At 67.5% G+C, this 57,025-nt stretch carries 49 protein-coding genes (1 of these 49 running past the window's edge); 23 read left to right on the forward strand and 26 right to left on the reverse strand.

All coding sequences use genetic code 11. From position 1 onward, the window contains the following. Window positions 1–146: 146 nt before the first annotated feature. Window positions 147–800, reverse strand: coding sequence for a response regulator transcription factor (locus TEP_RS07970; protein WP_132824876.1), 654 nt, complete (start codon window positions 798–800; stop codon window positions 147–149). Continuing rightward, complete coding sequence (locus TEP_RS07975) at window positions 793–3,816, reverse strand: sensor histidine kinase (RefSeq protein WP_132824877.1); 3,024 nt, start codon at window positions 3,814–3,816, stop codon at window positions 793–795. Before TEP_RS07975 ends, TEP_RS07970 begins: the two co-directional genes overlap by 8 nt. Window positions 3,817–3,920: 104 nt before the next feature. Here TEP_RS07975 and TEP_RS07980 point away from each other — a divergent pair, with 104 nt between their 5' ends. The 7 genes from TEP_RS07980 to TEP_RS08010 all read left to right on the forward strand — a co-directional run bounded on the left by TEP_RS07980 (window position 3,921) and on the right by TEP_RS08010 (window position 10,698). Beyond that, window positions 3,921–4,253 carry a hypothetical protein gene (locus TEP_RS07980; RefSeq protein ID WP_132824878.1) on the forward strand — a complete coding sequence of 111 codons (333 nt, stop codon included), beginning with the start codon at window positions 3,921–3,923 and terminating at the stop codon, window positions 4,251–4,253. A gap of 78 nt (window positions 4,254–4,331) precedes the next feature. Next, window positions 4,332–4,748 carry an AraC family transcriptional regulator gene (locus TEP_RS07985; RefSeq protein ID WP_132824879.1) on the forward strand — a complete coding sequence of 139 codons (417 nt, stop codon included), beginning with the start codon at window positions 4,332–4,334 and terminating at the stop codon, window positions 4,746–4,748. Continuing rightward, complete coding sequence (locus TEP_RS07990) at window positions 4,745–5,401, forward strand: hydrolase (RefSeq protein WP_132824880.1); 657 nt, start codon at window positions 4,745–4,747, stop codon at window positions 5,399–5,401. The genes TEP_RS07985 and TEP_RS07990 overlap by 4 nt, the downstream gene beginning before the upstream one ends. 2 nt (window positions 5,402–5,403) lie before the next feature. Next, complete coding sequence (locus TEP_RS07995) at window positions 5,404–5,829, forward strand: DoxX family membrane protein (RefSeq protein WP_132824881.1); 426 nt, start codon at window positions 5,404–5,406, stop codon at window positions 5,827–5,829. Window positions 5,830–5,948: 119 nt separating this feature from the next. Further along, window positions 5,949–7,796, forward strand: a complete 1,848-nt coding sequence (locus TEP_RS08000; protein WP_206140261.1) for an amidohydrolase — start codon at window positions 5,949–5,951, stop codon at window positions 7,794–7,796. Beyond that, window positions 7,775–9,058, forward strand: coding sequence for an alginate export family protein (locus TEP_RS08005; protein WP_132824883.1), 1,284 nt, complete (start codon window positions 7,775–7,777; stop codon window positions 9,056–9,058). Before TEP_RS08000 ends, TEP_RS08005 begins: the two co-directional genes overlap by 22 nt. Beyond that, window positions 9,052–10,698 (forward strand): MFS transporter, encoded by a 1,647-nt coding sequence (locus TEP_RS08010; protein WP_132824884.1) that lies wholly within the window; start codon window positions 9,052–9,054, stop codon window positions 10,696–10,698. Before TEP_RS08005 ends, TEP_RS08010 begins: the two co-directional genes overlap by 7 nt. Before the next feature lie 123 nt (window positions 10,699–10,821). On the opposite strand, the gene TEP_RS08015 is transcribed toward TEP_RS08010, so the two are convergent. Further along, complete coding sequence (locus TEP_RS08015; protein ID WP_025878533.1) at window positions 10,822–11,646, reverse strand: alpha/beta hydrolase; 825 nt, start codon at window positions 11,644–11,646, stop codon at window positions 10,822–10,824. A 198-nt stretch (window positions 11,647–11,844) separates the two neighbouring features. On the opposite strand from TEP_RS08015, the gene TEP_RS08020 reads away from it, so the two are divergent. After that, window positions 11,845–12,228, forward strand: a complete 384-nt coding sequence (locus TEP_RS08020) for a hypothetical protein (protein WP_132826482.1) — start codon at window positions 11,845–11,847, stop codon at window positions 12,226–12,228. A gap of 56 nt (window positions 12,229–12,284) precedes the next feature. Here the strand turns inward: TEP_RS08020 and TEP_RS08025 are convergent, their stop codons facing one another. The 13 genes from TEP_RS08025 to TEP_RS08085 form a co-directional block, all read right to left on the reverse strand. Further along, window positions 12,285–12,989, reverse strand: a complete 705-nt coding sequence (locus TEP_RS08025; RefSeq protein WP_025878535.1) for a DUF2968 domain-containing protein — start codon at window positions 12,987–12,989, stop codon at window positions 12,285–12,287. A gap of 100 nt (window positions 12,990–13,089) precedes the next feature. Continuing rightward, window positions 13,090–15,240 (reverse strand): TadG family pilus assembly protein, encoded by a 2,151-nt coding sequence (locus tag TEP_RS08030; RefSeq protein ID WP_132824885.1) that lies wholly within the window; start codon window positions 15,238–15,240, stop codon window positions 13,090–13,092. 8 nt (window positions 15,241–15,248) lie between these two features. Next, on the reverse strand, window positions 15,249–15,713 hold the full coding sequence (locus tag TEP_RS08035; RefSeq protein ID WP_132824886.1) for a DUF3613 domain-containing protein: 465 nt from the start codon (window positions 15,711–15,713) through the stop codon (window positions 15,249–15,251). Then, window positions 15,710–16,594: a tetratricopeptide repeat protein gene (locus tag TEP_RS08040; RefSeq protein WP_132824887.1), complete on the reverse strand. Its 885-nt coding sequence runs from the start codon at window positions 16,592–16,594 to the stop codon at window positions 15,710–15,712. Before TEP_RS08040 ends, TEP_RS08035 begins: the two co-directional genes overlap by 4 nt. A 5-nt stretch (window positions 16,595–16,599) precedes the next feature. Then, window positions 16,600–17,529, reverse strand: a complete 930-nt coding sequence (locus tag TEP_RS08045; protein ID WP_132824888.1) for a type II secretion system F family protein — start codon at window positions 17,527–17,529, stop codon at window positions 16,600–16,602. 28 nt (window positions 17,530–17,557) lie between these two features. Next, entirely contained in the window at window positions 17,558–18,499 is a 942-nt protein-coding gene (locus TEP_RS08050; RefSeq protein WP_132824889.1) for a type II secretion system F family protein, read from the reverse strand. Between the two features lie 2 nt (window positions 18,500–18,501). Further along, window positions 18,502–19,851 carry a CpaF family protein gene (locus TEP_RS08055; protein ID WP_132824890.1) on the reverse strand — a complete coding sequence of 450 codons (1,350 nt, stop codon included), beginning with the start codon at window positions 19,849–19,851 and terminating at the stop codon, window positions 18,502–18,504. Continuing rightward, window positions 19,836–21,092: a fimbrial protein gene (locus TEP_RS08060; RefSeq protein ID WP_132824891.1), complete on the reverse strand. Its 1,257-nt coding sequence runs from the start codon at window positions 21,090–21,092 to the stop codon at window positions 19,836–19,838. The genes TEP_RS08055 and TEP_RS08060 overlap by 16 nt, the downstream gene beginning before the upstream one ends. A 28-nt stretch (window positions 21,093–21,120) precedes the next feature. Further along, window positions 21,121–22,479: a type II and III secretion system protein family protein gene (locus TEP_RS08065; protein ID WP_132824892.1), complete on the reverse strand. Its 1,359-nt coding sequence runs from the start codon at window positions 22,477–22,479 to the stop codon at window positions 21,121–21,123. Between the two features lie 18 nt (window positions 22,480–22,497). Then, on the reverse strand, window positions 22,498–23,535 hold the full coding sequence (gene cpaB, locus TEP_RS08070; RefSeq protein WP_132824893.1) for a Flp pilus assembly protein CpaB: 1,038 nt from the start codon (window positions 23,533–23,535) through the stop codon (window positions 22,498–22,500). 24 nt (window positions 23,536–23,559) lie between these two features. Further along, window positions 23,560–24,033, reverse strand: a complete 474-nt coding sequence (locus TEP_RS08075; RefSeq protein ID WP_132824894.1) for a TadE/TadG family type IV pilus assembly protein — start codon at window positions 24,031–24,033, stop codon at window positions 23,560–23,562. Continuing rightward, window positions 24,030–24,575: an A24 family peptidase gene (locus TEP_RS08080; RefSeq protein ID WP_132824895.1), complete on the reverse strand. Its 546-nt coding sequence runs from the start codon at window positions 24,573–24,575 to the stop codon at window positions 24,030–24,032. Before TEP_RS08080 ends, TEP_RS08075 begins: the two co-directional genes overlap by 4 nt. 100 nt (window positions 24,576–24,675) lie before the next feature. After that, window positions 24,676–24,858, reverse strand: a complete 183-nt coding sequence (locus TEP_RS08085) for a Flp family type IVb pilin (RefSeq protein ID WP_025878547.1) — start codon at window positions 24,856–24,858, stop codon at window positions 24,676–24,678. A 692-nt stretch (window positions 24,859–25,550) separates the two neighbouring features. Between TEP_RS08085 and TEP_RS08090 the strand changes: the two genes are divergently transcribed. After that, entirely contained in the window at window positions 25,551–26,531 is a 981-nt protein-coding gene (locus TEP_RS08090; RefSeq protein WP_025878548.1) for a helix-turn-helix domain-containing protein, read from the forward strand. 294 nt (window positions 26,532–26,825) lie between these two features. Here TEP_RS08090 and TEP_RS08100 read toward each other — a convergent pair whose 3' ends face one another. From TEP_RS08100 to TEP_RS08110, 3 genes are all read right to left on the reverse strand, one after another. Next, window positions 26,826–28,475, reverse strand: coding sequence for a phosphoethanolamine--lipid A transferase (locus TEP_RS08100; protein WP_132824896.1), 1,650 nt, complete (start codon window positions 28,473–28,475; stop codon window positions 26,826–26,828). Then, complete coding sequence (locus TEP_RS08105) at window positions 28,472–29,224, reverse strand: phosphatase PAP2 family protein (RefSeq protein WP_132824897.1); 753 nt, start codon at window positions 29,222–29,224, stop codon at window positions 28,472–28,474. Before TEP_RS08105 ends, TEP_RS08100 begins: the two co-directional genes overlap by 4 nt. A gap of 112 nt (window positions 29,225–29,336) precedes the next feature. After that, on the reverse strand, window positions 29,337–31,040 hold the full coding sequence (locus tag TEP_RS08110; RefSeq protein WP_132824898.1) for a glycosyltransferase family 39 protein: 1,704 nt from the start codon (window positions 31,038–31,040) through the stop codon (window positions 29,337–29,339). Between the two features lie 132 nt (window positions 31,041–31,172). Here TEP_RS08110 and TEP_RS08115 point away from each other — a divergent pair, with 132 nt between their 5' ends. Together TEP_RS08115 and TEP_RS08120 are read left to right on the forward strand one after the other, a co-directional pair. Beyond that, window positions 31,173–31,883 carry a response regulator transcription factor gene (locus tag TEP_RS08115; RefSeq protein WP_025877081.1) on the forward strand — a complete coding sequence of 237 codons (711 nt, stop codon included), beginning with the start codon at window positions 31,173–31,175 and terminating at the stop codon, window positions 31,881–31,883. Beyond that, on the forward strand, window positions 31,873–33,153 hold the full coding sequence (locus TEP_RS08120; RefSeq protein WP_132824899.1) for a sensor histidine kinase: 1,281 nt from the start codon (window positions 31,873–31,875) through the stop codon (window positions 33,151–33,153). The genes TEP_RS08115 and TEP_RS08120 overlap by 11 nt, the downstream gene beginning before the upstream one ends. 87 nt (window positions 33,154–33,240) lie before the next feature. On the opposite strand, the gene TEP_RS08125 is transcribed toward TEP_RS08120, so the two are convergent. After that, window positions 33,241–33,630, reverse strand: a complete 390-nt coding sequence (locus tag TEP_RS08125; protein WP_132824900.1) for a VOC family protein — start codon at window positions 33,628–33,630, stop codon at window positions 33,241–33,243. A 157-nt stretch (window positions 33,631–33,787) separates the two neighbouring features. Here TEP_RS08125 and TEP_RS08130 point away from each other — a divergent pair, with 157 nt between their 5' ends. The 5 genes from TEP_RS08130 (at window position 33,788) to TEP_RS08150 (ending at window position 42,729) form a co-directional block, all read left to right on the forward strand. Then, window positions 33,788–35,038: a DUF819 family protein gene (locus TEP_RS08130; RefSeq protein WP_132824901.1), complete on the forward strand. Its 1,251-nt coding sequence runs from the start codon at window positions 33,788–33,790 to the stop codon at window positions 35,036–35,038. A 173-nt stretch (window positions 35,039–35,211) separates the two neighbouring features. Then, a complete protein-coding gene (locus tag TEP_RS08135) occupies window positions 35,212–36,354 on the forward strand; it encodes a DUF3103 family protein (protein WP_165933906.1) in 1,143 nt (380 codons plus the stop codon). A gap of 492 nt (window positions 36,355–36,846) precedes the next feature. Next, complete coding sequence (locus TEP_RS08140) at window positions 36,847–41,418, forward strand: YadA-like family protein (protein WP_132824903.1); 4,572 nt, start codon at window positions 36,847–36,849, stop codon at window positions 41,416–41,418. Between the two features lie 62 nt (window positions 41,419–41,480). Beyond that, the gene (locus TEP_RS08145; RefSeq protein WP_132824904.1) at window positions 41,481–42,317 is read left to right on the forward strand and encodes an OmpA family protein; all 837 of its coding nucleotides are present in this window, start codon (window positions 41,481–41,483) and stop codon (window positions 42,315–42,317) included. A gap of 121 nt (window positions 42,318–42,438) precedes the next feature. Continuing rightward, on the forward strand, window positions 42,439–42,729 hold the full coding sequence (locus tag TEP_RS08150; protein WP_170929478.1) for a hypothetical protein: 291 nt from the start codon (window positions 42,439–42,441) through the stop codon (window positions 42,727–42,729). Between the two features lie 85 nt (window positions 42,730–42,814). Here the strand turns inward: TEP_RS08150 and TEP_RS08155 are convergent, their stop codons facing one another. Next, the gene (locus TEP_RS08155; RefSeq protein ID WP_132824905.1) at window positions 42,815–43,642 is read right to left on the reverse strand and encodes a class I SAM-dependent methyltransferase; all 828 of its coding nucleotides are present in this window, start codon (window positions 43,640–43,642) and stop codon (window positions 42,815–42,817) included. A 64-nt stretch (window positions 43,643–43,706) separates the two neighbouring features. On the opposite strand from TEP_RS08155, the gene TEP_RS08160 reads away from it, so the two are divergent. Then, the gene (locus tag TEP_RS08160; protein ID WP_132826483.1) at window positions 43,707–44,111 is read left to right on the forward strand and encodes a MerR family transcriptional regulator; all 405 of its coding nucleotides are present in this window, start codon (window positions 43,707–43,709) and stop codon (window positions 44,109–44,111) included. Window positions 44,112–44,126: 15 nt separating this feature from the next. On the opposite strand, the gene TEP_RS08165 is transcribed toward TEP_RS08160, so the two are convergent. The 3 genes from TEP_RS08165 to TEP_RS08175 all read right to left on the reverse strand — a co-directional run bounded on the left by TEP_RS08165 (window position 44,127) and on the right by TEP_RS08175 (window position 48,839). Then, the gene (locus TEP_RS08165) at window positions 44,127–44,843 is read right to left on the reverse strand and encodes an MgtC/SapB family protein (RefSeq protein WP_025878554.1); all 717 of its coding nucleotides are present in this window, start codon (window positions 44,841–44,843) and stop codon (window positions 44,127–44,129) included. An 84-nt stretch (window positions 44,844–44,927) separates the two neighbouring features. Continuing rightward, complete coding sequence (locus TEP_RS08170; protein WP_240790656.1) at window positions 44,928–46,694, reverse strand: chloride channel protein; 1,767 nt, start codon at window positions 46,692–46,694, stop codon at window positions 44,928–44,930. Between the two features lie 63 nt (window positions 46,695–46,757). Next, complete coding sequence (locus TEP_RS08175; RefSeq protein WP_132824907.1) at window positions 46,758–48,839, reverse strand: TonB-dependent siderophore receptor; 2,082 nt, start codon at window positions 48,837–48,839, stop codon at window positions 46,758–46,760. A gap of 131 nt (window positions 48,840–48,970) precedes the next feature. Here TEP_RS08175 and TEP_RS08180 point away from each other — a divergent pair, with 131 nt between their 5' ends. After that, a complete protein-coding gene (locus tag TEP_RS08180) occupies window positions 48,971–49,891 on the forward strand; it encodes a M14 family metallocarboxypeptidase (RefSeq protein WP_132824908.1) in 921 nt (306 codons plus the stop codon). Between the two features lie 67 nt (window positions 49,892–49,958). Here TEP_RS08180 and TEP_RS08185 read toward each other — a convergent pair whose 3' ends face one another. Then, window positions 49,959–50,810 carry a LysR family transcriptional regulator gene (locus tag TEP_RS08185; RefSeq protein ID WP_132824909.1) on the reverse strand — a complete coding sequence of 284 codons (852 nt, stop codon included), beginning with the start codon at window positions 50,808–50,810 and terminating at the stop codon, window positions 49,959–49,961. 161 nt (window positions 50,811–50,971) lie between these two features. Here TEP_RS08185 and TEP_RS08190 point away from each other — a divergent pair, with 161 nt between their 5' ends. The 4 genes from TEP_RS08190 (at window position 50,972) to betT (ending at window position 54,274) form a co-directional block, all read left to right on the forward strand. Further along, the gene (locus tag TEP_RS08190) at window positions 50,972–51,325 is read left to right on the forward strand and encodes an SMR family transporter (protein ID WP_088100152.1); all 354 of its coding nucleotides are present in this window, start codon (window positions 50,972–50,974) and stop codon (window positions 51,323–51,325) included. Then, window positions 51,325–51,645: a multidrug efflux SMR transporter gene (locus TEP_RS08195; protein ID WP_132824910.1), complete on the forward strand. Its 321-nt coding sequence runs from the start codon at window positions 51,325–51,327 to the stop codon at window positions 51,643–51,645. The genes TEP_RS08190 and TEP_RS08195 overlap by 1 nt, the downstream gene beginning before the upstream one ends. A gap of 67 nt (window positions 51,646–51,712) precedes the next feature. Beyond that, window positions 51,713–52,093, forward strand: coding sequence for a VOC family protein (locus tag TEP_RS08200; RefSeq protein ID WP_049469204.1), 381 nt, complete (start codon window positions 51,713–51,715; stop codon window positions 52,091–52,093). Window positions 52,094–52,294: 201 nt separating this feature from the next. Continuing rightward, a complete protein-coding gene (gene betT, locus TEP_RS08205) occupies window positions 52,295–54,274 on the forward strand; it encodes a choline BCCT transporter BetT (protein ID WP_025878562.1) in 1,980 nt (659 codons plus the stop codon). Between the two features lie 114 nt (window positions 54,275–54,388). Here the strand turns inward: betT and TEP_RS08210 are convergent, their stop codons facing one another. Beyond that, the gene (locus TEP_RS08210; protein WP_132824911.1) at window positions 54,389–55,366 is read right to left on the reverse strand and encodes a zinc-binding dehydrogenase; all 978 of its coding nucleotides are present in this window, start codon (window positions 55,364–55,366) and stop codon (window positions 54,389–54,391) included. 479 nt (window positions 55,367–55,845) lie between these two features. On the opposite strand from TEP_RS08210, the gene TEP_RS08215 reads away from it, so the two are divergent. Then, window positions 55,846–57,025: the 5' portion of a ribonucleoside-diphosphate reductase subunit alpha gene (locus tag TEP_RS08215; RefSeq protein WP_240790749.1), read on the forward strand. 1,148 nt of this gene lie beyond the right edge of the window; only the first 1,180 of its 2,328 coding nucleotides appear in the window; the start codon lies at window positions 55,846–55,848; the stop codon falls past the right edge of the window.

The raw sequence follows: 57,025 nt of genomic DNA on the forward strand, positions 1-57,025 counted from the left end.
TTACATGGACGTACTTGCAGCGTCCCCCGCCATCTGTCCCCTCCCCGCCATCCCAAGGAATGCAGGCTTTTGCTGTTGCTGTTGCTTCGGCTGTTGCAGTTGCTTCGGCCTCTGCGGGTGCAGGGCGCAGCCCTGCCGAAACCCCTTCACTCCTGACCGGTGTCATCCAGGCTGATGATTCCGCGACGCAGTGCCTGGGTTACCGCGTGCGTCCGGTCGCCAACGCCCAGTTTTTCCATCAGGCTCTTCATGTGTGCCTTCACCGTCTGCTCGGAAATCTGCATGCGTTCGCCGATGCGCTTGTTCGACAGGCCGCCGGCCACGTGGCGCAGTACTTCGGTTTCGCGTGGCGACAGCCGGTCTTCCACCACGTGCGCGGCGATGCTGGCCGCTACTTCCGCCGGTATCGGTGCGCGGCGGCCACTGGCCACGGTGCGGATGGTGGCTACCAGTTCGTGGCGCAGCATGTCCTTCAGCAGGTAGGCGCTGGCACCGGCCTGCAGCGCGCGCACGGCGCGCACGTCGCCGCGGTAGGTTGTCAGCACGATGATGCGCGCGCGGGGATCGATCGCACGGATCCGCACGATCGCTTCCACGCCATCCATGCGCGGCATCTGCAGGTCCATCAGCACCACATCCGGGCGCAGCTGCTGGTAGCGGGCAAGGGCTTCCTCGCCGTCGGCTGCTTCACCGAGCAGGAGCAGGTCGGCATGGGCGCCGAGCAGTGCGGCCAGGCCATCGCGCAGCAGCGGATGGTCATCAACCACCAGCACGCCGATGGGAGGAAGGGATTCAGTCATGGGAGGTTCTGCTCCAGGGCCAACGCCAGCGCGATGGATGTCGCTGATACAAGCGACGGGCCGGCACGGACAGCGCGACTTCGGTACCCAGGCCGGGGCGAGTCCACAACTGCAGCTCCGCACCCAGCCGTTGTGCGCGCTCGCGCATGCCCTGCATGCCCCAGTGTCCGCCGCCGGCATTGTCATTGGCGATGCCGACGCCATCGTCGCGCACATGCAGCAGGAAGCAGCGGGCGCCGTAGGACAGTTCCACTTCGATGGCACTGGCCTGCGCATGCCGCAGCGCGTTGCGGATGGCCTCGCGCCCGATCAGGAACACTTCCTCGGCGGCTTCGGCCTGCAGCGGCGGCGGTGTGCCTTCCATGGTCAAACGCAGTGGATTGGTGCCTTGGCCTGCATATTCGGCATGCACGTCGGCCAGCGCAGAGGCGAGATCGCGGCCGGCAAATGGTGCGTCGCGCAGCGCGTTGACCCGTTCCCGGCCTTCGGCCAGATTGCGCTCGGCCAGCAGCATCGCCGATTCCAGCTGGGTGCGTACCGGCTCTGGTGTCTGTGCCGACTGGCTGATGGCGTGCAGGCGCAGGATGAGTCCTTGGCTGCCCTGCAGCAGGGTGTCGTGCAGATCGCGCGCAATGCGCTCGCGCTCGCCGTTGCGTTCCTGCAGGCGGGCGCGGAACAATGCCGCCAGCTGCCGGCTGCGGACCCGCACGGCCAGCGCCAGCGCAGCCATCACCACGCAGACGCACAACAGTTTGAACCAGGCGGTCTGCAGGAACGTCGGTGCGATGTGGAAGCTGCGACTGGCTGGCGTGCTGCTCCAGATGCCATCTTCGTTGGCTGCTTCCACCTCGAAGCGGTAATGGCCCGGTGCGAGGTTGGTGTAATAGGCGCGCGTGCTCGCGCCGGCCTCCTGCCAAGCGTCGTCCACGCCGGACAGTCGGTAGCGGTAGCGGTTGCGCTCCGGCCGCGCCAGCGACAGCGCGACATAGTCGATCTGCAGCTGCGTAGTGCCGGCCGGCAGGCGCAGGCCCTCCTGCAACGGGGCCTGGGTACTGCCATACAGCACGTCGCCGATGCGCACGCCAGGCGCCATGGTGTTGATGTGCGATTGCCGCGTGTCCAGCCACGCCAGGCCTTGATTGGTGGCAAGCCACAGCAGGCCATCAGCAGCCAGTACCGCAGTGGGGATGGGGCCGCTCTGCAGGGCGATGCCCGGCATGCCGTCAACCGCGTCGAACAGGCGGGGGGCTATCGCCTGGTCGTTGCGCAGCGCGCTGCGCAGGGTGGCAACCTGCAACCGCACCAGGCCGCGGCTGCCGTTGAGCCAGAGCAGCCCGTGCGCATCGGCGACCATGCCGGTGATGCCTTCCAGTACGCCGGCCATGTCGGTGCGCACCGGCAGGAAGCGGCCGTTGCCGAAACGCGCGGCCAGGCCGGCCTCGCCGGCGACCAGCAGCAGATCCTTGTGCTGCAGCAACGCGGTTACCGGGCCTACCGACAGTCCTTCTGCGGCGCCGAAGGTGTTGACCGTGCCGCCGTGCAGGAGGCGCAGGGTGCCATCGGCGTAGCCAAGGAGCAGCGCACCGTCATCGGTACGCGCCAACGACGAACAGGCCTGCTCGGGAAGCCGGGTTTCGCGACGCCAGCGGTTGTCCGTGTAGTGCAGCACCGCGCGCTCGCCGGCGCAGGCCCAGGCCTGGTCCTCATCGGCAAACAGCAGGGCGTGCAGTGGCTGCCCGGTGAACGGTGCCGGCAGCGGTATGAGGGTGGTGTGGCCGCTGACGGTACGCGCCAGATTGATCCAGTCGAACTGCCACACCGGAGTGGGTGCCTGCCGTGCCGCGGCCTGCAGCTGCGCAGCACTGCCGCCCAGCAGCGGACGCCGCAGGTCGAACAGCTTCAGGTCTTCGCCATAGCCATACACCCGGCCATCACTGGCGCGTACCAATGACCGGTACGGATCGGTAGGGCCCACGGACAAGGTCTGCACGCTGTGCGCACGGAAGCGGTTGAGGCCGAGGTTGGTGCCCACCCAGATGTTGCCTTCGCGATCGGCAAGGACCGGCACTGCCGACGTCGCGGTAAGGCCCTGCGCGGCATCGAAACGCTCCATGCGCACAGCCTGTTGGCCGTCGAAGCTGACCCGGGCCACGCCACCGTGCGGGCTGAGCGTGGCCCACAGAGCTCCGTCGGCCGTGAACTGCAGGCGCGAGGCGACCAGTCCGGGCAGCCGCCGTGCTTCACGTTCCTCGACGGGCAACAGGCCATGCGCGTTGGCCAGCGGCGACGTGCCGCGCACGCGGTCTGCCAGCCAGATTTCGCCGCGCGGGCTCTCGACCAGCGAGGCCATCTGCGAGACCGCGATGCCGGTGGCTTCGAAGCGGGCCGCGCCAGGAGGGCGACGCCATATCTGCAGGTCCGCCAGCACCCAGAATGTGCCGTGGCGGTCCTGCAGCACCCATTGTACGCGTCTCTGCGGCAGGCCGAAGGAAGCCGGCGGCTCCTGCCAGCGACGTCCATCGAACCAGCGCAGGCCGCCATTGACGGCAGCCCACAGGCGGCCGTTGCGGTCATGCGCGAAGCGGGGGACCACACCCACCGGCACGCCCTGCGGGCGGCCGAAGCTGCGCAGGCGTTCCTGCGTGAACTGGCTGATGCCTGCCTGGAAGTAGCCGATCCACAGGCCACCATCGCCGCCATCGAGGCCGAGGGTGACCATGTTGGTGGAGGGAAAACGGGTGCCTGCCGGTGCGGCCTGCCGCTCGAAACGCCGGCCGTCGAAGCGGTACAGGCCCGAACCCGTCGCCAGCCACAATATGCCCTGGCGATCCTGGACGATATCCCAGATATCCCCCGGGGCGCCCTGGCCAACGCGCCAGGCGGTGTGCTGATAGCCGGGCATGCCATCGCTCACTGCGGGTTGCTGCACGGCGAAGACGGGCAGGGCAGTCAGCAACAGCAGGCACGACAGCAGCGCCGGCAGGCGACGCAGGAAGGGGAAGGGGCGGCCACGCATGCGGTCATTCTGGCAGGTGCGGGGCAGGCCGGGGTGACCCGTTCGGGGTAGGCGTATCGCTTCGGTGTCCGCTATCACGCCGTGATGGATGACGGAGCCCGGCGATGCAGCGCTTGTATGTGATGTTCCCTGACCGCGGCCCCGGACTGGGACTGCTGTGGCTGCGCCTGTGCGTGGCAGGGGGTCTGTTGGCGGGCGGAAGCGCGGGCGGTGCGCCGGGACTGATGTGCCTGGCGGCGATCGGCCTGCTGCTGCCCGGGCTGCTGACCCCGCTGGCGGTGCTGCTGGCGGTGCCGGGGTTGTACGGGCAGGGCGCGGCGCTGCCCTGGCTGCTGCTGCCGTTGGCCCTGCTCATGCTGGGGCCGGGCGCGTATTCGCTGGATGCGCGGTTGTTCGGCCGCCGCCTGCTGCAGCGCCGGCCTCCCCCGAATGGGTGAGCGCCGGCCTCGACCGACGGGGGTAGGGCGATCGCAGCCGGCGGCACACCATGGGTGCTCCCGTCGCGGCGCTCGTTCATGGCTACCGTCCAGCCTCCTGCCCTGTCCGCAACCACGTTGGCACCGCACCAGTCCGCTGCCCTGCAGCGTGCGCTGCGCTACATCGACGAGCACCTTTCGCAGCCGCTGCGGGTGACCGAGCTGGCTGCCGTTGCCTGCGTAAGCCGGTTCCATCTGGTGCGGCTGTTCCGCACGGGTACCGGCGCCAGCCCGCTGCGCTACGTGCGCCGTCGGCGCATCGAACGCGCCACGCAGCTGCTGCCGACGGCCGCGCAGTCGATGACCTGCCTGGCCCTGCACCTTGGCTTCTTCGACCAGAGCCACTTTGTCCGCAGCTTCCGCGCCGAGACCGGCTGCAGTCCCGGCCAGTACCTGGCCGGTGGCGCGGCACGTTCCCAGCCCCCTGTTGTTTCTTCCACCGGAGTCCACCCATGAGCCTCGCCACCGCCACCCCCGCCAAAGCACTGCTCGCAGCGACCAACCACGCCCTGATACTGATCGACTACCAGTCGCAGATGGCATTTGCCACCCACACCATCGACATCTCCGCGCTGCGCAACAACGTGTCGTTGATCAGCAAGGGTGCCAAGGGCTTCAACGTGCCGGTGCTGCTGACCACGGTGGCCGAGAAGTCGTTCTCCGGCCCGATGTTCCCGGAGCTGCCGGCGATCTTCCCCGGCCAGGCGGTGTTCGATCGCACCTCGATGAACACCTGGGAAGACCAGCCGGTGATCGATGAGGTGAACCGCATCGGCAAGCGCCGGCTGGTGCTCGCTGGCCTGTGGACCAGTGTGTGCATCGTCGGCCCGGCGCTGTCGGCGCTGGAACAGGGGTTTGAGGTCTACGTGATCACCGATGCCTGCGGCGATGTGAGCGAAGAGGCGCACGAACGCGCGATCGCCCGCATGGTGCAGGCCGGTGCCGTGCCGATCACCAGCGTGCAGTACCTGCTGGAACTGCAGCGCGATTGGGCGCGCGCTGAAACCTACGACCTGACTACCGGCATCGCCCGTGACCATGCAGGTGGCTATGGCGTCGGCATCCAGTATGCGAAGACCATGTTCGGCGCGCAGGAAGGCGGGCACTGAGCGTGCGCGATGGCCATGGCCTCGACCTGGCTCTGCTGATCCTGCGGGTGGCGGCGGGAGGATTCCTGCTGCCGCATGCGCTGGGCAAGTTGTTCGGCTGGTTCAACGGGCCTGGCCTGGCAGGTTTTGCCGGCGAACTGCGTGGCTTCGGTCTGCCGTCGGCGGCGCCGCTGCCACTGCTGCTGGCGCTGGTGCAGGTGGTGGCCGGTAGCGCTGTGATGCTGGGCTGGCAGGCCCGGATCGCCGCGCTTGTCGCTGCCGCCTTCATCGCCTTCACCGCTCTACTGGCGCTGCGCAACGGGTGGTTCTGGATGCGCGGTGGTGCCGAATATCCGTTGTTGTGGACGCTGGCACTGCTGGCCATCGCCCTGGCCGGGCCGGGTGCATGGGCAGTGGATGGTCTGCTTCTTTCTGGAGACATCGCGTGAACAACGAACCTCTCGATCCTGGCCGCCGCACTGTGGTGCTGGCCACCAGTGCCGCGTTGGCGCTGGGCCTGGCTGGCGGTACCGCCGCGGCCATCCAATCCCCTTCCAAGGAGCGTCGCATGAGCACGCTGGTCATCCGCAACGCACGCATCACCACGCTTGATCCGCAACAGCCGCATGCGCAGGCACTGGCCGTGCAGAACGGCCGTATCGTTGCCGTGGGAAGCGACGAGGACGTCATGCGCGGTTGGGGCGGCGAAGCCACGATCGTCGATGCGCAGGGGCGGCGAATCGTGCCCGGCCTCAATGACAGCCACACCCACCTGATCCGCGGTGGCCTGAACTACAACCTGGAACTGCGCTGGGATGGCCTGCGTTCACTGGCCGATGCGATGGCCATGCTGAAGGCGCAGGTTGACCGCACGCCCGCGCCGCAGTGGGTGCGTGTGGTCGGTGGATTCACCGCGACCCAGTTCACCGAAAAGCGCCTGCCGAGCCTGCAGGAGCTGAACGACATCGCTCCGGATACGCCGGTGTTCCTGCTGCACCTGTACGACCGCGCGCTGCTCAATCGCGCCGCGTTGCGTGCCTGTGGCTATACCAAGGAAACGCCGGATCCGCCCGGCGGACAGATCGTGCGCGATTCGCTGGGCAACCCGACCGGCCTGCTGCTGGCCAAGCCGAATGCACTGATTCTGTATGCGACCCTGGCCAAGGGGCCGAAGCTGCCGGTCGAGTATCAGGCCAATTCAACCCGGCATTTCATGCGCGAGCTGAACCGCCTGGGCATCACCTCGGTGATCGACGCCGGTGGCGGTTTCCAGAACTACCCCGAGGACTACCAAGTCATCGAGCAGCTGCATCGCGATGATCAGCTGACCGTGCGCATCGCCTACAACCTGTTCACCCAGAACAAGGGCAGCGAGGTCAGTGATTTCCGTGGCTGGAGCGAGATGCTGCAACCGCGCCAGGGCGATGACCTGCTGCGCCACAATGGTGCCGGCGAGATGCTGGTGTTCTCTGCAGCCGACTTTGAACTGTTCAACGAGCCGCGCCCGGAACTGCCACCGGAACTTGAGCCGGAGCTGCACGATGTGGTGAAGCTGCTGGTGGAGAAGCGCTGGCCGTTCCGCATCCATGCGACCTACGACGAGAGCATCAGCCGCATCCTCGACGTCTACGAGCAGGTCAACCGTGAGGTGCCGTTCGATGGCCTGCACTGGTTCATCGACCATGCCGAGACCATCACCCCGCGCAACATCGAGCGTATCCGCGCACTCAACGGCGGCATCGCCGTGCAGCACCGCATGGCCTACCAGGGCGAGGCATTCGTGCAGCGCTATGGCGTGCAGGCGGCGCGGCACACGCCACCGGTGAAACGGATGCTGGCTGAGGGCGTGCCGGTGGGCGCCGGCACCGATGCCACCCGCGTGGCCAGCTACAACCCGTGGGTGGCGCTGTCGTGGCTGGTGACGGGACGCACCGTCGGCGGCCTGGCCCTGTACGGTGATGAGAACCTGCTGGAGCGCGAGCAGGCCCTGCGCCTGTGGACACAGGGCAGCGCCTGGTTCTCCGGCGACGAAGCGGTGAAGGGCACGCTGAAGGTGGGCCAGCTGGCCGACTTCATCCTGCTGTCGGCCGACTTCTTCCGCGTCGATGAGCAGCAGATCGCCGACATCACCAGCCTGCTGACCGTGGTGGGTGGCCGCATCGTGCATGGCGACGGCGACTACGCCGGGTTGGCGCCGCAGCTGCCTCCGGCGATGCCGGACTGGTCGCCGGTGAACCGCTTCGGTGGTTACCACGTCGGTGGCGGGGCGACCGGGTTGGCTGCGGCGCACCGTCATCACCATGGTGTGGCCTGCGGCACCCATGGTGCGCATGGCCACGCGGTCCGTCACCCGGCGCCAACCGATGACCTGACCGCGTTCTGGGGCGCGATGGGGTGTTCGTGCTTCGCGTTCTGACTTTGGCATCGCTGGCGTTGCCGTCGTTGGCGCTGGCCTGCGACGGTGGTGCCTGTACCACGGTGGGCGACGGCCAGTTGCAGTGGGATGCATCGCTGCGCCTGCGTGGCATGTACTACGCCCCGACCCGGTTTGGCGTCGGTGGTGGCGACGATGGCTACGGGCTTCTACGTGCGCTGGCTTCTGCCTCCTTCGCGCAGGGTGACTGGCAGGCGAAGCTGCAGCTGGGTACGCATGCCGAGCGCGGCAAGGCCGGTGGCCCAGGTCGTACCGATCGCGGCGCGCTGGACGTGCAGCAGGCGTACTGGCGCTGGTCCGGCGCTGGCATGCACGTGCAGCTGGGCCGGCAGGAAGCGGGCTATGGCAGCTCGCGCCTGTTGTCGGTGCGCGACGGGCCGAACATCCGCCTGGCCTTCGATGGTGCGCGGGTGGGGTGGCAGGGCAGGCTGGGCGCACTGGACCTGATGGCGCTGCGCCCGGTCGAGAACCGCCCGGGTGCTTTCGATGACCGCGGTGAGCGCGGTGCACACCTGCTCGGCGCGTATGCGACCACGGCCAAGGGCGCTGGCATCGGCCAGTGGGACCTTTACCTGCTCGACTATCGTCGCCAGGGCGCGCGCTTCGTCGCAGGCAGCGGCACCGAGCGGCGGCAGACCCTGGGCGCGCGCTGGTTCGGACAGTCGGGTGCGCTGGACTGGAATACCGAACTGGTGGCGCAGGGCGGTGAACTGCGGGCGGTGACCGGCGATCTGGACATCCGCGCGTGGACCCTCGCCACCGATACCGGTTGGCGCTGGAGCGCGCTGCCGCTGCAACCGCGCCTTGGCCTGAAGGCCGACATTGCCAGTGGCGACGCAGACCCGGGTGATGGTCGGCTGGGTACGTTCAATGCGTTGTTTCCCAAGTCCGCCTATTTCAGCGAAGCCAGCCTGTTGGCACCGGCCAACCTGATGGATCTGCAACCGACACTGGCACTGCGCCTGCATCGGGCGGTGACCACCGAGCTGGGTATGCAGCTGGCCTGGAAGCATCGGCGCGCCGATGCGGTCTACACCACGCCGGCACCGTTGGCAGCGTTGCCCGGCAGTGCCGGAGGCGCACGCCGCATCGGTACCCAGTACAAATCCGAAACCCGCTGGCAGGTCAATGACCACTGGCAATGGCAGCTGCAGCTGGCCTGGGTCGATGCCGGTCCTGCGCTGAAGCAGGCTGGCGGCCAGGACACGTTGTTCGCCTCAATCGTTGGAGCATGGCAATGGTGAACGCATCGGCGTCACAACACTCCCCGCAGGTCGATGGCGCATGGTCGCCGCTGAAGATCCGCATGTTCCGCTCGATCTGGCTGGCGATCCTGGCCAGCAATATCGGTACCTGGGTCAACGACGTGGCTGCGGCCTGGGTGATGGCCGAGCGCACCGGTTCGGCGCTGATGGTCGCGCTGGTGCAGTCGGCCACCACCGTGCCGATCGTGCTGTTGGCGCTGGCGGCCGGGACCCTGGCCGACATCGTCGACCGCCGTAAATACCTGCTGTTCACCCAGGGCTGGATGCTGCTGGTGGCGGCAGCGACCGCCGTGCTCACGGCATTGGACCTGCTGACCCCGCAGCTGCTGGTGCTGCTGACCTTCTGCATGGGCTGCGGTGCGGCAATGGCGATGCCGGCACAGGCCGCGATCGTCTCCGAGCTGGTTCCGCAGCCGATGCTGGCCTCGGCCGTGGCACTCAACTCCATCGGCATCAACATTGCCCGCTCCATCGGGCCGGCCATCGGCGGGGTGATCGTGGCCCAGCTGGGTGCGGTGTGGGCCTTCGGGTTCAACGCCATCACCTTTGCCGCCATGCTGTTCGTGGTGTGGGGCTGGAAGCGTGATCCGAAGGCGTCCAGCCTGCCGCCCGAAGGGTTCGGCGCTGGCCTGAAGGCGGGCCTGCGCTATGCCAGCCGTGCCGGTCGCCTGCAGGCGGTACTGATCAAATCGGCCGGTTTCTTCTTCTTTGCCGCGGCGATGAACGCGATGCTGCCGGTGGTGGTGCGCGGGCAGATGCAGGGCGGAGCGGGGCAGTACGGCGTGCTGCTGGGTTGCATCGGCATCGGGGCGGTGGGCGGTGCGCTGCTGCTGCCGAAGCTGCGGGCCAGGCTTGACCGCGACCTGCTGGTGCTGCTGGCCACCTTGTCGCTGGCAGCAAGCCTGGCCGGCCTGGCGCTGACCCGCAGCTGGTACGTGTTGCCGCTGGTGATGCTGGTCAATGGCTTTGCCTGGATCACCGTACTGTCTTCATTGCAGATCGCAGCGCAGACGGCGGTGCCGGCCTGGGTTAGAGCGCGTGCGCTTGCCCTGTACATCATGGTGTTCTCGGCCGGCATGGCGGCCGGTGGCCTGAGCTGGGGCGCACTGGCGCAGCGCACATCGCCCGAGCTGGCACTGCTGGTGGCTGCTGCAGGTGCGGTCATCGGCGGCCTGCTGGTGTGGCGTGTACGCATTGCAGGCGCCGAAGATCTGAACCTGAGCCCGGCCGGGCACTGGCCAGCTCCGGAGCTGTCGGTGCCGGTGTCCAATGATCGGGGGCCGGTGCTGGTGACCATCGAATATCGCGTCGATGCCGCCGACCGCGCCGCGTTCCAGGCGCAGATGCGCACGCTGGGGACGATCCGTCGACGCGATGGCGCCGTGGTCTGGGGCGTGGTCGAGGATGTGGCGACCCCGGGCATCCATCTGGAGTATTTCGTCGCAGCGTCGTGGTTGGAGCACCTGCGCCAGCATGAGCGCATCACCGCTGACGACAAGGCAATCCAGGAGGCGCTGCGCGCGCTGCATCGCGGCGAGCGCGCGCCGGTGGTGCGTCATTTCGTTGGCGGCCATGATCCATTGCCGGCAGCGGCGCCGCATCACCACAGCGACATCTGAGGGTCCGGTGATGGAGCCGGCCGTTGGCCGGCTGAACGCGGTTTCGAGCGCGGTCGATGCGGTTGCCGGCCAGCGGCCGGCACTACCACAGGAGCGGCGGCGCACGGGCGCCGCCGCAATACGTCATCTGCGTGCGAATGCCAGCAGGTCGGCGTTGAACTGATCGGCATGGGTCAAGGTGAGGCCGTGCGGTGCACCGGCGTACACCTTCAGTTCTGCGTTGCGGATGATCTGCGAGGACAGCTTGGCCGAAGCATCGAAGGGCACGATCTGGTCGTCATCGCCATGCACCACCAGAGCCGGTACGTCGATCTTCTTCAGGTCGTCGGTGTAGTCCACCTCCGAGAATTCGTGGATGCAGTCGTACTGGCCTTTCACACCGCCCAGCATGCCCTGCAGCCAGAACGAATCACGCATGCCTTCGGTGACGCTGTTGCCATCACGATTGGCGCCGAAGAACGGCGTGGCCAGATCCTTGAAGAACTGCGAACGATCGCCGCCGGTGCCCTTGCGGATGCCGTCGAACACTTCCAGCGGGGTACCGGCCGGATTGCCTTCGGTCTTCAGCATCAGCGGCGGCACCGCGCCGACCAGCACCACCTTGGCCACGCGCTTGCTGCCGTGGCGGCCGATGTAGTGCGCCACTTCGCCACCGCCGGTGGAATGGCCGACCAGGATCGCGTCCTTCACGTCCAGCGCATCCAGAACGGCAGCCAGGTCATCGGCGTAGGTGTCCATGTTGTTGCCGTCCCAAGTCTGGCTGGAGCGGCCATGGCTGCGCCGATCATGGGCGATCACGCGGTAGCCGTTCTGGCCCATGAACAGCATCTGCGGGTCCCAGGCATCGGACGACAGCGGCCAGCCATGGGCGAATACGACAGGCTGGCCGGTGCCCCAGTCCTTGTAGAAGATGCGGGCGCCGTCATTGACGGTCACGAAATTGCTCATTGCAGGTTCCTTGGCGAATGGGAGGGAAGACGCCTGCGGGTTGGCCGGCGCCTGCGGCAGTACAGCGCAAGATGGGCGATGTGCATTGCACGGCTGTGCCGGATTGGCGTGGAAGTCACGCTGACGCGACTCGCTCTGGCGGCAGGCCGGTGCTGATGGCAACCATGGCCATCGGACGCGCGAGGGCCAGTCATGAAGATGCCGGGATGGGGAGTGATGCCTGCACTGCTGTGGGCGGCTGTCGCGACGGCGCAGACCAACGTCTACAAGTGCACCGGAGGTGAGCATCCGGTCTACCAGCAGACGCCTTGCCAGGGGCGTGCGGAGTGGCGCTGGGAAGTGCCCGGCTCCGAGTCGAAGGCGCGTGGGCCGCTACCTTCGGCCGTGCCGCCTGCCCGCAGCGCAACCACGCGGACGCCACGGCGCGGCCGCGCGCAGGGCGCGCTGATATCGATAACGGTCGCCCCGCAAGCGTGCGAGCGGGCGCGCCAGCAGCAGGTGAAGGCGCTGGCCAAGCCGCGCAGGCTCGACTACCTGCAGCGCAGGCAGCTGGATGACGCGGTACGCGAGGCCTGTCGTTGAGCACAACGGAAAACGGCACCCGAAGGTGCCGTTCTGGTCTACAGGCCCGGAAGACCTCAGCGGCCGTCGCTGGCGGCGGCCGGTGCCGTCGCCGCATCCGGCTTGGGCAGGCTCAGCTCCGGGTTGCCCTGTTCGGCCTGCAGGATCTGGATCCGTCGCTGCAGCGCATCGAGCTGGCTGTTGGTGCTCTGCACGTCGGTGCTCAGGCTGACCGCCTGCTGCTGGGCCTGCTGCAGCGCTGCGCTGACCTGCGCCGACTGCGCCTGCTGCTGTTCCATTTCCTGCTGCAGGGTGCGCAGGCGTTCTTCGTTGTAGGCCACCAGGCGCTCGGTGTAGCGCTTGCCGGCTTCCAGCCGGGTGGTGTCGATGTAGACCTGCGCCAGCTGTTCGGACTGCTGGGCGAAGGTGCGGTAGACACGCTCGGCGTTGTCGACGGCATCGGTCTTGATCACCCGCCAGAAGTTCTTCTCCTGGAACAGGGCCACGTAGTAGGTCAGGGTATTGGCGTTGAACAGCAGGCTGGCGCCGTAGTTGCCGTTGTAGGTAGTACGCAGCTCGGTGAGCTGCTGCGCATCCATCAACTGCTTGAGTTCGTCGACGGTGTTGCGTACCACCGGTGCGGCCTTGGCCGGCTCCACCGTGGCAGTGCGATCGCCACGTGCGGCCAGCGCCGACGGCGCCACCACCATCATGGCCACGGCCAGCAGTGCTGCGCCGCGCCGATACCGGGCGAAGACGGTGCCCCCTGAAGTTTCTCGCATGTCTAGACCATCCACGGATGTAGTGTGGGTTGAGTTGAATGTGGTTCCCCGCCGCGAGTCTAGCATGGGCGCGGACGCCGCCAACCGGTGCCCGCGCGGGTCAGAAGACCAGCTGCGCCGAGCTGCACTGGATCGACTGCATGCTGACATCGGTGCGGCCCAGTTCCAGCCCGAGCAGGCTGGCCAGGGTGTTGGTCAGCAGGGTGCCGACGCTGTTGAGTACGGGCTTGAGTGCGGCCAGCACCGGGTTCAGCAGCGCACACAGCAGGCCGCTGCAGGTGACGTTGTTGCCGGGGGTGGTCACGCCGCCGCCGTTCTGCCCATCCAGGAATCCGGCCGGGGCGGTCTGGATGTAGGACGCCAGGTTGGTGCGCACGCAGCCGTTGTAGTCGATCAGGTTGCCCAGCAGGCTGTCGCAGCGGTTGATCAGCAGCCCGCCGACCAGCGAGCCCAGCAGGCCGTCGAGCAACCCGAGGCCCTGGCCGGTCACGGTGGTGCGATAGCCTGTCCACACCGAGCCATCTTCCCAGCAGGTGCCCAGGCCAAGCAGGCAGGGCTTGGGCACGCCTTTGGTGACCGTCCAGTTGCCCAGCGGTGCGAGATTGCGTGATGGGTCGCCATCGCGCAGCAATGGAATCACCTGGTCCACGTTGTAGCGCCCGCCGCTGGGGAAGGCCGCCTGCAGGTAACGGTCGGCCAATGCCTTGGCGGTGTCATTGGCGCTCATGCCCTGCTTGGGTGAACTGAGCATGCCCGACAGCACGCGCAGCAGTTCGTTGACCAGGTCTGACACGGCGGTGCCGACGGCCAACGGGTTGATCCGGGTCGAACCGGTCTGTCCTGCGGCCAGGGTCAGGCTCTGCGTGCTGGTCAGCGCCGGCAGGGTGACCTTGTCGTTGATCAGGGGCTGCCCCAGAAACTTCAACAGCTGCTCATTCTGCAGGGTCGCGTCACAGACGTTGCTCTTGGAGAAGCGATCGGCCGCGTTGACCTTGCCGACGCAGGCGCGCAGTACCGAGGAATCGACCTGGACGGTGGCCGTCGGCGGCGCCGCACCGCACTGGATGCTGGTCAGTGTCCCCATCGCATTGGCCACATCCACGTGCAGTGGCAGATGCAGGCGGGTGCCGAGCAGGGTCAGCAGCGGACCAATCGCGAACAGGCGGTCGCTGTCGACGTCCACCATCAGCCGCACCTGCGCGTTGTAGGCGCGTGCGCCGACGCCACCGATGGCGATCGACGGCGGCTCCACCACGCCGGCCTTGACGTCGATGCCCAGCAGGTTCAAGCCCTGCACCTGCACACCATTGCCATCGTTGGCGATGGAGATCGCGGCGGTGACAAGATCCAGCACGTTGACCTTCGATTCCAGTGCGCTGCCGATGGTGCCGTCCGGTGAGATCACCTGCGCGAACAGGCCGCCGCCGCCGTTCTGGCTGCCCAGCAGAATGTTCAGCTGGTTGATGTCCAGCCGCGTGCCGACCAGGTTGGACAGCGCCTGCAGCTGTACGCCGACGGCAGTCTCGCGGCCCACCACCGTGGCAGTGGCATTGACCAGCTGTGCCAGTGATATGCGGTTGACCGACAGCAGCCGGTTGAAGTCGGCCACGCTGAGGTCGGCGGTGACCGGGATGCCCAGTGCCGCCAGCAGCCCCGACGGGGTGACGGTGGCCTGTGCAAGGCCGTCGTAGGACAGAATTGTTGCGTTGGTGACGTCCAGGCCGACCAGCCGAAGGGTCGCCATCAAGGGGGAGTTGCCATTGGTGCGCAGCAGCTGCGAACCCACTGCAAACACGGCGGTGGGTTCCGAACGCTTGGCCACCGCCTGCACGCGCAACGTGGGCAGCGTGCTGTTCTGGCCGAAGAACGGCAGCACGCCGCGTTCGGCAATGACCCGCACCGCGTTGCGTGGATTGCCTGCATCCACGCTTGGGCTGAAGTGGTCAGCCGTTGCGCGGGTGGCATTCCAGTTGCCGCACTGGATCTGCACCTGCCCAGGGAAGGTGTTCTGTGCGAGCGCGTTCTGCCGGGCCGCGCTGTTGTCGGCGTTGTCGGGCCGGCACAGGTCCAGCCGTTGTGCGCCTGCCAGCGCAGCCAGATCGACCACCTTCTGCGCATCGCGCTTGGCCCAGAACAGGAAGCCGATCTCGATCAGGCCGAGCATGGCCAGCAGCGCGATCATCACCAGCATCATGGTGACCGACATACCGCCGCGCGGGCGACTGAAGCTGATGTGGCGTGCTCGGTTCATGGCGGGCCTCAGCGTCCGGATCGGGAAGATCCTGCGGACTTGGCGACGTCGGTTTCGAAAAATTGCGGAATGTCGTACTGGAAGCTCTTCAGGTAACGCGCGTAGCTGGATGTGGCCTGGTCGCCGAGGATCGGCAGGCGGGCACCGGCCACCTGGCCGGACGCTTGCAGGCGGAACAGGCTGCGGGTGGTGTCACCGATCTGCGAGGTGTTGGGCTGTAACTGCGTGCCGCCGAAATCAGGCCTGGTTTCAGGGGCTGCGGGGGCTGCGATGGGCGCTGCGGCTGGTGGCGGCGATACGTCCACGGTAGCCAACGGCTCGTTGTGCAGGGGAGCGGCTGCCGGCGCGGGCGCGGCACCACCCAGCATCTGCCCGGTCAACGGTTGCTGCGGCGTCTGCGCCTGCACAACCGCAGCGAAAGACAAGCCGGCAAGCACCGGCAGCAGGCAGCGGATCAGCGGCGTCGAGGTCATGGCGTGTTCCCGGTCGGATGGTCGGTGGAGCCGAAGCGTTCCAGCATCGAGGGCGGCAGTCGTGGTGGGTCGCGTTCGTCGCGGCCATCGCGGTGCGGTTCGGCGGCCAAGCGTGGGCTTGCGCTGGCGGGGGTGGCAGCTACCGAAGCAACTGGCCGTATCGCTGCCGCCGCTGCAGCAGTGGCAGCGGCCTGGCGTTGCTGCAGCCGCGCGCGGATCTGCTGCGCCTGCTGCTCGACGCTGCGGCGGGTCTCCTCGCTGAAGCTGGCCTGCTGGGCCAGCCGTTCGACGGTGGCAGTGTCGCCACGCAATAGCGCCCACAGGGCAAGATTGGCGGTGGCCTTGGCATTGCCTGGCGACAGTTCCAGCGCCTTGGCCAGTGGCTCGCGTGCCTGTTCGAAGCGGCCGGCACGAAGCCGTGCATAGCCCAGGTCGCCGAGGTAATCGGTGTTCAGCGGGCTCAGCTGGGTGGCACGTGCCAGCGCCTGTTCGCCGCCCTGGTCGTCGTCGCGCAGGGCAGCGATCAAGCCCATGCCGTGTGCAGCGGCGGCGGCCTGCGGGCCATTGCCGAGTTCGCGGTACAGCGCCAGCGCCGCATCGATCTGGCCGGTCTGGCGCAGTGCGTCGGCCTGCAGCAAGCGCAGTGCCGGGGTATCGCCGTAGCGCTGGCGGAACGCATCCACGTGCGCCAGCGATGCGTACCACGCGCCCTGCTGCTGCATCCGCTGGATCAGTTCCAGATAGGCGTTGCGGCTGTCCTGCGGGGCCGGCGCCGGCTCGGCCAGGCTCGGCGCACGCAGGTACTTCGGCGTGGTGGAGCTGCAGCCGGCAGCGGCGGCAACCAGGGCAAGCAACAGGCAAGCGGGGCGCAGGACAGGCATGAAGGTCATCCCATTTTCGACAAGGTAGTGGCCAGCGCGACCAGCGCCGGTCCGGCCAGCACCAGCATCAGTGCCGGCAGCAGGGTCAGCATCATCACTACGGTCATCTTCACCGAGAGCTTGCCGACCTTTTCCTTCAGCGCGTTGCGGCGCTGCTCGCGCAGGCGGACGCTGAACTGGCGCAGCGGTTCCTGCACCGCACCGCCGTGGGCGTGCACCTGCAGGATCAACTGCACAAGGCTGGACAGATCGTCATCGCCGTACACATCGCTCAGCCGCCGCAGCGACTGCGCGCGCGTGCGCCCATGGGTGTAGGACACATTCGCTTCCTGGATTTCTCCGCCCAGCACCGGCAGTGCGTCGCGCAGCTTGTCGCCCAGTGTCTGCAGGCTCTGATCCATGCTGTAGCCCACGCCCTGCAGCAGGCGCAGCAGGTCGATCAGCAGCGGCAGTTCAGTGTTCACCGCGCGTCGCCGCCGCTTGACCCACGCACTGAGCGCGAACTTCGGCAGCAGCAGGCCAGCAGCCAGCGCGCCGATCACCACCATGATCCTCGACAACCCCGTGGCGTCACTCAGCGTCAGCGCAATACCCAGTACCAGCACCGCCAGCAGCAACCGCAGGCCGAGGTAGATGGCGGTGCCGCGGCGGGTGTTCCAGCCGGCCAGGTCCAGCAGCAGGCGATCCTCACCGGCCAGCAGCGCCGCTTCCAGGCGTCCGCCGCTCAGTCCGCGGCCGAACTGCTCCAGCCAGCCGAGTGAGTCCTTGCGTGCGTCGGCCGCTGTGTCGTCGCTTTCGCGCGGACGCAGCGCTGTTTTCAACGTGGCCTCGCTGCGGTCCTCGCGATGGCTGCGCACCCAGCTGCCAAGCCCCAGCAGGGCCACGCCGGCGGCCAACACCAGCAGGGCAGCCACGAACCCGATGCTGGCGCTCATTGGATGCCTCCTGCGTGGACGGGGATGTTCATAGTGATTTGGCCAAGCGGTACAGCAGGAAGGCGCCGGTCAACTCCAGCGCCAGCGCGATCAGCAGGATCTTGTGGCCCAGTGGGTCGTGCAGCACCGGCTGGAAGAATTCGGGGCTGGAGATCGCCATCAGCACCGCGCTGGCCGGTGGCAGAAGGCCCAGTACCCATGCCGACATGCGGGTTTCAGAAGTGGTTGCGGCCAGTTCCTGCTGCGCCTGTTCCAGGTCACGCATGAAGTCGCCCATGCGCTGCAGGATCTGGTCGGCACGGCCACCGATGCGCACGCTCACGCCCATCACCACCGCCAGCACCTTCAGCACGTCCATGCGGTAGGGCTGCGCGGCCAGGTTGAGCGCACGGTCGAGGTCCATGCCGCCACGTGCATAGCGCACCGTGGTGTCGAGCAGGCCGCGCAGCGGCGCGTTGGTCTGCATCGACGCGACCTGGAAGGCGGCCTGCAGGCTGTTGCCGAGCGCGGTAAGGCGCACCAGGTTGTCGAGGAAGTCCGGCAGCTGGTGCAGCAGCTGCGCCTGCAGCTTGCCGGTGCGGCGCATCAGCCACAGCCAGCAGCCCAGCAGGTACAGCAGCAGGGTCAGCGGGAACATCCAGAAGGTGCCCAGGCGCAACACCGCGAACGCGGACAGGGCGATGCCCGGCAGCAGCATCAGCAGCGGCAGCTTCCAGCCCGGTGCCAGGCCGGCACGCTGCAGCAGCCCGTTCCAGGGCACGGCGCGGCGACCCGGCGCAGGCAGCGGCGCCTGCCGTGCTCCATCGGCCGGCGCGGCGGCAGCGCCGGTGCCGCGCGCCAGCTGCTGCTCGGCATGCTGCAGCGAGGCCTGGCGCTGTTCGCGGCTGCTGGCCGTCCCCCACAGCCACACCGCCAGCGCCAGCAGCACCGACACGATGCTCAGCACACCCAGCAGCAGGCCGGTACCCATGCTCAGAAGTCGCCGTACAGGGATTCGCGCAGCAACTGCCGGAACGGCTCCAGCTTGTGCGAATGTGGCTGGAAGCCGAGGCCGATCCAACGGTCGATTTCCTTGCCGCTGCCATCGATCTGCACTTCGTGGCGGAACATCTCCTGGGTGGTGATCAGGTTGTCGCTGACGCCGGTGATTTCAGTGATGGACACCAGCACCCGGCGGCCGCTGCCCAGGCGCGAGATCTGCACGATGAAGTCGATGGCACTGGCGATCTGCCGGCGCAGGCTGTCTTCGCTGCCCTGGAAACCGGCGAAGCCGGCCAGCATCTCTATGCGGTACAGGCAGTCGCGCGGTGAATTGGCGTGGATGGTGGCCATCGATCCGTCATGGCCGGTGTTCATCGCCTGCAGCATCTCCAGCACCTCGGCGCCACGCACCTCGCCGACCACGATGCGGTCCGGGCGCATGCGCAGGCTGTTGCGTACCAGGTCGCGGATGCTGACCGCGCCCTGGCCTTCGGCGCCACCGATGCGGCTCTCCAGGCGCACCACATGCGGGTGGTTGAGCGAGAGCTCGGCGGTGTCTTCCACGGTGATGACGCGTTCGTTGGCCGGCACATAGCTGGCCAGTGCATTGAGCAGCGAGGTCTTGCCCGAGCTGGTGCCACCTGACACCAGGATGTTGCAGCGGCCCAGCACCATCGCCTTCAGCAGTGCCTGCATCGGCGCATCGAAGGTGCCCTTGGCCAGCAGTTCGTCGGGGGTGAACGGATCCTTGCGGAACTTGCGGATGGACACCATCGGCCCGTCCACCGCCAGTGGCGAGATGATCGCGTTGAGGCGGCCACCATTGGGCAGGCGTGCATCGACCATCGGATTGGAATCATCCAGGCGGCGGCCGAGCGGGGCGATGATGCGGCGCAGGATGCGCAGCAGGTGGGTGTCATCGGTGAAGCGCTGAGGTGCGCGTTTGAGCTGCCCACCTTGGGAGACATGCACATCCTTGAAACCATTGATCAGGATGTCTTCGATGCTGGGGTCATGCAGCAGGTCATCGAGCGGGCCGAACCCGGTCAGCTCCTTGACCAGGCCTTCGGCCACCACCTGCATTTCTTCTTCGTTGATGGGGATGCGCCATTCCTGGATGAAACTGACCGTCTGCACTTCCACCCAGCGGGCGATGGTGTCCGGCGCCCAGGAATCGATGTCGATGCGCTCGTCTTCGATGCTGTTGAGCAGATGCTCGTGCGCGGCCGACAGCACCTTCTGGTACTGCTCGGTCTGTGCGAACGGCAGGCTGCCCGGTGCATGTTCCGGCACCGTGCTGCGGGCGACAACGTGCGGGAACGGGGTCACTTTGTCTTCCATTGCGATCCACCCAGGGCAAGGGCAAGTCTTTCCCGCAGGCCGTGCGCCTGGACCGGGCAGGCAGCCGGATCCAGGCGTTGCACCAGCGGGGCGAGGGCACGCAGGTACGGGTCGCGCGGCGCATCCTGCAGCAGCAGATGGCCATGGCTGGCGGAGGAGCGTACCCGCGACCGCTCGGGCAGGGTGGCCAGCAGCGGCAGCTCGAAGCGGCGCGCGATCTGTTCAGGGCTCATGCCACTGTTGTCGTCGTGGCGGTTGATCACCAGCTGCAGTCGCTTCTCACGGTCGCGCTGGCCGGAAAGGTGCTTCAGGGCGTGGTCCAGCGACACCAGGGTGGCGATCGATGCGTCGGCCACCAGCCAGATTTCATCGGCCTGGTCCAGCAGCAGCGGCGGCAGCTGCCGCAGCGGGCAGCCGCCGGCATCGCACAGTACGCTGGAAAACACGCCGCGCAGTCGTTGCAGCAGCGTACCAGGATCGGACGGCGGCAGTGCGTCGCTGCCGCTGGCACGGTCGAGCAGGACCAGCCCGCTGGTGTGCCGGGCCATCGCCGTGCGGGCCAGGGTGGCGTCGATGCGGCTGGCATTGCGCAGCGCGTCTTCGTAGTGGAAGCGGCTGTCCAGGTTGAGGTACAGGGCGAGGTCGCCGGCCGGCTGCGCCAGCTCCATCAGCAGCCCATCCTGCACGGCGGCATCGCCCTGGGCCAGGGTGCGGGTCTGCTGTGCGAGCACCGACAGGTGTGCGGCCAATGTGCTGGTGCCGACGCCGGCGCGCACGCCCAGCAGCACGATCAGGCGCGCCTTGTGCGGCTGCTGTGCGCTTGCGGCGGGGCGCGGTGACAAAGCCCGACGCAGGGCGGCTTCGATGCCGGTGTTGTCACTGTCCAGGTCCAGAACATCGCGCAGGCCGGCGCGCAGCGCCATCACCACGCCTTCCACCTGGCCGGCGCTGGTGGCGCCCACCGCCACCAGGGTCAATTCGGGTTGGGTCTGCTGCAGCTGCTGCGCCAGTACCGTCGATGCCGAGGCATGCTCCGGGCGGAAGTCCAGCAGCACCAGGTTCTGCGGGCCACGCTGCAGGTCCTGGGCCGAGGTCGGCTCGCTGCTGTCCTGCCAGTGCAGTGCCGTGGCCGGCGGCAGCTTGGCAGCCAGGCGCGGCAGCAGTTCACGGTCGATCCCGTACAGGACCAGGTTCATCGGTGGTCCTTGCGGGTGCAGCGGCAGGGCAGTGGCGTAGGGCATGGGCGTAGTACCGGAGACGTCATGCAGGTCAGCGCGAGAAACCGGGAACCGGATCGCGGCTGATCGGGCCAAGCAGCCACGCGCCCCATTCGGGCATGTTCGGCTTGGCTTCGCGATCGCCGGGCAGCGGCAGTTCGGTATTGCGGGCAATCGGCTGTACCAACCGCGGGGTGACGATGATCACCAGTTCCTTGTCCTGGCGCTTGTAGTCGAAGTTGCGGAAGAACGTACCGATGATCGGCAGGTCGCCGAGCAGCGGAATCTTGTTGACCGTCGAGGCCACGGTGGAACTGACCAGGCCGCCGATGACGAAACTCTCACCATCGCCAAGCTCGACGGTGGTGTCGGCGCGGCGGGTAGTGATCGAAGGGATCTGCACGCCGTTGAGCGCGATCGCATTGGTGTAGTCCAGGTCGCTGGCTTCCGGAGCAACCTTCAACGCAATGCGGTTCGGGGAGAGCACGGTGGGGGTGACGGTGAGGCCGATGCCGAAGGGCTTGTAGGTGACCGTGGTCGTGCCGAGCCCCTGCGGCTCCAGGATCGGCAGTTCGCCACCGGCCAGGAAGCTGGCGCTCTGCCCGGACAGCGCGACGAGAGTGGGCTCGGCCAGCACGCGCGCCATGCCGTTGGCCTGCAGCAGGTCGACATCGGCGTTCCACAGGCCCTTGGTCGAACCGAACACCAGCCTGAACGCCGAGGAGATCGGTGACTCGCTTTCGTTGCTGGACTCACCTTCCTTCATGCCAGGCAGGATGCCGGTGTTGCCTGGCAGCTGCCCGCCCGGCCGCGCGAATCCATAGGCGAAACCACCGTTGCGGTTCTGGAAGTTGATGCCGATCTGCTTCAGCGCGGTCTTGTTGAACTCGACCACCTTCACCTCGACCTGCACCACGCCGCCGCTGCTTATGGTGGAGGCGTCGGCCAGGCTGCCATCCTTGCCGAGCGCCATCACCGCGGTCTTCTGCTCCTGCATGTGCGCCAGCACGCTGTCGCTGCTTCCCTGCAGCAGCCCCTGCTGGTCCTGCTGGGTGAACACCAGTCCGCTGGAGCCGGCATCGGCAGCGCCCTGCACGGCACTCTGCACCCGCACCTGCACGCGCTGCGGTTCGCTCTGCTTGCGATGCCAGAGCAGCAGGGTGGTGGTGCCGGGGGCCTTGCCTACCAGCAGCGCCTGGCGTGCGCCGCGCAGCATCAAGATGTCAGCTACGCCGGGGTCGGCGATGGCAACCCGTTCCAGGTCGGCCGGCAGCGTCCATGGCCGCTGTTCGCGGGTCTGCAGCAACAGATCGTCGGCAGCCACGCTCGCACCCGGTGCCAGCAGCACCAGCAGCAGGGCCAGCCAGCGCTGGCGGACAGTGGGGCGTAGGCGGTGGCGACGTTCAGTCATGTGCGCTCTCGGCAAGGGTCAAAGGGAGCCACGGGGGGCAGCAGTGTCACCGCGGATGATTTCGATGCCCGCCGGTCGCGGCGTCGAGCGACGCTGCACCGGTGCACGTGCCGGCGTTTCGTGCGCGCTGCTGCCGCGGCCAGCCAGCGCATCGCCATCCAGGCCGGCGTAGGCGTTGTTCTCTGGCCGCTGCAGGGCCTGCTGCTGCTCGTTGTCCAGGCCGCGCACCGGGTCCAGCACGCCGCGCGCCTGTGGGAACAGCGCCACATCCGGCAGGCCGGTATCGGCGGGATTGCGCAGGGCGAGGAACAGCTTGCCCTGCTGTGCGCCGAGCAGCAGGCGGTTGGCGTCGGCCACCGGTACAGCCAGCACCGCGGTGCGCGCCGGCTGCGTGGCATCGCTACCGTTTGCGTTGCTGGGGGCGCTGCTGGAACCGCTGGTGATATCGGCTGCACGTGAGTCGTTGCCTGCCGTGGCCGGGGCCTGGCCCTGGCTGCTCGTCGGGGCTGCCGCGATGTCCTGCTGTCCGTAGCTGAGCACGCGCAGGCGTGACAGCAGCAACCGCGTCTGTGCGATGTCCTGCTGGCCGTTGTAGCTGGTAGCGGCGCTGCGCAGGTTGAGGAAGACGTCGACGAAATCACCGGGCAGGATGCGGTTGCCTGCCGCGACCAGCTCATCGACCGGCACCGCCAGTGCCCGTTCACCCGGCCGCAGCTGCAGCGAGAATCCCTGTGCCAGCAGGCTGGCAGCAATCGCGCTGCCTTCGCTGATGTCCTGCACCGGCACCTTGCCGACCACCGCCGCCAGGTCGTTCACCGCTCCCGGCACTTCCGCGGTGCGTTGCGTCAGCCGCACGCCATTGGCGCTGATCGGCTCGCCGGCGGGTAGCCGCGCGGTGGCTTCAACGACACTGAAGGTCTGCGCATCGGCCTTCACGATCGTGCTCGGGTTGTCCGCCGAGGCCGCAGGCTTGCGCCCGATCACGAAGGCGACCACGGCCAGCAGCACGGCGAGCGCGATCAGCGCGATGGCGGCGATGCGGGTCAACTTGAGCATGAAAATCGTCTCCTGTACCGATCGTCAGTTGCTGCCGAGGTCCAGCTGGGCGACCGCGACGCTGCGGATGGGGGCCCGCATCACCCAGCCATAGAGCGTGGCGGTGCCGGGCAGGAACGGATGGGACGCATAGTCGTAGCTCACCGTCACTGTCATGCATTGCACCGACGCCAGGCCGGCGCAGGGCGCCTGCGGCGAGACCACGATGGCGCCGGTGCCGCCGCCGCTGCAGTCCGGGTTCTGCCCGGAAAACTGCAACAGCCATTGCATGGAGCGGCGGGCCGCCAGGCAGGCGGCGGTGCGCCGCTCGCCGGCGTTGCCAAAGCGCAGCGAAGCACGCGCGCCCTCGGCCGAGGCCGTCGCCAGCGTCTGCTGCGCGGCCATGATCAGCACGCCGGAAAAGGTGAGCAGCAGCAGCGGCACCAGGCCGAGCAGCAGCATCAACGCGAATTCGATGCTGGCCACGCCGCGTTGGCGTTGGCGCGCGAACGCTTTCATGCGACGCCTCCATAGGTGGTTGCCAACACCCAGCCAATCGCCGCGAAGGCCAGGTAAGCTGCATAGGGAATGCCCTGTCGCCCCCCGCGCGCGGCGTGCAGTTCGCGCAGAGCAGGGTGGCCATTCAAGTGCGTGCTGGCGCGGTTTACCTGCATCTGCAGGCGCAGCGGCAGGTGACCGGCCAACTGCCGACCGGCCAGCACCAGCATGGCGTGGGCGCCTGCGGCCAGGCTGGCCAGCACCCACACAGGCAGCAATGCCTTCCAGCCCAGCAGCAGGCCGAGCACGGCGAAGAACTTCACATCGCCGGCGCCCATCCAGCGCACCGCATGGAACGGCAGCAATGCCAGCAGGCCAACCACTGCGCCCAGCAGATGTGGCGCCCAGGCCGTGCGCGTGGCAGTGAACTGGCCAGCGATGATCAGGGGCACGGCGATCGCGCACGCGGCCAGCAGCCAGGTGTTGGGCACGCGGCGGGCGTACAGATCGCTGATCGCAATCCGCAGGCACACTCCCATGGCCAGCAATCCCAGCAGTGTCATCGCACACCCTCGTTGTCCGTCACTGGACAGTTGCAGAACCGTTCGTCGGCCACCGCGGCCGCCATCGAAGCGACCGCAGGTGCTGCACCCTGCGCGCTGGCTAGGTGGTGGTGGCGTCGGTGGCAATGGCCTGCAGGCGGGTGAACAACGTGGTGAAGAACGCGGTGATCTGGGTTCTGCCCACCACGATCAGGATGCCGGCGATCACGGCGGCCAGCAGCCCGTATTCAAGCGCGGTCACGCCATCTTCTTCTTTCAGGAACTTGCGGATCGATGCGTTCATGACGGTTGTCTCCCTCTACCTGTCAGTTGCTGCAGGACACCTGCATGGCCGGTGGCCCGGCTCCGCCGGGACCGTCCGTAGGCCCCCGCCATCCTGGCGGAGGAGGCACGGCGGGCAATCCCGCTGTGCTCAAGCAGGGTGATCATTCCCGGGCAGGGCAGCGGCCGCGCAACCACGACCACCCAGCTCCAGGCCGGTGGTCGAAACGGTATCTCGTACGTGCATGGTCATGCTGTCCCCCTGGGTGTGGCCGCTGTCTGCGGGCCCGATCACCGTGTATTCGACTTTGCCTGAATGGCGGTTCCCTGCAACCGGAACCTATATGCAAATTCGGCAGATTCGCTGGATGCCTGAATATTGCGGCGCGGATCTGTGACGTAAATCCGTTCCTGCGCAAAACGATTCATGGTCGTGCAGATAATGTGATGCCCATCCGCGCGCATGCGAAAACCATGCCATCGGCGCGCACATTTTCTTCACGCAGTTGATAATTCCGCAGCGTCGAAACATCCTGTTTACGACTGCCGATTATCGGGCATACTCGCATTCAAGGTTTTGCATTTTCAGGGAGGGACGCGCGTGCATCGCAGTGTCCATCTCGGCAACGGACGATGCTCTTGGAAACGGCGTGCGCCCTGTCAGGCAGTGGGGGCGGGGTCGTGCGGCAGACCAAACCGGGGGACGACACTGTCATGGTCGATGGTGGGGTGGAAGACAACGACGACGGCGATCTCAGGTCGATCGACCTGGCCACGCTGAGCGGCGTGCTCCGCGTGTGCGATGTGGAACTGTTGCTGCTGGATGGCAATGGTCCGCGCGCGGCATTTGCTTCGCGCGTTCACGAGGAAGCCCTGTTCTGCAGCATCACCTGTGGCTTCCACTGCCGCGGCCGTTTCATGCTGCCGCCGGACTGGGCAATGCTCGGCTACCTGCACACCACCGATGATGCATTGAGCTGGTGCCATGGCGTGCCGCTGACGCCGGGCATGGCCTTGACCGTGATGCCCGAAGGCATCAGTGAATTCACTCTCAGCCCTGGTACCCAGATGACGCTGATGCTGGTGCCGGTCGCGCGCGTGCAGCGCAAGTTGACCGAGCTGAGCCTGCGCAGCACGCCACCGGCGGGGCAGGCGCTTTCACTGTTCAACCTTGGCGATGATGCGATGCCGCTGGTACGCCATTACCAGCAACTGCACGCGCAGCTGGGGCAGGGTGGTGGGCTGCAGCCGGAAGAAACCGAGCGCCTGCTGCACGAGCATGTCCAGGCGCTGCTCGGTGCCGGCCCAGCCGATCGGCCCAGTTGCAGCCGCGCCCGCCGCACGCATTACCTGATCGCGCAGCGGGCGGAGAACTTCATGCGCCTCAATCTTCGCCGCAATATCTACATGAATGAAATCTGCGACGCCGCCGGCGTCAGCGAGCGTGGCCTGCGCTATGCGTTCGAGGATCTGTTCGGCACCTCGCCCAATCGCTACCTGTCGATGCTGCGGCTGTGCGCGGCCTGCCGCAGCCTGTCGATGGCCGATTCCAACCGGCGCTCGGTCAAGGCCATCGCCCTCAGTTGCGGGTTGTGGGATCTTTCCCGCTTTGCCGACAACTACCGGAAAGTGTTCGGCGAACTGCCGCGTGACACGCTGATGCGCGCGCCGGCACAGCTCGGCCAGCCAGCCTGAGGGGTATCGGCCGGGCTGCCGCCCGGCACCCGCAGAGGCAAGGGCAACGGCAACTGCCGAAAGCAAAAGCAGGTTTCCTGTGGAATGGCGGGGTGGGTCCGGTTGCGGGGGACGCGGTAAACCCGTCCATGGGGGCTTGGCCCATGGATGGCGCGACCGAGCCTCCATGGACGGATTTACGGCGTCCCCCGCAACCGGACCCACCCCGCCTACCCACAGGAACTCCGCTGTTGCTGTTGCTTCGGCCGTTGCCGTTGCCTCTGCGGGTGCAGGGCGCAGCCCTGCCGAACAACCCTAACTCTCGCAGCCGGCGAACAGGTCGCGATCCCGCTCGTACAGCGAGGTCTTCACCTGCATCAGCCCCAGCACCGACGGGAACAGGTTGTCGTGGTCGGTGTAGCTGGCCGAGCGCTTGCGCACGCACTGCAGGTCCAGCCCACGGCTGCTGGCGAAACCCGGCGAGAACCACATCGTCATCGGCACCCGGGTCTGCTCGGCCGGTGCGATCGCGTACGGCACACCGTGCAGGTACAGGCCCTTCTCGCCCAGCGATTCACCGTGGTCGGACAGGTAGATCATCGCCGTGTCGTAGTCCTGCAGGCCCTGCAGCGTGCCGATGGTCTTGCTCAGGAAGTGATCGGTATACAGCACGGCGTTGTCGTAACTGTTGGTGATCTCTTCGCGCGAGCAGCGACCAATGTCCTGGGTATCACAGGTCGGGGTGAAGCGGCGGAAGGCGGCCGGGTAGCGCTCGAAATAGGCCGGGCCATGGTTGCCCAGCTGGTGCAGCACCACCACCCGATCACCCGGGCGCGCACGCACCTGCGTCGCCAGGTCCTGCAGCAGGATCTCGTCCATGCAACGGCCATCGGCACACAGCCCTGGCGTGGTCGCATCCGACAGCGACTGGAAGTCCAGGCCCTCGCATACGCCCTTGCAACCGGACTGGTTGTCGCGCCACAGCGGCGCGATGCCCGCGCGGCTCAGTACATGCAGCAGCGACTGGTGCGCACGGATCTTCTTCTCGTCGTACTCGTGGCGTCCCCACGGCGAGAACAGGCAGGGCAGCGAAACCTCGGTGCTGGTACCGCAGGAGTGCATGTCCGGGAAATTGACCACCGCCGCCTGGGCCAGCTCCGGCGTGGTATTGCGGCCACCATTCAGGCCCCAGTTCTGCGCACGCAACGTTTCGCCCATCACGATCACCAGCAGGCGAGGCTTGCTGGTCGCTGCGCGCGGGGTCGCCTTGGCATCGGTACCGATCGGCAGCTTCGGCGCGCGTTGCACCGGGTTGTCGCCGCGCAGCGCACGCGGCAGCCCCAGCAGCACATTGGCCGGCGTGGCCAGGTAGCGCACTTCGCGCTGGTTGCGCATCAGCGCCGACACATCCTGGAAGGACACCAGCGCGCCACCGAGTGCGGTGACCGCAGCGACCAGCAGGAAGCCGATGCGCCACAGCAGGCTGCGGCCCCAGCTGCGGCGGCGCAGGTCAACGCGCCACAGCACCACCATCGGCAACACAGCCAGCAGCAGGACCGGCCACAGCAGCGACACCGTCATCAGTTCGCGGCTTTCCTTGGGGTCGGTGGCCAGCACGTTGCGCAGCATGTCCGCATCCAGATAGATGTGGTAACGGCTCATGTAGTGCGCGGCAAACGCGGTGACCAGCAGCAGCACGCTGATCACCACCTTGGCATTCCAGCGCCACACCAGGATGCCCAGCAGCACACCGTGCGCGCCCAGCAGCAGCAACAGCAGCGAGAGTGCATAGCGCAGGCTGCCCGGATGGCTGGCCATGGCGCTGTGCCAGAACAGGCCATTGCCGGCCACAGCGAAGAACAGGCTGGTCAGCACGATCAGTGCTTCGGTGGACAGCTGCGGCCGCCATGCGCGGATGCTGGCCAGCGTGGGTAGTCGGAAGGAGCGTTGGACCGTTGCGTTCATGCAATCGCCTCCTGGCGGGTCGAGCGATCCAACTGGCGGCGGACCATCAGGTACAGGCCCAGCGACAGCAGCCAACATATCAAGGCGGTGGCAACGTCATGCGAAAGGAAGTGGGCGCCGCGCAGCTGCTGGCCGATGCCGAACACCAGGCCACTGCCGAGGCCGATCCACAGCCCGGCCCAACGCCAGGCCGGGCGCCACAGCAGCGCGAAGAAGTACAGGCACATCCATGCGTATCCCGCGCTTGCGTGGCCGGCGGGGAAGCAGGCGCGGGCGGCCATGCCGGTCGGGCGGCTGCTGAGAAGACCGACGAACGGGTCGTGTCCGCCATAGCGCAGCAGATCCCATGGGCAGGCCATCGGCACCAGCGACTTCAGCAGCGAGATCAGCCCGGTGCCGAGTGCCACGGCCACCACCACATACAGCAGCGCCCAGCGCAGCGTGCGATCGCGGCCGCGGCGCCAGTGGTGGAAGCACAGCAGCATCGCCACCAGTGCCGCAGCGGTGCTCAGCCACTTGCCGGCCTTGTGCACCACCGAACGCGTCAGCCACGCATCCTGCAGCGCCCAGCGCCCGCCTTCCAGCCGGAACAGGTGGTCGGCCAGCCACTGGTCGCCACCGAGGCCCATCAGCACGGTGAATACCGCAATGCCGATAGCAGAGGGCAGCCAAAGATGGGTAGCGGCAAAACGCGACGCCAGCAACGAGGGCGCAAAAGAGACTGCCGGGACAAGAGGGCGAGCGGGCATGCAGGGAAGGGGCCGTTACGGGGGTCCGCGGCCATGCTCGTCACTGGCATGTCGGAGAAGGGTCGTACACGCGTTTGCGCCGGGTTAATCCGTGCCCGGCGCGAATCATCATTCAGTCTTCTTCGTCGTTGGCGCCTGCACGCTCGGTATGGCAGGCCGGATTCCAGGCGGTGCCCGGAAGCAACTGCCAACGATTGCGATTGGCAACACCGATATCGATGACCTGGGCCGGATCGACACAGGGGCTCATGGCCTTGTCCAGTACCAGCAGCCAGCGCTTGTCCGGCGCCTCGGCCAACCAGGGACCGGCGTCGTGCCACTGCTCTGCCCACGGCCGCTTGAAGCCGAACTCGCGCACCGGCCGGTCGGCCTGCAGCAGGTTCTGTTCGCGCCAGGCCACCAGCGCCAGCTCCGCATCGGGACCGATCCGCGTGCCCACCCGGCGCATCACCGCCGATGCCGAGGCGTAGGGGTCCAGCGCCGGTATCAGCACCAGTCCGTACAGCATCCACAGCAGGCCGTGGGTGAGCAGTACCAGCGTGGCCGCGCGTCGTATCCGCAGCCACACCGCCAGCGTCGCCACGGCGATGGCGAAGGTCAGCAGGCCATCGCCGAACACGGGCAGCAGGGTGTCGGGCATCGCCCGCCGGGCCAGCTGCGCCTGCGCCCAGGGGCTGTCGGTCAGCATCATCACGCCAAGCGCGCCGGTGGCCAGCATCAGCAGCAGGCTGTAGCCGAGCAGGTACCGGCGCACGCACAGGCGACGCAGCAGGCCGGGCAACAGCGGCGCCACCGCCAGTGCCATCGCCGGCAGCATCGGCAACACGTACACCTCGCGCTTGCCGGGGCTGACAGTGAAGAACAGCAGGACCAGCGATGCCCAGCCCAGCAGCAGCCACTGGCGCTGGTCGCCGCGACGCAGCCGGCGCCACCACGGCTTGGCCATCAGCGGCAGCAGCAGCGCACCCGGCAGCCACAGCGTGGCGATCACCTGCAGGTAGTACCAGGCCGGCTGGCGATGGTGCCAGGCGTTGGCATAGCGGGTGCCGGTCTGCTTGAACAACAGCTCGTGGGCGTACGACTGCAGCGATGCACTGGGTTCATGCAGCAGCGCCCAGCCCAGCGGTGCCAGCCACACCGCCGTACCCAGAAGGAAGGCCGGAATCAGCCACAGCAGGCTGGCGGGGTGGGGGCCGTCCAGCGGCTGGCCACGACGGCGCTGGTACAACCGCCAGCCCAGCCAGGGCAGCACCATCAGCAAGGGCAGGAAGCCCACCCCCTTGGTCACCGTGCCGACGCCAGCAGCGAAGCCCGCCAGCCACAGGGCCGGCAGGTTGCGGCGCTCGCAGAGGTGGCGCAGCAGCCCCCACAGGGCCAGGGTGGTCATGCCCACCAGCACCATGTCGATCTGCGCGCGCTTGGCCATCAGCCCGAACTGCAGGGTGCAGAACAGTGCGCCAAGTGCATACAGCGAATGCCGTGGCGACCATAGCCGGCGTGCCAGGTCGGACACCAGCCACAGGCTGAGCAGCGCAGCCAGCAGCGACGGCAGCAGGAACGACCACTGCCAGCTGCCGACCACCTGGTGGACGGCGGCCTGCAGCCACATGAACACCGGCGGCTTCTCGGCGTACAGCTCGCTGCCCCGGTGCGGCAGCAGCCACTCGCCGCTATCCACCATGGCACGCGCGGCCAGCACGAAGCGTGGTTCGTCCGGTGGCTGTGGCTGGCGCATGCCGAGCCCGGCCGCCAGCGCCATCACGATCAGCAGCCACAGCAGGGGAAGGTGCCAGCGACGGGGCAGGGCTACGGGCACGGCAGGCTCCAGGAGCAAAACGGCCATTCTGATGAGAGGGGCGTGGGAAAGCCGTCGGAGGCGCCGCCACGGCGACCGCATTCCGACATCCGCGGCGCTACCATGGTGGCACTTCCCGTGGATGTTTCGTGCATGCGCCTGTTGGTGATCGAGGACAACCGCCAGCTGGTGGCCAACCTGTTCGACTATTTCGAGTCGCGCGGGCATGTGCTGGACGTTGCCCCGGATGGCATCACCGGCCTGCACCTGGCCGGCAGCCACCCGTATGACGCGGTGATCCTGGACTGGATGCTGCCGCGCATGGAAGGCCCGGAGGTGCTGCGCCGGCTGCGCTCCGAGCATGCCTCGGAAGTGCCGGTGATCATGCTGACCGCACGCGACGAACTGCCGGACAAGATTGCCGGTTTCCGGGCTGGCGCAGATGATTACCTGACCAAGCCATTCGCACTGCCGGAACTGGAAGTGCGCCTGGAGGCGCTGCTGCTGCGTGCGCAGGGTCGCAATCCGCGCAAGCGCCTGCAGGTGGGCGACCTGGTGCTGGACCTGGCCAGCCTGGAGGCACAGCGCGCCGGCCAGGTACTGCACCTGTACCCGGCCTGCCGCAAGCTGCTGGAAGTGCTGATGCGCGCCAGCCCGGGCGCAGTCACCCGGCAGCAGCTGGAATTCGCCCTGTGGGGTGACGAACCACCGGACGGCGACCTGCTGCGCTCGCATGTGTACGAGCTGCGCCGCAGCGTGGACGGCCCCTTTGCCGACAAGCTGATCCACACCCTGCCACGGGTGGGCTACCGGCTGGCGTCCACCGCAGGCGCGGACGCACGGAACGATGACGATGGCGCGTAAGCCCGGGCCGCTGTACCGGCGGGTGGTGTGGTGGCTGCTGGGCTACCTGGCGCTGATTTCGCTGGCGGTGTTCAGTGTGGGCAACTACGTGCACGAACACGCCGAGCACGCGGCGTGGCGCGCGCTGCTCAATTCCGAACTGGACAGCATCGTCGAGCACACCGAGCACGAGCCGCACTATCGCTGGCAGGACTCGGACACGCTGAGCCTGTTCCGCTTCAATGACGCCAACATGCCCGCCAGCCTGCGCACCCTGCATCCGGGGTTGCATGACGGGGTGATGATCGGCGAGCGCGAGACGGCGGTGATGGTGCGCGATACCGCCTCGATGGGACGGGTTGCGCTGGCCCTGGACATTTCCGATTTCCACGACCTGGAACAGTTCGCCACGCGCTGGGTGATGCTGGCCGGCATCATCATGATCTTCGTCACCGTGTTGATGGCCTCCTTCGGCATGGAGCGCATGGTGCGCCCGTTGAGCCTGCTGGCCCAGCACATCGGTGCACTGCGACCCGGCGTGCAGGGCCAGCGCATTGACGTCGATCCGCGCGGCAGTTCCGAGCTGCACACCATCGCCGATGCGCTGAATGATTACCTTGATCGCAACGAGCAGTTCGTCGAGCGCGAGCGGGTGTTCATCAGCACCGCAAGCCATGAACTGCGCACGCCGATCGCCGTGATGACCGGTGCCGCCGAACTGGCGCTGGAGCAGCCTGGCCTGCCTGAGCGTGCACGACAGCAGATGCAGCGCGTGCTGCGTACCGCGCAGGGCGTTGAGCAGCTGATCGAGCTGTTGCTGGTGCTGGCGCGTGATCCCGCTCGCCTGGCTGCCCGGGCCGAGCGCATCGCGCTGGACCAGCTGCTGCCGGAGATCGTCGACGACCATCGCCACCTGCTGGGCGACAAGGACCTGAGCATCGGCATCCAGGCCGCGCCGGTCGACATCGTCGCGCCGCTGGCGGTGGTGCAGGCAGCGATCGGCAACCTGCTGCGCAATGCCATCGAGAACAGCGGCCGCGGTCATATCGAGCTGCGCCTGACCTCGGCAGCGGTATTGACCCTGCAGGACCCCGGCCATGGCATGAGCCCGGAGGAGATCGCGGCGATCCACGCGCGGATGGCCCGCGGTGGGCGCGGCGACCGCGGCGGCATCGGCCTGGAGCTGATCGCGCGGCTGTGCGAGCACCTGGGCTGGACCCTGCAGCTGCAGCCCTGCCAGCCGCGCGGTACCCTGGCCTCGCTCGACTTTGGTACATCGCGGCCAGGCTGACCTGTCCCTCGACCAAGGTCGACGCCTGCCAGGCAATGGCCGCGTGCGTTCCGGTAGGTGCCAACCTTGGTTGGCACACTGGCCGCGTCACCGCCCCGTTGGCCGCGCCACGTGCTGGTCGATCAGGATCACGTTGCCATCCGGATCGGTCAGCTGCAGATGGGCCGGACCTTCGCCATCGGGATCGGCACGCGCCGTGAGCGCGATGCCCTTGGCATCCAGCTCGGCCTGCACCTCGCGTACGTCCTGGAAGGACGCCAGTTCCTGCTTGTGCTGGTCCCAACCGGGGTTGAAGGTCAGCAGGTTGCCCTCGAACATGCCTTGGAACAGGCCGACCACGATGCTGTTGTTGCGCAGTACCAGCCAGTTCTGCGCCGCATCACCACCGGTCACCGAGAACCCCAGCGCTTCGTAGAACGTGCGCGAGGTGGCCAGGTCCTTCACCGCCAGGCTGACCGAGAAAGCACCGAGTTGCATGGGGCGGGGCTCCGGAAGGGGATGCCGCGATTCTCGGCGGGCCCACGCCACGCCGCAAGCAGCGCAGCATGACCCTGCGTGAAGACTATGTTAATTTCGACCGGCGCCGCTTATGCGGCGCTTTTCTTTTCCGCTCTTTCGATCGACAGAGGATCCCATGCCGACCGAACCCGCTACTGCCCTGATCAGCAACGACATCGTTGGCCTTGGTCTGATCGCCGCCACCCTTGCCCTGATCTTCTGGGCCGCCAGTGGCCCGACGCCCCTGCTGAAGAAGATCTTCGCCTGGGTACCTGCACTGCTGCTGTGCTATTTCATCCCCGCCATCTACAACACCGCCGGTGTCATCGATGGCCACAACACCTCGCTGTACAACCCGGTCGCCCGCGATGTGCTGTTGCCGGCGGCACTGGTCCTGCTGACCCTGTCGATCGACCTGAAGGGCATCGCCAAGCTGGGGCCGAAGCTGCTGCTGGTGTTCTGCGCCGGCACCGTCGGCATCATGCTCGGCGCCATCGTGTCCTTCCAGGTGATGAAGCTGATCCATCCGGAAACCGTGGCTGGCGACACCTGGGCCGGGATGGCAGCGCTGGCCGGCAGCTGGATCGGCGGTGGCGCCAACATGGTCGCCATGCGCGAAGTGTTCGGTACCGATGCCACCACCTTCGGCCAGTTCGCGGTGGTCGACGTAGCCTGCGCCAGCCTGTGGATGGCGATCCTGTTGTTCATGGCCAACCGCGCCCAGCAGATCGATGCCCGCAACGGTGCCGACACCCGCGCCATCGATGAGATGAAGGCGCGCATCAGCGCCTACGAGGCACAGAACGCGCGCATCCCCAGCATGACCGATCTGATGGTGATCGTCGGCGTGGCACTGGGTGGCGTCGGCCTGGCCCATGCCATCGCCGCACCGCTGTCGGGCTGGTTCAAGGCCAATGTCAGCTGGGCCAGCCAGTTCAGCCTCGACAGCCAGTTTGTGTGGGTGATCCTGCTGTCCACCGCGATGGGCCTGACGCTCAGCTTCACCCGCGCACGCCGGCTGGAAGCGGCAGGCGCCTCGCGCCTGGGCACCGTGTTCCTGTACTTCCTGATCGCCTGCATCGGCATGCAGATGAACCTGTTGTCGCTGCTGGATCGTCCGTGGCTGTTCCTGCTCGGGGCCATCTGGATGGCCACCCACGTGCTTGTGCTGTGGATCGTGGCCAAGCTGGTGCGTGCGCCGCTGTTCTTCTTCGCGATCGGTTCGCAGGGAAACATCGGCGCCGCCGCCTCGGCACCGGTGGTGGCGGCAGCATTCCATCCGACGCTGGCGCCGGTGGGCGTGCTGCTCGGTACGGTCGGTTATGCCACCGGTACCGGCCTGGCGTATGTGACCGGGCTGATCCTGAAGTGGATGGCCAACGGCTGAGTCCTCTCGCGGTCAGCGACGGAAATCAGAAACGGGTAGAGCCGAGCCCACGCTCGGCTGCTTTTCGCCGGACACTGCCGGAACTGTGCGGCACATACCGGAACGTATGGCGCGTGCGTCGTAGCGTGGGAAGCTCCTGCCGGGGTTGCCGGCGACGTTCAATGGAGCCGTCGATGACGAAGCAATGGAGGTTTCGGGTTTCCGCACTGGTGCTGTTGCTGGCCAGCACGGGGGCCTTCGCACAGGGACCGGTGAGGGCCGGCGGCGCCGATGTGCAGGTGCTGACCGATGCCGGTGCGCGCGAGGTGGCGGCACTGATCGCCCAGCCAGGGTTCGCCGATGCAGTGCGCAGCTCGCTGCATGCGGCGCCGGAGCAGGGCGTGTCGGTGCAATCGTTGATGGGTCGTTTCGATCCGCAGGCGCAGACGCTGGCCAGTGCATCGCTGGCAGCTGGCGATCGCCAGCTGCGCCAGCGCAAGGGGCTCCCGGCACAGGGGCAGGGATTGCTGCAGCTGCGTGCGTACGTGCCCGAGGGGCACTCGCTGGCGGCCATCAATGCGCATCCGCTGTGGGTGGCCAGTCTGCCGCGTGGCAATGATCGCGACTGGACCACGATCACCGCCTACGATGCGCAGGGCCGCGCGCATGTACTGGATGCGAAACGGGCCCCGGACTTTCCGGTGCTGATCGTCGACGTCGACACGCGGCGTGCCGTGCAGGAGGGCATGGCCTTGGTCAATGCGGGGCTGAAGGCCCGCGGCCTGCAATCGCCCGAACGCATCCAGCTGTCGGCTGACGGCACGCAGGCGTCGCTGGATATCACCCGCCTGGACCGCATCCGCCTGGCGGACGACCAGGAGCCCTGGGCGCTGGGGGCAGCCGAGGTGTTCGCTGTTGTTTCCGGTCTGCAGGTGGGCGCCACCGCACCGGAGATGGTCACCGTCGACATGCCGTACCTGGACTACGACGGTACCGACTACACCCCGCAGCAACCGCTGATCATCTGGGGCAACTATCGCTTCAACGCCGCCAACGTGCAGCTGTTCGAAGATGACGGCGATACCAACTACCAGGAGCTGCTGGTGGCGCTGAGCAACGGCGTCAAAGCCGCACTGGGCGCCTTCGCCCCTGAGTATGCCGTCATCGCCGACATCGCAGGCGCGATCCTCAAGGCCATGCCCACGTCGTGGTTTGCCAACGACATCGACTATATCGACAGCTACTACCTGTTGCAGCGCGGCCAGGCCTACCAGGACCGGATGGGAGCGGCCAACAACGCCAAGGTCACCCTGACCCCGATCACCCTCACGGAATAGTCCCGCCGGGCGGCGCCCGCAACCGCCGGCATCCACGAACAGAAAGGGGCCTGATCCGTTCTCCAAGGAGAACGGATCAGGCCCCGGATGATTCGCACCGTCACCGGAAATATGTCACAGGTGGGGCGGCGTGGGCTTGCAGGACCGTTGGCGCCATGGATGGCGCCATCGAGCCCCCATGGACGGGTTTACGGCGTGTCCTGCAAGCCCACACCGCCCCGCCAACCCGCAGAAAACCCAGAGCCGGCTGTTGCTTTGGCTTTGGCTTTGGCTTTGGTTTTCGCCTCTGCGGGTGCCGGGCGGCAGCCCGGCCAGCCCTCCCTGCCGGATTTGCATATGTGGCTGCCGAATCCGGCCGTGGATTTGCCGGAATGCGCGATTGCCCTGCCGGAATGAAGTGCTCAGCCCTCGCTGAAAGGCGCGAAATGTCAGTCACCTGCCTAACGGCAAGTCCACTGACATTCAAGTTGTCCGCCTACGGGGGAAATGCTCATGAACCGCATCTACCGGCGTGTATGGAACCGCCAGCTCAATGCTCTGGTTGTGGCCTCGGAACTGGCCACCGGCGATAGCGGCGGTACCGCACCGCGCGACCGTCGTGCCAGCCTTCTGGTGCCCAGCACCCTGGCCATGGCACTGCTGTGCGTGCTGGCCAGCGGACCTGCGGCGGCGACAGAGGCCAATCAATCGCTGCGCGACCTGCAGGCGCTGGCGGCCAAGTACACCCAGCCGATGCCGGTGAAGGTGGATGCCGAAGTGGCGCTGGCCGCGGCTGCACGACAGGCCCAGGCGAACCCGGCGATCAGTGCCAACGCACGCGTCGGCCTGCAGCTGAGCACAACGTCATTGCCGGTCGTGCGCGACGTGCTGCCGGCCACCGTGCAGGTCAAGCTGGCGGCCGGCGCCGCGCCGCGCCAGGTGCCTGCACCGGTGCTGGGCGCCGACGTGCGCGCCAACATCGGTGTTGGCACTGCAGCCGCTACCCGTGTCGATGCCGCGCTTGCGGCGAACGTCGCACCGGCCGCACAGGCGCCGTTGGGTCTGGCCGCCAACGCGGCAGCAAAGGCCGATGTCGGCATCGCCGGCAAGCCGGTTGCCAGCATTGACGCCGGCACCCAGGTTGCCGCGGCAGCGGGTGCAACGCCGTCCGGCTTGAAGGCGGCCGTGGATGGCAAGGTCGATTCGCAGCTGGTCGTGGCCGGCAATCACATCGAAGGCCAAGGCCAGATCGGTGCCACCGCAGCGGTCACGCTGCCGGCCAAGGAAGAGCTGCCGGGTGACACCGATGACCGCGCGATCACCGCAGCGTTCGATACCGGCGTGGCAGGCAAGGTACGGGTGCAGGGCAGGGACGGCGAGGAAATCGTCGCCGATCGCAATCTCAAGCTGGCCGGCACCGCAACCGTCGCTGCGCAGAACAGCGCGCTTGGCCTGGGCGGCCTGCTCAACGGCGTCGGCACTGCGCTCAACGGCGTTGGCAGCGCGGTCGGCAGCCTGCTCAATGGTGACCTCAACGGCACCGTCGGCAACCTGACCGGCGCCGTCGGTGGCCTGGTCGGCAATACCCTGGGCAGCCTCGGCCTGACCTCGCCGTCGGCCATTCCGCCGACCAGCCCGAAGGCGCCCGCCGCTGCCGACCCGAACGCGGGCCTGGTGATCGGTACCGGTGGCTTGGTGGGCGGTGTCACCGAACTGCTCGGCCCGACCACCGCCAGCCTGTTCGGCGGCACCGGGTACCTGTCCAACGGCAACCTCAAGCTCAGCACCGCCAACGTCATGCAGACCTATTCCACGGTCAACGTGCTCGGCCTGCCGGTGGTCAATGCAACGCCGGTCGGCACCACGCTCAACGGACTGGGTGGCGCGGTCACCGGTGGCAGCTCGCACCTGACCCTGATCGGTGGCGTCACCTCCGACAGCTACATCTACAACATCAACAACGGCAACCCCGGTGGCCTGCTCGGCCTGCTGCTGCCGACGGACTCGCCGGCCTGGGCGGCCAAGTGCCTGGACATCGCGCTGGCGGACATCTCCTGCTGGGCGGTCAACGCAGCTCAGGACTACCAGGTGCTGATGGGCGATGGCGCCTATGCCAACGGCTCCAAGGAAGTAGTGATCGGCGCCAACGCCCGCCATGAGCTGCCGAAGGTCGATGCCAACGTTGCCTTCCCGGGCGCGGGCGCCAATGATCCGAGCGATCCGACCGGTGTTCCCACCGCCGACTATGCAGCACGCATGGGGCACTCGGTGGTGGTCGGCGACAGTGCCAGCGGCACTGCCAACGGGCAGACCCTGCTCGGCGCAGAGAGCACCTCCAACCAGGCCAACTCGGTGGCGCTGGGCTATCGCTCGGCCGCACTGCGCGGCGCACAGGCCAGCTACAGCGCTTACGGCCTGACCACCCCACAGGTGTCGGCGGGCGAAGTATCGGTGGGCACCGCAGGCGGTGGCGAGCGGCAGATCACCAACCTGGCGGCCGGCAGCGCCAACACCGATGCCGTCAACGTGGCCCAGCTGAAGGGTGCGATCAGCCAGATCGATGCGGTCGGCGCGGCGGCGGTCACCTATGACCTGGATGGTGCAGGCGACCCCGACTACCGCCGTGTCACCCTCGGCAATGGCACCGGCACCACCACCATCGGCAACCTGGCCGCCGGCGCGGTCAACGCCACCAGCAGCGAGGCGGTCAATGGTGCGCAGCTGTTCGCCAGCAACGACACGATGGCAACGTTCTTCGGCGGACGCGCAGCGTTCGATCCGCTCACCAGCACTTTCACTGCACCGCTGTTCGAGATCAGCACCATCTCCACCGGTGGCGCGGTGGCCGCGGGGCTGTATGACAACGTCACCGACGCCTTCGATGCGGTGGATGGTTCGCTGGTCAACCTCAACACCCAGATCAACGACATCCGCAACACCGGCACCCGGTACCTGCGGGTGAATTCGACCGGTGCCGATGCCGTGGCCAGCGGCGCCGAAGCGATCGCCGTCGGTGCCGGTGCCAGCGCAACCGCCGCCAACAGCATCGCGGTCGGTGCCGGCAGCCTGGCCGACCGGGCCAACAGCGTGTCGATCGGTGCCGTGGGCGCCGAACGCCAGGTCACCAACGTCGCCGCCGGCACCGCCAGCACCGATGCGGTCAACCTGGGTCAGTTGCAGGCCTCCGAAGAGGGCGCGCTGCGCTACGACCTCAACGGCGACGGCAGCGTCAACTACGCAAGTGCGACGCTCGGCCAGTCCGGCACCGCCACCACGCTGCGCAACCTCGGCCCGGGCCAGATCAGCGCGGCCAGCAGCGAAGCGATCAACGGTGCGCAGTTGTTCGCGGCCAACCAGACGGTGGCCACCCACCTCGGCGGCGGCGCTGCAGTGGATGCCAATGGCGTGGTCACCGCGCCGACCTACACGCTCAACAACGTCGCCGCCAATGGCACGGTCAGCCAGGGCAGCTACAACGACGTCGGCACGGCCTTCGATGCGGTCAGCAATTCGCTGGCCAATGTGGCCGAGCAGACCGATGACCTGGACGCACGCGCCGTGAAGTACGACGTGGACGGGAGTGGCAACGTGGTCGATACCGTGACCCTCAGCGGCACCGGCGGTGCACCGGTGAAAGTCACCAACGTGGCCGCCGGCAGCATCCTGGCGGGCAGCAGCGATGCCATCACCGGCGACCAGCTGTTCAGCACGCACCAGACGGTGGCCAGCTACTTCGGTGGCAGCACCGTGTACAACGGCAGCACCGGGCTGTGGACCGCGCCGACCTTCAACATCTCCACCATCGCCACCGATGGCACCATCACCGGCAACGACTACAGCAACGTCACCGCTGCGTTCTCTGCAGTGGACGGATCGCTGCGGGTGCTCAACCAGCGCATCAGCAGCGGCGGCGGCAGCCCGTACCTGGCGGTCAACTCCACGGCTACCGCAGCCACGGCCACCGGTGCCGAAGCACTGGCCGTCGGCCCGCAGGCCAGCGCAGCCGGTGCGGGCAGCGTAGCGGTCGGCAACGGTGCCAATGCCAGCGCGGGCAACAGTGTTGCGCTGGGTGCCGGTTCGGTGGCCAGCGTCGGTGCGCAGACCGGCTATACCGGTGCCTATGGCCAAGCCGGCGCCAGCAACTCGTCCGGCGAGGTGGCGGTGGGCAGCAGTGGCAGCGAACGCAAGATCACCCACGTGGCCGATGGCTCCGACGACCACGATGCGACCAACGTCGGCCAGCTGAAGAACGGCGTGAACTACGCCATCGACCAGTCCAAGGCCTACACCGACCAGAAGATCCAGAACATCACCAACGTTGCCGGCAGCTTCCGCGCCAACAACAGCAACAACCTGGCCGATCCGGCCGCCACCGGCGCCAACTCCGCCGCGGGCGGTGCCGGCTCCACTGCGGCCGGGGCCAACTCGACCGCATTGGGCAACGGCTCGCAGGCGCAGGCAGACAACTCGGTGGCGCTGGGTGCGGGCTCGGTCGCCAACCGCGCCAATACGGTGTCGGTGGGTGCAGCCGGTGCCGAACGCCAGGTGGTCAACGTGGCCGATGGTTCGCAGGCGACCGATGCGGTCAACGTGCGCCAGCTGCAGGCTTCGCAGCAGGGCACGATCCGCTATGACACCACCACCAACGGCACCACCAACTACAACAGCGTGACCCTGGGCAGCACCAGCAGCGGCCCGACCACGGTGCGCAACGTCGCTGCCGGCACCGCCGGTACCGACGCGGTCAACGTCGACCAGCTGAAGTCGGGCATGGCGCAGACCCTGGACTGGTCCAAGGCCTACACCGATGAGCGCATGGGCGGCTTCGAACGCGACCTGCGCAAGACCGACAACCGCGCCTCGGCCGGTATCGCCTCGGCGATGGCAACCGCATCGCTGCCGCAGCCCAGCGAGGCTGGCCGCAACATGGCCTCGATCGCCGCCGGCAGCTACAACGGCGAATCCGGCGTGGCCCTGGGCATCTCCGGTGTCTCCGAGGGCGGTCGCTGGATCTACAAGTTCAGTGGTTCCACCAACAGCCGCGGCGAGGCCGGTGTGGCCGTCGGTGCCGGCATCCAGTGGTGATCGCCTGCGCCGGGTCGCATTCGCGGCCCGGCGCAGCGGGCAACGTCTACAGGGGGAATGACATGAAACCGCATCGCATCGCTCGCAGTGGCCGCGTCGCCGCCACGCTGGGCCTGATCCTGGCCGCAGGGCTGCTGGTTGCCTGCCGCAGCCACGCACCGGCCGCCGACGGCCCCGCCGACGGCACCGCCGTCACCTTCCCGGAGGCCAGCAAGGCATCGCTGAAGGAAGGCATCTATCCGGACATCGCCGACCTGCGCCGGTTCGCACCGGGCATGAGCAAGCGCCAGCTGTACACGCTGCTCGGCACCCCGCACTTCAACGAAGGCATGTGGGGCGTGCGCGAGTGGAACTACCTGTTCAACTTCCGCACCGCACAGGGCGCGGAGTACTTCACCTGCCAGTTCCAGGTGCGCTTCGACAACAAGGGCATCGCCCAGGGCGGCTACTGGAAGCCTGAATCGTGCGCAGCGGTCCTCGACCCGCCGCGTCCGCCGCCACCGCCGGCGCCGGCGCCCTTGCCGGAGCAGCCGCTGCGGCTGGCTGCCGATGCACTGTTCGGCTTCGACAGTGCCGTGCTCAGTGCCAGCGGCCAGCAGGCCGTGCAGGGTGTACTGGCGCAGGTGCGTGAGGCCAGCCAGGTGCAGTCGATCCAGGTGGTCGGCTACACCGACCGCATCGGCAGCGCCGCCTACAACCAGACGCTGTCGCAGCGACGTGCCGAGGCGGTGCGCATGGCGCTGGTACAGGGCGGCGTATCCGCAGCGAGCATCAGCGCTGAAGGGCGGGGCGCGGCCGAACCGCTGGTGCAATGCGACCAGCGCAACCGGCGCGAACTGATCGCCTGCCTGGCGCCCAATCGCCGGGTGCAGATCGCGGGCGTGGCCCGATCACACTGAATCCCCGCGCCGGGGCGTGCCCCGGCATCCCGAGTCCCCCCTGTTCTGCCGGCAGGACGTGGAAACGTCTCCCCCGTTTTCCACGCCTGCCGGTGGGCAGGTCTGTTCCCTGGTGCACCTGATGAATGCCCAATTCCTGCCCCTGTCCATGAAGACGGAAGCCACTCTCAGCGTGTACGGCCAGCTCGGCAACCATGCGGTCGTGCGCATTCCCGGGCGCCGGCTGCCGGGCCTCATCCTGCAGGCCGACACCGTTGCCGGCTTCCTCACCCAGCTGCAGGAAGCACAGGCGTGCCTGCGCAGCGGCCGCGCGCAGCGTGCCGACGCCGAGCTGGACATGCTGGTCGACATGCTCGAGCAGTGGTATGCGCTCATCGAATCGCGCCTGGCCGATGCCGGCGAGGCCTTGTAGAGAAACAGGGGACGGAGGGGATCAAGTCGTTTCCCGCACAACCGGGGCATGAACGACTTGATCCCCTCCGTCCCATTTTCTATTGCTATGCGCGGGCGCGGATCATCCAGCAGGCGGTTTCCACCCGCACACGGTCACCGTCGATGAACGGTGCGAACGCGGTCAGCGCCTGCTGCAGCAGCGCTTCGGCGCGTGCGGCCGGCAACGCACGCAGGGCCAGACCCACAGGTCCGAGCTGGCCGACGTAGCTGGCCAGCGCATCACGGCTGAGGAAGCAGGTCAGGTCCAGCGGCGCGATGTCCACGTCCTGCCATCCGGCACGCTGCAGCAGCCGGCGCACCCGTTCGCCATCGGCGAAAGCGAACTGCCCCGGTGCACCGGGTACCCGCGCCGGCAGCACCAGCTGGTCTGCAAGGGCGCGCTCGGCGGTGGTCATGAACGGATTCTCCTGCGCGCTGCGCCAGGCGATGCAGCGCAGGCCCGCGCCCGTTCGGGCGGCACGGTGCAGGTTGGCGAAGGCGGCCTGCGCGTCCTCGAAGAACATCACCCCGAAGCGCGACTGGATCCAATCGTAGTGCGCCGTTGCGAAGGGATGGCGCTGGGCATCGGCAACGATGAAGTCGATCCTGCGCCCGATCGCGGCGGCGCGCTGGCGGGCCAGGCCAAGCATCGGTGCGGAGATGTCCACGCCCGTGCAATGGGCGTCAGGGCGTGCTGCGGCGGCGCTCAGCGTACTGGCGCCGGTGCCGCAGCCCACGTCCAGCAGTTCCGTGACGGTAACCGGCAGCTCGTCGCGCAGGGCATCGGCCATCGGTTGGAACAGGCCGTCCAGCAGGGTCTGCTGCGCGACCCAGTTCTCGCCGGCGGCGCCGTTCCAGAGCGTGTTCTGATCGAGCGGGAGTGAATCGTCCATGGGCTTGCCTTGCGCGGGGAGTGCGACCATGGTGGCGCTTGAAGCCCACTTGAGGTCAAGCACGATGCAGGAACTGGATATCGGTGAGGTGGTCCGCCGCAGTGGCGTACCGGCCTCGACGCTGCGCTACTACGAGCAGCTCGGCCTGTTGCAGGTGCTGGGGCGTCGCGGCCTGCGCCGGCAGTACCACGAGCAGGTGCTGGAACGGCTGGCACTGATCGGCCTGGGGCAATCGGCAGGCCTGTCGCTGCAGCAGATCGGCGCAGCGATGCCGCAGGGGGCAGGGCTTGCACTGGATCGCACGGCATTGCTGGCCCGCGCCGATGCGCTGCAGCTGCAGATCCGCAGATTGCAGCGGGCGCAGGATCGGCTGCGGCGGGCTGCCGCCTGTCCACACGCCGAGGATGCTCGGCGCTGCGTGTCGTTCCGCAGGTTGCTGCGAGCGCAGCAGCGCGTAGCGCGCGGATGAACTGCCGACACCCGTTCAATCGCGGGTGCTGACTTCCCAGGTGGCATGCAGCACGCCCGGCACCTGTTCCATCCGCGCCAGCACCACGTCCAGTTCGTCGGCGCTGACCGCGGTGCTGACCAGCACTGCGATCACATCAGTGGGCGCATCGGCGTGCTCCACCAGTTGCACGTCGCCAACGGGGTACTGCGCGGCTTCCAGCGCATCGACCAGGCGCTCGCGCACGCGCGGCACCGCGTCGGCATCCACGCTCAGGCGCACTTCGTAGGTCGCTTCGCTGGCGGCTTCGTTGATCGGGATGCGGTTGATCGCGTTCACCAGTGGCCGCAGCAGGGTATTGCCGGCGATGATCAGTACGGTCAGCAGCACGCCTTCGGCCAGCATGTCCGCGCCGGTGCAGCTGCCCACGGCAGCCGAGCACCACAGTGTCGCGGCGGTGTTCAGGCCGCGCACGTTCATGCCTTCCTTCATGATCACGCCGGCGCCGAGGAAGCCGACGCCCGAGACGACGTAGGAGATGACCCGCACGGCCTCGGCGCTGCCGGCGATGCGCATGCCCAGGTCAACGAAGGCGGCAGCGCCGACAGCCACCAGCACGTTGGTGCGCAGGCCAGCGGTGCGTTGCCGGTACTGGCGTTCGGCGCCGATCAGGGTGCCGAGCACGAACGCCGCCAGCAGGCTGACCACGGTGTCGGCGAAGGGGCCGGGCTGGAAGGTTTCAATGAAGCGCATGGCCGCAGTCTACCTCCCGCAGGTGACAGTAGAACCACGCCACGCGTGGAGGGGCAGGGGGCATCATCCACGCATGGCGTGGATCTACTCGTCGACGCGCTCGCCCATCATTTCGCGCTGGCGCTTGTCCAGTTCCTCCGCATAGCGCTTGCGCACGAATGCTTCAGACACCACGCCCAGCACCTGGCCATCGTCGGCCACCACAGCCAGCTCGTCGGCCTGGGTCTGGTCGAACCGCTGCATCACGGTCACCACGTCGGCGCTGGCGGCAAGCGCCACGTCGCGGTTCTCGGCGAACGTACCTACGACGTCCTCGGGCTTCACGCCGTCGCCGAACAGGCGCGGAATCTGCACGATGCCAGCGTAGTGGCCTTCACTGTCGATCAGGATCACCCGGCTGCCCGAGCCCAGCGGGAAGCGCTGGCGGAAGGCGGCGGCATCGAGGTCGGCCGGGGCGGTGGCCACCCCCTCGCGCATCATCCGCCCGGCATTGAGGTTGTGCACCCAGCCGATGTCACGCGCGCTCCTGATGGTTTCCCCGCGCAGGTGCATGCGCCAGGTCGAGAAGGAGTAGCCGAACCACTGCCGCACCAGGGTGCTGGACACCAGCACGGCGCTCATCACCACGCTGGTCAGCAGGAAGTCGTGGGTGCCTTCCAGCACCAGCATGGCCATGGTCATCGGCGCGCCAACCACTGCCGCAGCCAGTGCAGCCATGCCTGCCAGCGCGGCCGACGTGGCGTCGACCACCGGGACGCCGGTGGCCGTCGCCAGCAGCCCGGCAAACAGCGTGCCGACCAGGGTGCCCATGAACAGCGAGGCGAAGAACAGGCCGCCGCGGAAACCGAAACCCAGCGAAATGCCCGAGGCCAGGCATTTCAGCGTCAGCAGCCCGCCGATCCAGATCAGCGGCAGCTGGGTGGTCAGGTCCAGGTGCAGCGCTCCGTGGCCGGACGACAGTACCTGCGGGCTGGCCAGCGCCAGCGGAATCAGCAGCAGGCCGCCCACCACCGGGCGTCCCCACAACGGCAGCGGGCTGCGCTTGACCGTGCCCTCGATGGAGGCGATCAGGCGCATCACCACGATGCCTACCATCGCACAGCAGCAGCCGAGCAGGCCGTAGATCGCATAGTCGGCTGCGCGCACGTCGATGGTCGATGCCGCCGGCAGCAGATAGGCCTCCACGCCGGCCTGGTCGGCAACGAAGGCACCGGCCAGCGCGGCCACTGCAACCGGCGCCAGTGCCGCCGGCGTATAGGCACCGATGACGATCTCGAAGGCGTAGAACGCCCCGGCCAGCGGTGCACCGAAGGCCGCGGCGATCGCACCGGCCGCGCCAGCACCGACCAGGATGCGCACGTCGTTGCGGCGCAGGCGCATTACCCGCCCCAGCTGCGAACCGCTGCCGGCGCCCATCTGCGTGTACGACGCCTCCAGTCCGACCGAAGCGCCGCAGCCATTGGAGACCAGGGTCTGGGTCAACACGATCAGGTTGTCGCGCATCGACATGCGGCCGCCATGCAGTGCATTGGCTTCCACGGCATCCAGCAGGGGGCGTTTCAGGCGCGTGGCAGCCAGGCTGACCAGGCCCACCACCAGGCCACCCAACGGCAGCACCAGCAGGGCAGTCCAGGTCAAAGCGGGCAGCGAGCTCAGGCGCATGCCCTCGTCCAGCCCATACAACGCCGTCTGCAGGGTGCGTGCCAGCCCAGCCTGCAACAGGGTCAGGCCGCCGGCGATCAGCCCGACCACCAGCGCCAGGGCGATGAACCACAGGTCGCTGCCGCGCAGGCGCAGGCGCAGGCCCTGGAAGGCCAGATGCAGGCGCGATGGCGAAGCGGTGGAGGACATGGTGGCGGCATGATACGCGGCCACCGTGAGCGCTACCGTCACCGCATCAGGCGGTTGCCATGCTCAGAAGCGGTAGCGGCCCTGCACGTAGAACGTGCGCGGCGCGGCCACCATGCGCCCGGCGTTGCCATCCACGTTGCGGGTGTACCAGCGCTTGTCGGCCAGGTTGTTCACGCCCACCGCGACCTCGCTGTCGGCCAGCCAGGGCAGCTGCCAGGCGGCCTGCGCGTTCCACAGGCGTACGCCAGGTACACGGCCTACGCGCGCGTCGGCGGCTTCTTCCCAGGTGTTGGCGGCATCGGAGAACTGGCCGCTCTGGTGGGTGCTGGACACGTTGAAGGTCCAGCCGGCCAGCGCATAACGGGCACCTACGCTGTCGGTATCGCGCGCGTAGAACGGCACATCCAGGCCGCGGTTGTCGCCGGACTGCTGGATGGCCTTGGTCCAGGTGTAGTTCGCGTACAGTTCCAGCCCGGCCAGCGCGCTGCTTTCGGCAAAGCGGTACTCGATCGCGCTTTCCACGCCCTTGTGGTCGGTGGCGCCGATGTTCTGGAAGGTGGGCGGGGTGATGCCCGGCACCTGCAGGATCTGGTTGTCGAAGCGCATCTTGAACACGGTCACTTCCGCACGCAGCGCGCCTTCCTGCCAACGCGCGCCCAGTTCGGTGGTCCTGGCGATTTCCGGGTTCAGCGGATTGGTCGCGCTCTGCGAGTTGAGCTGGATGTTCTGCACCGGCCCGAACGAGGTGGTGTAGTTGCCGAACACGGTCAGCTGCGGGGTCAGCAGGTAGGCGACGTTGAGCGAGGGCAGGGCCTTGTCGTTGCGGCTGCTGAAGGTCGCGCCGCCGCCGGCCTGGCGGCGGTCCATGTCGATCCACTCCATGCGCACGCCGGGCGTGATCCGCCACTGACCGATGGCGATGCGGTCATCAACGTAGAACGAGTGCGCATCGGTGGCGTTGTCGAAGCGGGTGGTCGCGCCGGTCGCACCGGTACGGCGGGTAACGGTGTAGCTGCGGTCGTTGCCGCGCTCGCGCAGGAAGCGGTAGCCGGCGGTGATGTCGTGCACGCTGCTGCCCCAGTGCAGGCGCTGGGTGTAGCGTGGCTCGATGCCGAGCACACGGTAGTCGCGCGGCTGCACCGTGATCTGTGTGTTGGCCGCGTTGATCAGCGAACTGGCCCGGTTGCTTTCGTTGTAATACGCCAGCACCTCGAACTCGCTGTTCTCCGACAGCGTGTTGGTGTAGCCCAGGTCGATGCCGGTGCGATGGCCCTTCCAGAAGTCGGACGGGCGGGTGTTCTGGAACGGATCGGCCTGGTACTGGGCGCGGGTCAGGCCACCCGGGGTCCGCGAACGCACGTCGTAGTACGACAGCTTGGCGCGCAGTTCCTGCTGTGCGTCGATGGCATAGGCGAACTTCAGCGCCAGATCATCGAAGCGGTCATCGCTGCCCTGGCGCCAGCCGCGGCCGTCCTGCCCCGAATACAGCAGGGCCATGCCCAGGCCGTTGTCGGCGGTGCCGCCGAGGAACGCGTTGTACTGGGTGCTGTCGCCGCCGCCGTGGTCGTAAGCGCTGTAGCGCACGCCGGCCTCGCCGTGCAGGCCGGCCGCAGTCGGAATCGCGCGGGTGCTGAAGTTGATGATGCCGCCGACATTCTGCGGCCCGTAGCGCACCGCACCGCCGCCGCGTACCACGTCGATCGATTCGATGTTGGCCAGGCTGGCCGGGGCGAAGGAGAGCTGTGGCTGGCCGTACGGCGCAACCGCCAGTGGCACGCCGTCCAGCAGGACGGTCGAGCGCGGCGAGTAACGGCCGGTCAGGCCGCGCACGCCGATGTTGAGCGAGACCGAGCTGCCAGCGGTGCCGGAGTTGTCGGTGACCTGCACGCCGGGAATGCGGCGCATGGCATCGCCCAGGCTGGCGGCGCCGCTGGCCTCGATGCGCTGGCGATCGACCACGGTACGCGCGCCAGCGAAGCTCTTGACGCTGTCGTGCAGGCCGGTGCCCAACCAACTGCCCGACACCTGGATGCTGTCGAGCGTGGTGGCGCTGTCCTGCGCGAGCGCGCTGGTGACCGGAAACACGCACAGGGCGAGGGCGGCAGCCAGGGGCAGGTGGGCCGGTTGCGGGGCAGGAATGGGCATCGGTGCAGAGTGTGGAAGGCTGTAAATGAGAATTATTGCTGATTCCATTCGCCATTGGAATCGGTCCGCCGTTCAGCGCTTTGGCCCGGTGGTAGAGTGGCCGATTGCCTCCTGACCCGCTGAGAACTGCCATGTCCACTGCTGCTTTCTACCCCGTCGGTACCCCTGGCCAGCCGTGGGGCGTTGCGGAAAGGGAGCAGTGGCGTGCGCGCCAGCAGCGCCTGCGCCGTTACGACGAGGAGGTGCTGCCGCGCATCGATGCACTGGCCGGGCACTTCGACAAGGTGGCCTACGGCCAGCTCGACTATGCAGGCGAGACCTACACCCTGTTCGCCCTGCGCAGCCGCGACTGGAACCCGGCGTTGCCGGCCGCGCTGGTGACCGGCGGCGTGCATGGCTACGAGACCAGCGGCGTAATGGGCGCGCTGGAGTTCCTCGAAAAACATGCCGCCCACTACGCCGGCAAGGCCAACCTTCTGGTCGCGCCGTGCGTGAATCCGTGGGGCTTCGAGCGCATCAACCGTTGGAACTTCGATGCGATCGACCCGAACCGCAATTTCCGCGCTGACGGCCCGGCCCGCGAATCGACGGCGCTGATCGAACTGATCGCACCGTTGAAGGGCCAGTTCGTGCTGCACATCGACCTGCACGAAACCACCGACAGCGACGAGAGCGAGTTCCGTCCCGCACTCGCCGCGCGCGATGGCAAGCCGTTCGAACCAGGCCTGATTCCCGATGGCTTCTACCTGGTGGACGACAGCGAAAACCCGCAGCCGGTGTTCCAGCAGGCGGTCATCGCCGCAGTGGAGAAGGTGACCCATATCGCACCGGCTGACGACAAGGGCGAGATCATCGGTTCGCCAGTGGTCGCGCATGGTGTGATCGAGTACGCGCTGGTGCCGCTGGGCCTGTGCGCCGGCATCACCGGGGCGAAGTACACCACCACCACCGAGGTCTACCCGGACAGCCCCCGCGCGACGCCGCAGCAGTGCAACGACGCGCAGGTGGCGGCGGTGTGCTCGGCGCTCGATTACGCGCTCGCCCATCGTTGATCGGTAGTGCCGGCCGCTGGCCGGCAACCACGGGGCAAGGGGATGCCGGCCAGCGGCCGGCACTAGCTCACCCCAACGCCTCGGCCCACCACAACGCTGCCGGCCCCGGTGGCGTATCGCGGCGCCACACCAGGTCGCTGTGGATGCGCCTCGGCCAGCCCGGCACGCGCAGTTCCAGCAGGCGGCCCCGGTCGTAGCGCTGCACCAGCGCACGCGGCAGTTCGGCCCAGCCGATGCCGTCCTCGGCCATCTCCATCACCATCAGGTAATCCGACGCGGTCCATGCCGGCCCGCTGATCGGCGGTGCGTGGTCGACCTGCGCACTCAGCCGCACCTGCCGATGCCGGGCCAGTTGCGCCGCCGCACGCGCGCCGGCCTGCGCCAGCGGATGGTCGCTGGCCACGTACACCGCCAGTTCGCTGTGGTGGGCCAGGGGCTGGGCCACCAGCGCATCGGGGTACTGCGCCTGGCGCGGCAGCAGGCCCAGCCCGGCGCGGCCAGCATCCACCAGTTCCAGCACGTCGCGCCCCTCGGCATCCAGCCATTCCAGCTCGATCTCGGGAAATGCGTCGGCAAACCGCTGCAGCACACGTTGCGCCGGATCGAGCTGGTAGACATCGGAGAACACCACGGTCAGTCGTGGCTCCAGGGGTGCGGCCAGGCGCACGCTCAGTTGCTGCAGGCGCGCGTCGGCGGCAAGGATTTCCTGCGCGTGGCCCAGCACCTGCCGGCCGGCGTCGGTCAGCTGCGGATAGCGGCCGCTGCGGTCGAACAGAACCATGCCCAGGTCCGCTTCCAGATGGGCAATGGCAGTGCTGACCGTGGACTGGGTCTTGCGCAGCCGGCGGGCGGCCGCCGAGAACGAGCCCAGCGCCGCGGCCTCGACGAAGGCCTGCAGGGATTCGGGAGAATAGGGCATTGATCCATCGCTCCTGTCGATGGAATCCATTTTGATACCACCGTAAAAGACGATGATACTGACCGCCGTCGCCCCTGTCTGCGGGGGCGTTCCGGATCATCCACGCACGGCGTGGATCTACTGATGACGGGGCGCGGTCCCCGTCGCGCAAGGAGCTTCACATGTCCCGACCTGTTCCCGCCCGTGGCGCCTTCGTCGCCTGGGCCTGCCTGACCGTGGCGATCGTCGCCGAAGTGGTCGGCACGTCCTTCATGGCCCATGCCGCCCGCGATGGCGGCTGGACCGGCTATGTGGTGATGGCCGCCGCGCTGGCGCTTTCCTATTACTTCCTGGCGCTGTCGGTGCGCCGCATCGCCGTCGGCGTGGCCTATGCGGTGTGGGAAGGCCTCGGCCTGACCCTGCTGACCGTGGTCGGCATCAGCGTGTTCGGTGAGAGCCTGTCGCTGCAGCAGCTGGCCGGCCTGGTGCTGGCGGTGGTCGGCATCGTCTGTGTCACCCTCGGGGAGGCGCACTGATGAACTTGATGGCCCTGTTTTTCGTGATCTGCTCGGCGCTGATCGATGTGGCCGCCAACATGATGGTGGCCAAGTCCGATGGCTTCCGTCGCTGGCGTTGGGGTGCCGGCGCCGTGGTGCTGGTGTGGATCGCCTTCGCCTTGCTGGGCCAGGCCGTGCGCTACATGGACCTGGCGACCGCCTATGCGATGTGGGGCGCGATCGGCGTGATCGGTACGGCCACCTGCGGTCGCCTGCTGTTTGGCAACCGCCTGCGCCCGATCGGTTGGATCGGCATCGGCCTGGTCACGGCGGCCGTGCTGCTGCTCAGTACGGCGTGATCCCGGCTTGATTGCGGCGATCAGTGAGGTGGCCGACACTTGGGCTTTCCCGCAACGGAGTGCCCGCATGTTCAGTCACGTCACTGTCGGAACCAACGACATGGCGGCTTCCCGCCGCTTCTACGATGCCTTGTTCACTGCCATCGGCGGTCGCGCAGGCGTGTTCGATGACGAGGGCAAGCTGGTCTACATCAAGGATGGACGGATGTTCATGGTCATCCCGCCCATCGATGGCCAGGCGGCATGCCATGCCAACGGCGGCACCATCGGCTTTGCGCTGGCAGACCCTCAGGCGGTGCATGCCTGGCAGGAAGCGGGGGTCGCCCACGGCGGTACCGCGGTGGAAGACCCGGCCGGCGTGCGGCACAAGGCCGGGCGCCAGTTGTACCTGGCCTACCTGCGTGATCCCGACGGCAACAAGCTGTGCGCCGTGCATGTGATGGGGTGAATCGTCGGTGCCGGACGCGGCGTGTCGTAATCGGACCAAAGTGACAACGCCGCCCGGCACGCCCGCCGGTCCGCAGGCGCGCGCGTAGCACGGAAATCCAGCCGATCGTGCCTGCGCGATGCCACGACTTCATCCTGTGTCCACTGCGATTCAGCCAGAATCGGTCGGCTTACTCTTTGATCGATCCGGAGATGGCTGCCCATGGAAGCACTGGAGCCTCAACATCAGCCGGTGCGAACCCTGCGGCCCGTCTTCGCCTTCGCGGCGATCGTTGTCGTTGCCTTCGCACTGTTCGTCAGCCTGTATCCGATCGGCGCCGGTCGCCTGCTGGTCAAGGCGCAGGACTGGGCCGCGCTCAACGTCGGCTGGTACTACCTGCTGGCGATGACCCTGTACCTGGTGTTCGTGGTCGGCGTGGCGCTGTCCAAGTACGGCGGCATCAAGCTCGGTGCCGACCATGACGAACCGGAGTTCAGCTACCTCTCCTGGGCCGGCATGCTGTTCGCAGCAGGCATCAGCATCACCCTGTTCTTCTTCTGCGTTTCCGAGCCGCTGACCCACTACCTGCAGCCGCCGCAGGGTGATCCGGCCGCGGGCGAGGCCGGTGCGCGCCAGGCCATGCAGCTGCTGTTCCTGCACTGGGGCCTGCATGGCTGGGGTGTGTTCGCGCTGGCGGCGATGGCGATGGCGTATTTCGCCTACCGGCACAACCTGCCTTTGGCATTGCGCTCGGCGCTGTATCCGCTGATCGGCAAGCGCATCAACGGCCCCATCGGCTATACCGTCGACGCCCTGGGCATCGTCGCCACCGTGTTCGGCATCGGCGCGGACATGGGCTTTGGCGTGCTGCATCTCAACGCTGGGCTGTCGCACCTGTTCAACGTGCCGCACTCGAACATGGTGCAGATCCTGCTGGTGGTGGCGATGATGGGCGCAGCGGTCGCGGTGGCCGTGTCCGGCGTGGAGAAGGGCGTGCGCTGGATGGCCAACATCAACATGCTGCTGGCGATTGCGCTGGTGCTGTTCATGCTGTGCGCCGGTCCCACCCAGTACCTGCTCAGCACGCTGATGCAGAACCTGGGCGACTACCTGGGCAGCGTGGTGGGCAAGAGTTTCGACGTATACGCCTATGGCGGCCGGCCGGAATGGCTGGGCGGCTGGACGGTGTTCTACTGGGCCTGGTGGATCGGCTGGGCGCCGTTCGTCGGCCTGTTCATCGCGCGCATCTCTCGCGGCCGCACCATCCGCGAGTTCGTGTTCGGCGTATTGCTGATCCCGCTCGGCTTCACCCTGGCGTGGCTGTCGATCTTCGGCAACAGCGCGCTGGACCAGGTGCTGCACCATGGCCAGCAGCAGTTGGCGCAGCTGGCGGTGGATGACCCACCGACGGTGCTGTATGCGTTGCTGGATGGCTACCCGTGGAGCAAGGCGGTGATCGGGGTGACCGTGCTGGTCAGCTTCATCTTCTTCGTGACGTCGGCCGATTCCGGGGCGGTGGTGCTGTCTACGCTGTCCTCGCATGGCGGTGCGCCGGAGGACGATGGCCCGCGCTGGCTACGCGTGTTCTGGGGCACGGTGATCGCGGTGCTGACCGCCGGCCTGCTGCTGGCCGGCAGCATCGATGCCCTGAAATCAGCGGTGGTGCTGGCCTCGTTGCCGTTCTCGGCGGTGCTGCTGTTGATGATGTGGGGCCTGACCCGCGCCTTCAGTGACGAGTCGCACCGCAAGCGCGCGCAGCAGTTCAGGCCATCGCCGCTGATCGGCGATGACCGCCACCACCAGGGCTGGCGCCAGCGCCTGACCCAGGCCATGCACTTTCCGGTACGCGACCAGGTGTACCGCTTCATGGATGACACGGTGAAGCCGGCGATGGAGGCGGTGGCCGAGCAGCTGCGCGAGCAGGGCTGGGACGTGCAGACGCGGTTCGAAGCGGGCGACATGGAGTTGTCGGTCAACCACGGCGAGCAGCAGGACTTCCAGTACCGGGTGATCCTCAGTGGCTACCTGACCCCGTCCTTCGCCGCGCAGCAGCTGCGCAACCAGCGCTACTACCGCGCCGAAGTGCATCTGTACGAGGGCAGCCAGGACTACGACCTGGTCGGCTACAGCCGCAAGCAGATCATCAACGACATCATCAGCCAGTACGAACGGCACCTGCAGTTCCTGCACCTGAGCCGTTGACGCAACCACGCCGGGCAGGGCCCTTGCCTTTCAGGGGTCAGATCCCTTTCCAACGGAAAGGGATCTGACCCCGATCGCCCAACGGAAAGGGATCTGACCCCGATCGCCCGGCCATCAAGGCCGCAGCAGCACCTTGCCGTTGCGGCCCGAACCGGCACCGGCTTTTGCCGCCTGGGCGACGTCGTCCAAAGCGAAGATCTGCTCCACCGGCAGGGTGAGTTCACCCCCGGCCGCACGCTTCAGCAGTTCACCCACCAACCGCCGCTTGTCTTCCACCGCCATTGCCTGGCTGACCTTGCTGCCCCAGAAGCCCTTCACCGTGGCTTCCTTGTAGATCAGGCCGCCGGCGGGAATGCGCATCGGTTCGCCGCTCATCACACCGAAAGAGACCAGGGTGCCGTGGTGGCCGAGCAGGTCGACCAGGTCGCCGCTGGCATCGCCACCGATGGAATCGACTGCAGCAGCGGCCTGCGCTTGCCCGGTGGCTTCGCGCACGCGGTCCTTCCAGCCGTCCACCGAGGTATCGAACACGTGATCGATGCCCAGTGCCTGCAGTTGCGCCACGGCCTCGGCATTGCGCACCAGGTTGGCCACGTGCACGCCGCGCGCCTTTGCCAGCATCGCCAGCGATTTGCCGACGGCACCGTTGGCGGTGTTCTGCACGATCCACTGGCCCTGTTCGACGTGCAGGAATTCCAGCAGCATCAACGCGCTCAGCGGCATGGCGATCAGCTGCGCGGCCATTTCATCGGCGATCGCGTCCGGCATCGGGATCACCATCCGCGCCGGTGCGATGAACGCTTCGGCCCAGGTGCCGTGCACCGAGGCGGCGGCAACCCGCTGGCCGATCTGCAGGCCGTCGACGCCTTCGCCGAGCGCATCGACCACGCCCAGTGCTTCGCTGCCGCCGATCGCCGGCAGCGTCGGCTTGTAGCCATACAGGCCACGCACGGTCAGCAGATCGTGGTTGTGGATCGAGGCCAGCACGGTGCGGATGCGTACTTCGCCGGGACCGGGTTCGGGCAGGGGGGCATCGGCAACGGCGAGGACCTGGGCTGGATCGCCGAAGGAGGAGTACAGGGCAGCGCGCATGGGCGGTGTTCCAATGAAAGTTGAAGTTGTACCGAACTGGGGATGCGCCCGGCGTCGACAAGGCCGCGCACGTGCAACACGGCATCCTGCGACCGATGGTCGCGACGGTGCGCAATTACCGCATCTTGTGTTGACGGCTCGGAATATCCCCACTATGTTGTGGCTGTCACTCCCGGTCAGCCGCCGCCGGACATGCAGCAAACGTCCCGCGGCCCGCCCCTGAAGGCTTGCCGTGTCGACGCGGCCGCCACCGTGCGGACGCAGGTCGCCCCCACGGCCCGGATACCGGCCGCAGGCGCAGGCAGATGCCGACGACCTGTGTTCCCGCCCCTTGGCACTTCACCCGTTCGCCCCGTGCGCCGGTATCGCGTGCAGGGCCGCCATGGCATCGGGCGCCGACGCGCGCACGAGCCTGGAGTTCCACCACCATGACCGACAGTACCTTCCGCGTGGCCGACCTGGCCGGCGCCGGCAACGCCATGCGCGCCAGCGGCGAGCGCGTGCCGACCTGGATCACCAAGGAAGCCGGCAATCGTCGCCTGCCGTTCGATGCGGCGCGCCTGCTGCGCAGCATCGATACCATCCACGCCGAGCTGCCGCAGCTGGATGTGGCCGACTATCGCCGCGTGGTGCTGGCGATGGTCGAACGCAAGCCCAGCATCAGTGCCGATGATCTGGTGGATCTGCTGATCCGCGAAGCGGAATCGCGCGTCGACCTTGTCGCGCCGCAGTGGGAACAGTTCGCTGCACGCCTGTACCTGCGCCGGCTTTACAAGCGCGCCTGCCGCAACCGCTTCTACGATGTCAGCCTGAAGTACGGTTCCTACGTGGGCCTGCAGGAAAGCCTGGCCGACCGCGGCATCTACAGCAATGACATCCTGCGCTGCTATTCGAAGGAAGAGCTGCAGCAGGCCGGCGAGATGATCGACCCCGAACGCGATCGTCTGTTCGCCTACAACGGGCTGTACCTGCTGGCCACGCGCTACCTGGCTACCGATCGCAGCCGCGAGGTGTATGAGCTGCCGCAGGAACGCTGGCTGACCATTGCCCTGTACCTGATGCAGAACGAGGGCGGGGCTGGTGAGGGCGGCCGCGTGCGCCGCATGCAGTTGGTGGGCGAGGCGTACTGGGCGTTGTCCAACCTGTACATGACCGTGGCCACGCCGACCCTGGCCAATGCCGGCAAGGTCGGCGGCCAGCTGTCGAGCTGCTTCATCGACACGGTGGACGACAGCCTGCAGGGCATCTATGACTCCAACACCGATATCGCCCGCGTGTCCAAGCACGGTGGTGGTGTGGGTGCGTACCTGGGGTACGTGCGCAGCAGTGGCGCGCCGATCCGCGGCGTGCCCAACTCGTCCGGCGGCGTGGTGCCGTGGATCAAGCAGCTCAACAACACGGCGGTGTCGGTCGACCAGCTCGGCCAGCGCAAGGGTGCAGTGGCGGTGTACCTGGACATCTGGCACCGCGACATCGAGGCGTTCATGGACCTGCGCCTGAACAACGGCGACCAGCGCCTGCGTGCGCATGATGTGTTCACCGCCATCTGCGTGCCGGACCTGTTCATGGAGGCCGTCGAGCGCCGTGCCGACTGGTACCTGTTCGATCCGCACGAGGTGAAGCAGGCCAAGGGCTGGTACCTGCAGGATTTCTACGACG

Origin of the sequence: Stenotrophomonas sp. TEPEL, assembly GCF_004348785.1 — a bacterium.
GTDB lineage: Bacteria > Pseudomonadota > Gammaproteobacteria > Xanthomonadales > Xanthomonadaceae > Stenotrophomonas > Stenotrophomonas indicatrix.

Excerpts from the sequence above, each read along its gene's own strand:
- betT (WP_025878562.1), top strand. The coding sequence starts at position 52,295 with ATGGAAGCACTGGAGCCTCAACATCAGCCGGTGCGAACCCTGCGGCCC.
- TEP_RS08055 (WP_132824890.1), bottom strand. The coding sequence starts at position 19,851 with ATGGAAGACAAAGTGACCCCGTTCCCGCACGTTGTCGCCCGCAGCACG.
- TEP_RS08180 (WP_132824908.1), top strand. The coding sequence starts at position 48,971 with ATGTCCACTGCTGCTTTCTACCCCGTCGGTACCCCTGGCCAGCCGTGG.
- TEP_RS08130 (WP_132824901.1), top strand. The coding sequence starts at position 33,788 with ATGCCGACCGAACCCGCTACTGCCCTGATCAGCAACGACATCGTTGGC.
- cpaB (WP_132824893.1), bottom strand. The coding sequence starts at position 23,535 with ATGCTCAAGTTGACCCGCATCGCCGCCATCGCGCTGATCGCGCTCGCC.
- TEP_RS08200 (WP_049469204.1), top strand. The coding sequence starts at position 51,713 with ATGTTCAGTCACGTCACTGTCGGAACCAACGACATGGCGGCTTCCCGC.
- TEP_RS07985 (WP_132824879.1), top strand. The coding sequence starts at position 4,332 with ATGGCTACCGTCCAGCCTCCTGCCCTGTCCGCAACCACGTTGGCACCG.
- TEP_RS08190 (WP_088100152.1), top strand. The coding sequence starts at position 50,972 with ATGTCCCGACCTGTTCCCGCCCGTGGCGCCTTCGTCGCCTGGGCCTGC.
- TEP_RS08035 (WP_132824886.1), bottom strand. The coding sequence starts at position 15,713 with ATGACCTCGACGCCGCTGATCCGCTGCCTGCTGCCGGTGCTTGCCGGC.
- TEP_RS08000 (WP_206140261.1), top strand. The coding sequence starts at position 5,949 with ATGAGCACGCTGGTCATCCGCAACGCACGCATCACCACGCTTGATCCG.
- TEP_RS08075 (WP_132824894.1), bottom strand. The coding sequence starts at position 24,033 with ATGAAAGCGTTCGCGCGCCAACGCCAACGCGGCGTGGCCAGCATCGAA.
- TEP_RS08155 (WP_132824905.1), bottom strand. The coding sequence starts at position 43,642 with ATGGACGATTCACTCCCGCTCGATCAGAACACGCTCTGGAACGGCGCC.
- TEP_RS08015 (WP_025878533.1), bottom strand. The coding sequence starts at position 11,646 with ATGAGCAATTTCGTGACCGTCAATGACGGCGCCCGCATCTTCTACAAG.
- TEP_RS08025 (WP_025878535.1), bottom strand. The coding sequence starts at position 12,989 with ATGCGAGAAACTTCAGGGGGCACCGTCTTCGCCCGGTATCGGCGCGGC.
- TEP_RS08140 (WP_132824903.1), top strand. The coding sequence starts at position 36,847 with ATGAACCGCATCTACCGGCGTGTATGGAACCGCCAGCTCAATGCTCTG.
- TEP_RS08080 (WP_132824895.1), bottom strand. The coding sequence starts at position 24,575 with ATGACACTGCTGGGATTGCTGGCCATGGGAGTGTGCCTGCGGATTGCG.
- TEP_RS08050 (WP_132824889.1), bottom strand. The coding sequence starts at position 18,499 with ATGGGTACCGGCCTGCTGCTGGGTGTGCTGAGCATCGTGTCGGTGCTG.
- TEP_RS07990 (WP_132824880.1), top strand. The coding sequence starts at position 4,745 with ATGAGCCTCGCCACCGCCACCCCCGCCAAAGCACTGCTCGCAGCGACC.
- TEP_RS08105 (WP_132824897.1), bottom strand. The coding sequence starts at position 29,224 with ATGCCCGCTCGCCCTCTTGTCCCGGCAGTCTCTTTTGCGCCCTCGTTG.
- TEP_RS08150 (WP_170929478.1), top strand. The coding sequence starts at position 42,439 with ATGAATGCCCAATTCCTGCCCCTGTCCATGAAGACGGAAGCCACTCTC.
- TEP_RS08165 (WP_025878554.1), bottom strand. The coding sequence starts at position 44,843 with ATGCGCTTCATTGAAACCTTCCAGCCCGGCCCCTTCGCCGACACCGTG.
- TEP_RS07975 (WP_132824877.1), bottom strand. The coding sequence starts at position 3,816 with ATGCGTGGCCGCCCCTTCCCCTTCCTGCGTCGCCTGCCGGCGCTGCTG.
- TEP_RS08030 (WP_132824885.1), bottom strand. The coding sequence starts at position 15,240 with ATGAACCGAGCACGCCACATCAGCTTCAGTCGCCCGCGCGGCGGTATG.
- TEP_RS08175 (WP_132824907.1), bottom strand. The coding sequence starts at position 48,839 with ATGCCCATTCCTGCCCCGCAACCGGCCCACCTGCCCCTGGCTGCCGCC.
- TEP_RS08090 (WP_025878548.1), top strand. The coding sequence starts at position 25,551 with ATGGTCGATGGTGGGGTGGAAGACAACGACGACGGCGATCTCAGGTCG.
- TEP_RS08115 (WP_025877081.1), top strand. The coding sequence starts at position 31,173 with ATGCGCCTGTTGGTGATCGAGGACAACCGCCAGCTGGTGGCCAACCTG.
- TEP_RS07970 (WP_132824876.1), bottom strand. The coding sequence starts at position 800 with ATGACTGAATCCCTTCCTCCCATCGGCGTGCTGGTGGTTGATGACCAT.
- TEP_RS08170 (WP_240790656.1), bottom strand. The coding sequence starts at position 46,694 with ATGTCCTCCACCGCTTCGCCATCGCGCCTGCATCTGGCCTTCCAGGGC.
- TEP_RS08195 (WP_132824910.1), top strand. The coding sequence starts at position 51,325 with ATGAACTTGATGGCCCTGTTTTTCGTGATCTGCTCGGCGCTGATCGAT.
- TEP_RS08185 (WP_132824909.1), bottom strand. The coding sequence starts at position 50,810 with ATGCCCTATTCTCCCGAATCCCTGCAGGCCTTCGTCGAGGCCGCGGCG.
- TEP_RS08065 (WP_132824892.1), bottom strand. The coding sequence starts at position 22,479 with ATGACTGAACGTCGCCACCGCCTACGCCCCACTGTCCGCCAGCGCTGG.
- TEP_RS08060 (WP_132824891.1), bottom strand. The coding sequence starts at position 21,092 with ATGCCCTACGCCACTGCCCTGCCGCTGCACCCGCAAGGACCACCGATG.
- TEP_RS08040 (WP_132824887.1), bottom strand. The coding sequence starts at position 16,594 with ATGCCTGTCCTGCGCCCCGCTTGCCTGTTGCTTGCCCTGGTTGCCGCC.
- TEP_RS08010 (WP_132824884.1), top strand. The coding sequence starts at position 9,052 with ATGGTGAACGCATCGGCGTCACAACACTCCCCGCAGGTCGATGGCGCA.
- TEP_RS08210 (WP_132824911.1), bottom strand. The coding sequence starts at position 55,366 with ATGCGCGCTGCCCTGTACTCCTCCTTCGGCGATCCAGCCCAGGTCCTC.
- TEP_RS08120 (WP_132824899.1), top strand. The coding sequence starts at position 31,873 with ATGGCGCGTAAGCCCGGGCCGCTGTACCGGCGGGTGGTGTGGTGGCTG.
- TEP_RS08085 (WP_025878547.1), bottom strand. The coding sequence starts at position 24,858 with ATGAACGCATCGATCCGCAAGTTCCTGAAAGAAGAAGATGGCGTGACC.
- TEP_RS08020 (WP_132826482.1), top strand. The coding sequence starts at position 11,845 with ATGCCGGGATGGGGAGTGATGCCTGCACTGCTGTGGGCGGCTGTCGCG.
- TEP_RS08135 (WP_165933906.1), top strand. The coding sequence starts at position 35,212 with ATGACGAAGCAATGGAGGTTTCGGGTTTCCGCACTGGTGCTGTTGCTG.
- TEP_RS08125 (WP_132824900.1), bottom strand. The coding sequence starts at position 33,630 with ATGCAACTCGGTGCTTTCTCGGTCAGCCTGGCGGTGAAGGACCTGGCC.
- TEP_RS08160 (WP_132826483.1), top strand. The coding sequence starts at position 43,707 with ATGCAGGAACTGGATATCGGTGAGGTGGTCCGCCGCAGTGGCGTACCG.
- TEP_RS08145 (WP_132824904.1), top strand. The coding sequence starts at position 41,481 with ATGAAACCGCATCGCATCGCTCGCAGTGGCCGCGTCGCCGCCACGCTG.
- TEP_RS08045 (WP_132824888.1), bottom strand. The coding sequence starts at position 17,529 with ATGAGCGCCAGCATCGGGTTCGTGGCTGCCCTGCTGGTGTTGGCCGCC.
- TEP_RS07980 (WP_132824878.1), top strand. The coding sequence starts at position 3,921 with ATGCAGCGCTTGTATGTGATGTTCCCTGACCGCGGCCCCGGACTGGGA.
- TEP_RS08100 (WP_132824896.1), bottom strand. The coding sequence starts at position 28,475 with ATGAACGCAACGGTCCAACGCTCCTTCCGACTACCCACGCTGGCCAGC.